Origin of the sequence: Christiangramia echinicola DSM 19838, from assembly GCF_000423065.1 — a bacterium.
Taxonomy (GTDB): Bacteria; Bacteroidota; Bacteroidia; order Flavobacteriales; family Flavobacteriaceae; genus Christiangramia; species Christiangramia echinicola.
The window spans coordinates 288,357-346,027 of record NZ_AUHG01000012.1; the positions used below are offsets into that span (position 1 = coordinate 288,357).

General features: G+C 36.6%; 49 protein-coding genes and 1 pseudogene (1 of these 50 only partly in view). 18 read left to right on the forward strand and 32 right to left on the reverse strand.

The window, feature by feature from the left end; all coding sequences use genetic code 11:
* Positions 1-23: 23 nt before the first annotated feature.
* From G530_RS0110625 to G530_RS0110635, 3 genes are read left to right on the forward strand one after another with little or no spacing between them, the layout of a single operon-like run.
* The gene (locus tag G530_RS0110625; protein ID WP_026934518.1) at positions 24-3,011 is read left to right on the forward strand and encodes a SusC/RagA family TonB-linked outer membrane protein; all 2,988 of its coding nucleotides are present in this window, start codon (positions 24-26) and stop codon (positions 3,009-3,011) included.
* 10 nt (positions 3,012-3,021) lie between these two features.
* A complete protein-coding gene (locus G530_RS0110630; RefSeq protein WP_026934519.1) occupies positions 3,022-4,428 on the forward strand; it encodes a RagB/SusD family nutrient uptake outer membrane protein in 1,407 nt (468 codons plus the stop codon).
* The gene (locus tag G530_RS0110635) at positions 4,415-7,252 is read left to right on the forward strand and encodes a M16 family metallopeptidase (RefSeq protein WP_026934520.1); all 2,838 of its coding nucleotides are present in this window, start codon (positions 4,415-4,417) and stop codon (positions 7,250-7,252) included. The genes G530_RS0110630 and G530_RS0110635 overlap by 14 nt, the downstream gene beginning before the upstream one ends.
* 72 nt (positions 7,253-7,324) lie before the next feature.
* Here the strand turns inward: G530_RS0110635 and G530_RS0110640 are convergent, their stop codons facing one another.
* The 3 genes from G530_RS0110640 to G530_RS0110650 all read right to left on the reverse strand — a co-directional run bounded on the left by G530_RS0110640 (position 7,325) and on the right by G530_RS0110650 (position 9,156).
* Positions 7,325-7,612 (reverse strand): DUF6520 family protein, encoded by a 288-nt coding sequence (locus G530_RS0110640; RefSeq protein WP_026934521.1) that lies wholly within the window; start codon positions 7,610-7,612, stop codon positions 7,325-7,327.
* A gap of 225 nt (positions 7,613-7,837) precedes the next feature.
* Complete coding sequence (locus G530_RS0110645) at positions 7,838-8,767, reverse strand: helix-turn-helix domain-containing protein (RefSeq protein WP_026934522.1); 930 nt, start codon at positions 8,765-8,767, stop codon at positions 7,838-7,840.
* 20 nt (positions 8,768-8,787) lie between these two features.
* Entirely contained in the window at positions 8,788-9,156 is a 369-nt protein-coding gene (locus G530_RS0110650; RefSeq protein WP_240472150.1) for a DUF7793 family protein, read from the reverse strand.
* 224 nt (positions 9,157-9,380) lie between these two features.
* On the opposite strand from G530_RS0110650, the gene G530_RS0110655 reads away from it, so the two are divergent.
* From G530_RS0110655 to G530_RS0110735, 15 genes are all read left to right on the forward strand, one after another.
* Positions 9,381-11,789 (forward strand): aminotransferase class I/II-fold pyridoxal phosphate-dependent enzyme, encoded by a 2,409-nt coding sequence (locus G530_RS0110655; RefSeq protein WP_026934524.1) that lies wholly within the window; start codon positions 9,381-9,383, stop codon positions 11,787-11,789.
* A 79-nt stretch (positions 11,790-11,868) separates the two neighbouring features.
* On the forward strand, positions 11,869-12,723 hold the full coding sequence (locus tag G530_RS0110660) for an RteC domain-containing protein (protein WP_231608392.1): 855 nt from the start codon (positions 11,869-11,871) through the stop codon (positions 12,721-12,723).
* Between the two features lie 282 nt (positions 12,724-13,005).
* Positions 13,006-13,290, forward strand: coding sequence for a helix-turn-helix domain-containing protein (locus tag G530_RS0110665; protein WP_026934526.1), 285 nt, complete (start codon positions 13,006-13,008; stop codon positions 13,288-13,290).
* A 3-nt stretch (positions 13,291-13,293) separates the two neighbouring features.
* The gene (locus G530_RS0110670) at positions 13,294-14,046 is read left to right on the forward strand and encodes a hypothetical protein (protein WP_026934527.1); all 753 of its coding nucleotides are present in this window, start codon (positions 13,294-13,296) and stop codon (positions 14,044-14,046) included.
* A complete protein-coding gene (locus G530_RS0110675) occupies positions 14,030-14,686 on the forward strand; it encodes a P-loop NTPase family protein (RefSeq protein ID WP_026934528.1) in 657 nt (218 codons plus the stop codon). The genes G530_RS0110670 and G530_RS0110675 overlap by 17 nt, the downstream gene beginning before the upstream one ends.
* Positions 14,687-14,843: 157 nt before the next feature.
* The gene (locus tag G530_RS0110680) at positions 14,844-16,958 is read left to right on the forward strand and encodes an ATP-dependent nuclease (RefSeq protein ID WP_026934529.1); all 2,115 of its coding nucleotides are present in this window, start codon (positions 14,844-14,846) and stop codon (positions 16,956-16,958) included.
* Positions 16,955-18,730: an ATP-dependent helicase gene (locus G530_RS0110685; protein ID WP_026934530.1), complete on the forward strand. Its 1,776-nt coding sequence runs from the start codon at positions 16,955-16,957 to the stop codon at positions 18,728-18,730. The genes G530_RS0110680 and G530_RS0110685 overlap by 4 nt, the downstream gene beginning before the upstream one ends.
* Positions 18,731-19,749: 1,019 nt before the next feature.
* On the forward strand, positions 19,750-20,037 hold the full coding sequence (locus G530_RS0110700) for a hypothetical protein (RefSeq protein ID WP_026934533.1): 288 nt from the start codon (positions 19,750-19,752) through the stop codon (positions 20,035-20,037).
* Positions 20,038-20,066: 29 nt separating this feature from the next.
* A complete protein-coding gene (locus G530_RS0110705) occupies positions 20,067-20,351 on the forward strand; it encodes a hypothetical protein (protein ID WP_026934534.1) in 285 nt (94 codons plus the stop codon).
* Positions 20,338-22,752, forward strand: a complete 2,415-nt coding sequence (locus G530_RS0110710) for a TraG family conjugative transposon ATPase (protein WP_026934535.1) — start codon at positions 20,338-20,340, stop codon at positions 22,750-22,752. Before G530_RS0110705 ends, G530_RS0110710 begins: the two co-directional genes overlap by 14 nt.
* 29 nt (positions 22,753-22,781) lie before the next feature.
* Positions 22,782-23,330: a conjugal transfer protein gene (locus tag G530_RS0110715; RefSeq protein WP_156888627.1), complete on the forward strand. Its 549-nt coding sequence runs from the start codon at positions 22,782-22,784 to the stop codon at positions 23,328-23,330.
* Positions 23,330-24,175, forward strand: coding sequence for a hypothetical protein (locus G530_RS0110720; RefSeq protein WP_026934537.1), 846 nt, complete (start codon positions 23,330-23,332; stop codon positions 24,173-24,175). The genes G530_RS0110715 and G530_RS0110720 overlap by 1 nt, the downstream gene beginning before the upstream one ends.
* 67 nt (positions 24,176-24,242) lie before the next feature.
* Entirely contained in the window at positions 24,243-24,857 is a 615-nt protein-coding gene (locus tag G530_RS0110725) for a conjugal transfer protein TraK (protein WP_026934538.1), read from the forward strand.
* 11 nt (positions 24,858-24,868) lie between these two features.
* Positions 24,869-25,798, forward strand: coding sequence for a conjugative transposon protein TraM (gene traM, locus G530_RS0110730; protein ID WP_026934539.1), 930 nt, complete (start codon positions 24,869-24,871; stop codon positions 25,796-25,798).
* A gap of 28 nt (positions 25,799-25,826) precedes the next feature.
* Positions 25,827-26,654 carry a DUF4138 domain-containing protein gene (locus G530_RS0110735; protein WP_026934540.1) on the forward strand — a complete coding sequence of 276 codons (828 nt, stop codon included), beginning with the start codon at positions 25,827-25,829 and terminating at the stop codon, positions 26,652-26,654.
* A gap of 30 nt (positions 26,655-26,684) precedes the next feature.
* Here the strand turns inward: G530_RS0110735 and G530_RS0110740 are convergent, their stop codons facing one another.
* From G530_RS0110740 to G530_RS0110880, 29 genes and pseudogenes are all read right to left on the reverse strand, one after another.
* Positions 26,685-27,659, reverse strand: coding sequence for a nucleotidyl transferase AbiEii/AbiGii toxin family protein (locus G530_RS0110740; protein WP_026934541.1), 975 nt, complete (start codon positions 27,657-27,659; stop codon positions 26,685-26,687).
* The gene (locus G530_RS0110745) at positions 27,659-28,381 is read right to left on the reverse strand and encodes a DUF6088 family protein (RefSeq protein ID WP_026934542.1); all 723 of its coding nucleotides are present in this window, start codon (positions 28,379-28,381) and stop codon (positions 27,659-27,661) included. The genes G530_RS0110740 and G530_RS0110745 overlap by 1 nt, the downstream gene beginning before the upstream one ends.
* A 78-nt stretch (positions 28,382-28,459) precedes the next feature.
* Positions 28,460-30,040 carry a type IV secretory system conjugative DNA transfer family protein gene (locus G530_RS0110750; RefSeq protein WP_026934543.1) on the reverse strand — a complete coding sequence of 527 codons (1,581 nt, stop codon included), beginning with the start codon at positions 30,038-30,040 and terminating at the stop codon, positions 28,460-28,462.
* A gap of 19 nt (positions 30,041-30,059) precedes the next feature.
* Entirely contained in the window at positions 30,060-31,091 is a 1,032-nt protein-coding gene (mobB, locus tag G530_RS0110755) for a MobB family relaxase (protein ID WP_026934544.1), read from the reverse strand.
* 10 nt (positions 31,092-31,101) lie between these two features.
* Entirely contained in the window at positions 31,102-31,491 is a 390-nt protein-coding gene (locus G530_RS0110760; RefSeq protein ID WP_026934545.1) for a BfmA/BtgA family mobilization protein, read from the reverse strand.
* 578 nt (positions 31,492-32,069) lie between these two features.
* Positions 32,070-32,519, reverse strand: a complete 450-nt coding sequence (locus tag G530_RS0110765) for a JAB domain-containing protein (RefSeq protein WP_026934546.1) — start codon at positions 32,517-32,519, stop codon at positions 32,070-32,072.
* 73 nt (positions 32,520-32,592) lie between these two features.
* Positions 32,593-32,952, reverse strand: a complete 360-nt coding sequence (locus G530_RS0110770) for a single-stranded DNA-binding protein (protein WP_026934547.1) — start codon at positions 32,950-32,952, stop codon at positions 32,593-32,595.
* 994 nt (positions 32,953-33,946) lie between these two features.
* Positions 33,947-35,434 carry a PH domain-containing protein gene (locus G530_RS0110775; protein WP_026934548.1) on the reverse strand — a complete coding sequence of 496 codons (1,488 nt, stop codon included), beginning with the start codon at positions 35,432-35,434 and terminating at the stop codon, positions 33,947-33,949.
* Positions 35,427-35,954, reverse strand: a complete 528-nt coding sequence (locus G530_RS0110780) for a PH domain-containing protein (RefSeq protein WP_026934549.1) — start codon at positions 35,952-35,954, stop codon at positions 35,427-35,429. The genes G530_RS0110775 and G530_RS0110780 overlap by 8 nt, the downstream gene beginning before the upstream one ends.
* Before the next feature lie 148 nt (positions 35,955-36,102).
* Complete coding sequence (locus G530_RS0110785; protein WP_026934550.1) at positions 36,103-36,399, reverse strand: hypothetical protein; 297 nt, start codon at positions 36,397-36,399, stop codon at positions 36,103-36,105.
* A 27-nt stretch (positions 36,400-36,426) separates the two neighbouring features.
* Complete coding sequence (locus tag G530_RS0110790) at positions 36,427-37,218, reverse strand: cation efflux transmembrane domain-containing protein (RefSeq protein WP_026934551.1); 792 nt, start codon at positions 37,216-37,218, stop codon at positions 36,427-36,429.
* A complete protein-coding gene (locus G530_RS0110795; RefSeq protein WP_026934552.1) occupies positions 37,215-39,761 on the reverse strand; it encodes a heavy metal translocating P-type ATPase in 2,547 nt (848 codons plus the stop codon). The genes G530_RS0110790 and G530_RS0110795 overlap by 4 nt, the downstream gene beginning before the upstream one ends.
* 13 nt (positions 39,762-39,774) lie before the next feature.
* A complete protein-coding gene (locus G530_RS0110800) occupies positions 39,775-40,005 on the reverse strand; it encodes a hypothetical protein (RefSeq protein ID WP_026934553.1) in 231 nt (76 codons plus the stop codon).
* Between the two features lie 77 nt (positions 40,006-40,082).
* Positions 40,083-40,499, reverse strand: a complete 417-nt coding sequence (locus tag G530_RS0110805) for a Fur family transcriptional regulator (protein ID WP_026934554.1) — start codon at positions 40,497-40,499, stop codon at positions 40,083-40,085.
* On the reverse strand, positions 40,492-40,848 hold the full coding sequence (locus G530_RS0110810; protein WP_026934555.1) for a P-II family nitrogen regulator: 357 nt from the start codon (positions 40,846-40,848) through the stop codon (positions 40,492-40,494). The genes G530_RS0110805 and G530_RS0110810 overlap by 8 nt, the downstream gene beginning before the upstream one ends.
* A 101-nt stretch (positions 40,849-40,949) precedes the next feature.
* Positions 40,950-42,176: an efflux RND transporter periplasmic adaptor subunit gene (locus G530_RS0110815; RefSeq protein ID WP_026934556.1), complete on the reverse strand. Its 1,227-nt coding sequence runs from the start codon at positions 42,174-42,176 to the stop codon at positions 40,950-40,952.
* Between the two features lie 21 nt (positions 42,177-42,197).
* Positions 42,198-46,631: a CusA/CzcA family heavy metal efflux RND transporter gene (locus tag G530_RS0110820; RefSeq protein WP_026934557.1), complete on the reverse strand. Its 4,434-nt coding sequence runs from the start codon at positions 46,629-46,631 to the stop codon at positions 42,198-42,200.
* Between the two features lie 125 nt (positions 46,632-46,756).
* Positions 46,757-47,074, reverse strand: coding sequence for a DUF6660 family protein (locus tag G530_RS0110825; RefSeq protein ID WP_240472151.1), 318 nt, complete (start codon positions 47,072-47,074; stop codon positions 46,757-46,759).
* A gap of 179 nt (positions 47,075-47,253) precedes the next feature.
* Positions 47,254-47,454: pseudogene (locus tag G530_RS0110830) on the reverse strand (hypothetical protein); the annotation flags it as partial.
* Between the two features lie 35 nt (positions 47,455-47,489).
* Positions 47,490-48,497 carry a potassium channel family protein gene (locus tag G530_RS0110835; RefSeq protein ID WP_026934560.1) on the reverse strand — a complete coding sequence of 336 codons (1,008 nt, stop codon included), beginning with the start codon at positions 48,495-48,497 and terminating at the stop codon, positions 47,490-47,492.
* A gap of 221 nt (positions 48,498-48,718) precedes the next feature.
* Complete coding sequence (locus G530_RS0110840) at positions 48,719-49,252, reverse strand: nuclear transport factor 2 family protein (RefSeq protein ID WP_026934561.1); 534 nt, start codon at positions 49,250-49,252, stop codon at positions 48,719-48,721.
* A 44-nt stretch (positions 49,253-49,296) separates the two neighbouring features.
* Positions 49,297-50,784 carry an FMN-binding glutamate synthase family protein gene (locus tag G530_RS0110845; RefSeq protein WP_026934562.1) on the reverse strand — a complete coding sequence of 496 codons (1,488 nt, stop codon included), beginning with the start codon at positions 50,782-50,784 and terminating at the stop codon, positions 49,297-49,299.
* A gap of 6 nt (positions 50,785-50,790) precedes the next feature.
* Entirely contained in the window at positions 50,791-51,450 is a 660-nt protein-coding gene (locus tag G530_RS0110850; protein WP_026934563.1) for a DUF2231 domain-containing protein, read from the reverse strand.
* A gap of 297 nt (positions 51,451-51,747) precedes the next feature.
* Entirely contained in the window at positions 51,748-52,200 is a 453-nt protein-coding gene (locus tag G530_RS0110855; protein WP_026934564.1) for a heme-binding domain-containing protein, read from the reverse strand.
* Positions 52,201-52,809, reverse strand: a complete 609-nt coding sequence (locus G530_RS0110860; protein ID WP_026934565.1) for a DUF3347 domain-containing protein — start codon at positions 52,807-52,809, stop codon at positions 52,201-52,203.
* 120 nt (positions 52,810-52,929) lie between these two features.
* Entirely contained in the window at positions 52,930-55,272 is a 2,343-nt protein-coding gene (locus G530_RS0110865; protein WP_026934566.1) for a multicopper oxidase domain-containing protein, read from the reverse strand.
* 11 nt (positions 55,273-55,283) lie between these two features.
* Positions 55,284-55,778 (reverse strand): DUF305 domain-containing protein, encoded by a 495-nt coding sequence (locus tag G530_RS0110870; RefSeq protein ID WP_026934567.1) that lies wholly within the window; start codon positions 55,776-55,778, stop codon positions 55,284-55,286.
* A gap of 31 nt (positions 55,779-55,809) precedes the next feature.
* A complete protein-coding gene (locus G530_RS16805) occupies positions 55,810-56,355 on the reverse strand; it encodes a DUF3347 domain-containing protein (RefSeq protein WP_051199762.1) in 546 nt (181 codons plus the stop codon).
* A 351-nt stretch (positions 56,356-56,706) separates the two neighbouring features.
* Positions 56,707-57,671, reverse strand: the 3' portion of a protein-coding gene (locus G530_RS0110880; RefSeq protein ID WP_026934568.1) for a phage integrase SAM-like domain-containing protein. 367 nt of this gene lie beyond the right edge of the window; 965 of the gene's 1,332 nt are visible here — the last part of the coding sequence; its start codon lies beyond the right edge, outside the window — the gene reads right to left on this strand; its stop codon occupies positions 56,707-56,709.

Consider the following 57,671-nt stretch of genomic DNA (forward strand, 5'->3'; position numbering starts at 1 on the left):
TTTCATTTAACTAATGTAAAATTATGAAAAATTTTTACAAGCGGGGCATGCTTATCATCATGTTCCTCTTAGCCATGGCCTTATTGGTCATGTTAGCGATGGGTCAGGCCAAAGCGGCAACGCCCTACTCTCCTACCCTATTTTACCAGCAACCAATTACTGGTGCCATTACGAATACTAATGGAAAGTCTCTACCGGGAGTTACAGTTCTGATAAAGAATAAGCAGTACGGCACAAACACAGACCTTTCAGGGAATTATAGTATAAATGCCAATTCACAGGACACCCTTGTTGTTACATCTATTGGATATAAAGACCAAGAAATAGGGATTAATGGACGTTCCATTATTAATGTAATACTCAAAGAAGATATTGCGTCGCTTAACGAAGTAGAGATTAATGCAGGTTATTACACTACAACACAGCGAGAACGTACCGGTAACATTTCCCGCGTAACCGCAGAGGAAATAGAAAACCAACCGGTGGTTAGCCCTATCCAGGCCCTTCAGGGAAGAATGGCCGGAGTGGAAATTATTTCCGGTGGGGCTAATCCCGGTATGGCATCTACCATAAGAATTAGAGGAACCAACAGTTTAAGGAAGGATGGTAATTACCCACTCTACATTATAGACGGTGTTCCTATCAGTTCCGAACCGGTAGCAAGCAACTCACTATTAAGCACATCGGGAATAGATCCTTTAAATAATCTAAATCCGGCTAATATCGAAAGTATCGAGGTCCTCAAAGATGCAGATGCTACAGCAATTTATGGTTCTAGGGGCTCCAATGGTGTAGTTTTAATAACTACGAAATCCGGGTTTCAGTACGGGACAGGACTTGAAGCAAGGGTTTATACCGGGGTTTCTAAAGTACCAGGAAGAATGGATTTATTAAATACTGAAGAGTATTTACAGGTGAGACGAGAAGCTTTTCAAAATGACGAAGTTGAACCGGATGTAAACAATGCTTATGATCTCGTTTTATGGAACCAGGAACGTTATACCGACTGGCAGGAGTATTTGTTTGGTGGAAATTCAGAGGTCACTAATGTTAATTTGTCGTTTTCCGGTGGCAATGAATCTACTTCCTTTAGACTGGGAGGAACTTATTTTACACAGGGCACCGTTTATCCGGGAGATTACGATTACCGTAAGGGTACCGGTAATATGGCTTTAAACCATTTATCAAAAGATAATAAGTTTCAATTAAACTTGAAACTGAATTATGGGACAGATCGAAATAACCTTGTTGGTAATGGTAATCTGGATCCTTCAATAATTCTATTGCCACCAAATGCACCTTCCATTTTCAATGAGGAAACAGCGCTGAACTGGGAAGAATGGGGAGAAGCCGGTCTTACGAATCCATTTGAAGGCTTCTATAATACTACCAACACACAAACAAAAAATTTAACTTCCAACGTCCTACTTTCCTATGAGATTTTTCCAGGATTAAAGTTGAAATCAAGTCTCGGCTATACTGATTATCAAAGTGACGAATTATGGAGGTTGCCGGCACGATCTTATAATCCTTCAAACAATCCGGTAAATAATTCTTTTCATCTTACTACCGGTCGAAGATCCTGGATCATAGAACCGCAGCTAACTTATAATAAAGGGTTTAATAAATTCCAGACCGAATTTTTATTAGGGGGAACTTTACAAAGAAATAAATCAACCCTTAGCAGTTTTCAAGGAAGCGGCTATGCATCTGAAGCGTTAATAGGTAATTTAAGTTCCGCAGAAAGTATCCTCAATGCTAAAAGTAGCGAAACGAAATATAAATACGCAGCAATCTTTTCCCGTATTGGATTGAACTGGGATAAGAAATATTTCTTGAATTTTACGGCCCGTAGAGATGGGTCTTCCCGTTTTGGACCTAATAATCGATTTGCCAATTTTGGAGCGGTTGGCGCAGCATGGATAATTAGTGAAGAAGAGTTTCTAAAAAGCAATCTTTCTTTTCTATCCTTCGCAAAGCTTCGTGGAAGTTATGGTAGTACCGGCAATGATCAAATTGGAGACTACGGTTACCTTGATTCATATCAGGCTACCAGAGGTATAAATGGTCTATACCCTACTTCATTAGCGAATCCCGATTATTCCTGGGAAGTGAATCGTAAACTTGAAGCAGCACTACAACTTGGATTCTTAAATGACCGTATAAATCTTGGATTAAGCTGGTATCGTAATAGGTCTTCTAACCAGTTGGTGGGGTATTCCCTGCCCTATATAACCGGCTTTACTTCGGTTCAGGCCAATCTCCCGGCGACCGTTGAAAATCAAGGACTGGAGATCGAATTGGCAACCCTCAATTTAGATAAAAAGAATTTTAGCTGGAGATCGAATTTAAATATTACCATTCCAAAAAATGAGCTAATCAGTTACCCAGACTTAGAACAATCTTCTTATTCCAACACGTATCGTGTAGGATATCCTTTAAATATTGGTCTATTATATAAATATGAAGGACTTGATCCCGAAACTGGATTATATACTGTAAAAGATATTAATAATGATGGTAAACTTGATTTTGAAGATCGAGTGATCATTAAGGACCTGAATAGGCAATTCTTTGGAGGCATCAGTAATAATCTGAATTATAGAAATTTCAACCTGCAGTTTTTATTTCAATTTGTTAAGCAGGAAGGAATCCAGACCAACTTTCAGGCGGGAATCAATAAAAATGTATTAAGCTCTGTTTTGGATAACGACCGTTATCAAAGATATTCTGCCTCTTTTCTGGGAGGGACGGCTTATCGAAATGTTCTGGAAAGCTCCTTTCCATACCAGGATGCCTCATTTTTGAGGTTAAAAACGCTGTCATTAAGTTATGACTTATCCTCTAAGATGCTAGATCGCATGAATCTCAGAAAAGTCCAATTATTTCTACATGGACAGAATTTGTGGACGATTACCCCCTACACCGGCCTCGATCCAGAATTAGCAACTTCAGATTTGTCTGTAGGGAACCTACGATCTATTACAGCTGGCTTACAGTTTAATCTTTAATTCAAATGATATGAAACCTTTAAATTATAAAAAACAACTACTAATTATCCTTCTAAGCATTTTTACGCTGTCCTGCGAAGAGATGGTGGAACTGGATCCCCCATCAAACCAATTAATCCGGGAAGAGGTTTTTAATAATGAAGCAACTGTAAAAAGTGCGATGACGGGAATTTACAATGAGTTATTCCAGCTGGATTTTTCTAATGGGTACAGGAGCAGTGTTACAACACTTGCGGGATTGTCTGCTGATAATATCAGCAATATTAGCACTACCAATCTCTCAAGGATGGAGTTTGAACAAAATGAAGTAAATCCTGATAATCCTGACAATTTAAATATCTGGTCCAGTGCTTATAATATGATCTATATCACTAACTCATTTCTGGAAGGGATAAATAATTCACAAGTGCTCGATCAGGATTTCAAGAAACAAATGGATGGACAAGCCAGATTTGTAAGGGCCTTCACTTACTTCTACTTGGTTAACTTATATGGAGATGTTCCATTAATTCTAAGCACCGATTATCGCGAAAACCAGTTGGCATTCAGAACTCCTAAAAATGAGATTTACGACCAGATTCTTTTAGACTTGCAACAAGCGGAAGAGGAATTGTCTTCAGACTACGTAACTGGAGAACGAACACAGGTTAATAGATTTACCGTAAAGGCCCTGATGGCACGCTTTTACTTATATACTGAAAACTGGTCCAAGGCCGAAGAATTAAGCGGCCATTTAATCGCCGAAAATGGAACCTACAAATTGCAGGATGATCTCAACGAGGTTTTTTTAGCAAATAGTAAGGAGGCGATTTGGCAGATTTCACCAATTGGGGGAAATGGTATCTCCACCCAGACCAATGAAGGAAACTTTTTCATTATAGATCCAATATTTTCATTCTTTGCAGCAATCCGCTTGCAGGAAGATTTTGTAGAGCAATTTGACACCGAAGATCTACGGTTACTCAACTGGATCGGTTATAACGAATCAAAAAATGCTCATTTTATTTATAAATATAAAATTTGGAATAGTACTGAGTATCCTATAAGGGAGTATTCCATGGTGTTAAGATTAGCAGAACAGTATTTAATACGTTCCGAAGCGCGAGCTATGCAGAATAATATTGCCGGCGCTATCTCAGATTTAGATATCATTAGGCAACGAGCCGGTTTGAATTTACTGGCCGATTTAAATCCTACTATCGAACAGGCTGAGTTGCTGAACGAAATATTCCTGCAGCGCAGAAAAGAGTTGTTTGCTGAATGGGGACATCGTTGGTTAGACTTAAAGCGTAGCGATCGTACATCAGAAGCACTGGAGGATGAGAACCCTTATTGGGAAGATACGGATTTATTATATCCGATTCCAGAGACTGAACGAATTAAAAATCCAAATCTAACACAAAATGAAGGTTATTAAAATGACACAACATACCCTAGCCATGTTTTTTATATTATTCTGTGTTGCTATCACATTCTCGCAGGAATCAAGTAAGGAACATCAAGAAAATGTAGAACTTTTAGACTCTACCGTAAGGTACGGAAAGTTAGATAATGGATTTACTTATTACCTGCAACATAATGAAAATCCACCGGGAAGAATTGAGATGATATTATCGGTAAAAGCTGGATATTTTCAAGAATCTCAAAACCAAATTGAGTACGCTCATTTATTAGAGCATATGGGATCTTTTTATACTGGTAAATTTCCAGATCTGCCACGCTTTACAGATTCTTTAGGAATATATAACCACGCCAGGACTGATTACGAAAAGACATATTATACATTAAGCTTCGCAGCAGGAGATCAGGTTAGATTGAATGCCGCCATGCAAATTCTACATGAATGGTCAACTAATATGTTATTTAAGCCTGAACATTTAGCCCTTCAAAGTGGTGCTGTTATAGCGGAAGGAAGACCTACCTCTCCCTATGATAGCTGGTTACTTGATACTTTAAGTAATACGACACTCTATAATACTAATTTTCGTTTAATTAAGTATCCCAAAAAAGTTGAAAGCATGAAGCATGTCAACTTAAATGAGATTAATAAATTCTATCAGGACTGGTATCGTCCTGATTTGCAAGCAGCAATAATTGTTGGAGATGTTAATGTAGATAGTCTGGAAACTATAATACGAAAAAAATTTAGCGATCTAAAAGTAAAGAACAATCCAAAGGATCCCGAAATAATCAATAAGAAATTTGATTTACAGCTACCCGATAAAAATCAATATGTTAGTATTCGTGATTCAATTAATAAAAAAAGAAGAATCATAATATTGAAGAAGAAAATCAATCATGATGATGATATTCTCCGATCTAAAGAAGATTTGAAAAATGTGATCCTGCAAAGGCTTAGTATGAATATTTTAACAAAGTTGCATAGCCCATTTGTGAAGCAATACGAACCGCCTTTTATAAGGTATACAAACAAGTTTATTTCTAACACTCTGGCAAATCGACAACTTCAGGTAAGCTTATGGGAAATCCCATTAGGAAAGGATGAAGATATAGAGGAGAAAATGCTTAATTTTTTTAAAGCATACCAAGTAATAAAGACACAAAGCAGCACCTCTCTATTAAATAATGAAAAAGCGAAGCTTCTGGATGACCTAATAACAGAGACTAAAAGCTCAAAAGATAAAGCTTTGAGGTTCCAGGATCATTTTATTTATAACAATAAAACCTGGACTTTAGATGAAAAGAAAAAAACCATTAGAGTAATACTGAATGATATAGGTGTATCGGAAATTTCAGAATATATAACAAACCAATGGAACCTTAATAAAAATACTGATTTTGTATTTTTTAATGTGGATGACAAACAAGTACCTGGTCATGGACAAATAATCAAATGGATGAAAAACTCTAAGGACCTCTCTTCACAGCCCGTTTTTAATTTTAAAGCTATTGATTCGTTACCAAATCGATTCTCTTCGGTGAATCAAAAGAAAATATATGAAGATAATTATGAAGAGAATATTATAGGATTGACCCAGGTAAAATTGAATAACGGCATTAATTTAGTATTTAAACCCAGTGCACCGGCATCTCCCAGTTATAACAATATAGTTTCTATTCTAGGATTTAAAAAAATACCGGTAGCGACTTCAGATGTCAAAAATTATATCGCTACAACCTCGTCTTCAGACATGGTCTTATCCGGTGATGCCGGTGGTTATTCCAAATTTCAGTTACAGGATTTTATGCTTGATCAGCAAATTCGACTACGATCACAAACCACCGAAAATGAATTTAAAATTGAAGGGGAATTTAAGGCGGAGGATGTCAAAAATTTCTTTAACCTTTTATATCTATATGTTACAGATCCAAATGAAAATTCTAAAGCTTTCCAATCCTGGAAATCAGATAAACAAGAGTTGCTGAGTGGTTATAAATATGGTTTAAATGATGTATTATTAAAAGACATCTCTAATGAACTTCAATATTCCAATTTGCCCAAACTCTCTAAAGATGATCTTCGGGAGATTGATTATTCAACATATTTAAGAGCATATAAGAAAGGTTTCGGAAATCTAAGTGGTTATACTTTTATAATCACAGGAGATTTTAATACCGATAATATGCTCCCTAAAATAACTCACTATCTTTCTGAGTTTCCAACATTGACAAATCAAGATTCTTTGACAGCAGAGAAATACCATTATAATTATACACCATTCGAAGAAATAGTTCACTTCAACAACCTTAAAGAGGCCATTGTCGAAATATCATTTCCAGTAAAGGTTACTAAAGATGTTAAAACCCAGGTACAACTGGATTTGCTGGTCAAGAAATTAAATCAAATGATCTTTGACAGACTACGCATTGATTGTTATACCCCGAGAGCATCTGGAAGATGGATGGATTATGAAAATGGAATATATGCCTTCAACATCAGTTTTGACAGTGAATTAGGTAACGAAAGAAAAATGATAAAATATGCTATGGAAGAGTTTGGAAACTTAAAGCAACATGGCATCTCAAAAGCCTGGCTGGAGACTGCTATAGCGCAGGAGCGATCTAAATATGGACAAAATCTGGAAACATTCTGGATGCTTAATTTCTGGCCTAAATATCTGAAAAGATCGTTGCAACATAATGAAGACCCAGAAGATAAAGTCTTAAAATACGAATCGGTAATTTCTCATTTTATAAATCTTGAGGAACTGAATAAAGCAGCCAAGAAATATCTGTGTGCAGAAAACAGGCAGCAACTTATCATTCTACCTGAAATTTAGTTTTAATTCAAAAGGAAAAGAATAGCGCCTTGAATAGTTCAAGGCGCTACTCATTTAAAATAATTACTTTATTTATGGATTAATCAAAGTAGCTCCAGGATTTGGACTTTTTCTCAAAGTACTTAAGTCCATTTCATCATATACTCTAAACTCTTGTCCATTCTCTGTAAATTTCACCTTACAATCATAGGAGCCAGTATTACAATCCTGTTCAGATATAGGTTGCCAGTTTCCATTTACACGTATATAATCACTGGCAACAACTTCAGGTTGCTCTTCAATTTCGCTTTCAAAGCTGGTAAAGGACATGCCTAATACAACCAGAAGCGCCATAATCGGAATTAAAAATAACTTTTTCATAATATTAAAGTTTAAATTCACCTACTCTTTCAAGGATTTTCGGCTTCTCCTACTTTCTGCGCAAAAAAATTTTATAATTTCTTTTATTGGGTGTAAAAGCCAGCATGGTACTGAAAAGTAAAGAAGTAATAGAATCTTAGTATTTCAAATTTTACAACCCTGGTATTTCACAATAGTAAATTTCACCAAATACCTTCAAATAAAATGGTTGTAAAGGCCGTAAAACTATTCTCTCATGAAATTGGGCTTATATTCTCTTCTGTATTCGGAAGGTGTCTGTCCAAACTGGATTTTAAAATTTTTTGAAAAATGGGAGTGATCTTTAAAACCGCATTTTTGAGTAATCATAGAAATTGGTAGTTCCGTAGTTCTAATCAAGAGTGCTCCTTTGTCAAGCCTTTTTTCCATATGAAACCTATGGATGGTAGTGCCGTACATTTTTTTAAATCCTTCTTTAAGTTTAGTTTTATTAGTACGATGAATAAGACCTAATTCTCTAAGAGATGGAAGATCGGTATGAAGATTTTTAAGGATATAAAGACGTACTTGTTTCAGCAAAATTTTTGTTGCAGCGCTTTCCTTTTTTCCTGATTTTAATGAATGTCTTATATTACTTACTTTTCTCAGAGGTTCTTCACCATTCGTAAAACGAAAAGCTGTAATGACATATGCACAGGAGGGATCTACTCCCACCATCCTTTGAATAGTGCAAGGACATCTATGTAATCCTTTATTTTTAACAATGAAGTCAACAGGAATAAATTGCTGATACATTTTTCCAGTAGCTGAATCAATTTCGTCCGTCAGCGCTTTCTCCGAGTTTTTTGAAAGAATTTCAGAAACCTGGCAGTCAAATTTGTCCTGTTTCCATTTCAAAATTTCAGGAGTATTGGAAGAATATGACGTGATGTAAAAATCCTTATCTAAAAAGATTGAAAATTGTATTTCCGGTTGCTTTATTTCCTGATTTGTTCCAAAACAAAAATTATATATTTCCTCTGACATCATATTCAGCAGTACGGTAACAGTATCAATGGGATCTCTTCTGCCGGAAGGCTCCTGACGAAACATGAAGTTACCACAGGCAATTTCTATGATTTGCTGATATAAAGAATTGAATCTCATTTTGTCCTCATTGTTGAATGCATATTCCATAATTCTTATTTTAAAGATTACTATTTATAGTCCTGCAGAAACAAAAGCGCCTTCTTTTTATCTTTAAATACCCGGATAGGGTAATTCGGGGTGCTTGTTTTTATAAAGAGTTGGGTAATAGCCATCGCATGATCATCTTTCACCAGAAGAGCCAGAGCTGTCGTCATAAAGGCACCTTCTATTGCGAGATAATCCCTGGCTTCCTTCTGTGCATTGGTAATGGCCCTTAGATCACAAAATATAGGATACGAATTTTCATTTTGCAGCTGCAAACGTTGACTAACTATCTCTCTGGCCATACTCCTATTGATCTCATAAATCTCTTTATAGACAAAGAATAAGATCCCCTCAGAGATCCACATTTTCGCGTAGGTTCCATCCACCACCATCCCGTAAAGTTTTGGATATCACTAATATATAATAAAAAATAAATAGTCTTATCAGAACACCTTAATTGATTTCATTTAACATGTTTTAAAATTATAAACATAGATTTTACCTGCATTTGGATGAAAAGCCGTATGACTGTTCTGAAAAGACTTTTACCAATAACGGTTAGATTTATAATAATTTTTTGTCATAGTTTAATATGAGAATTTTCAAATCTATAGTTATGGCAAAAATAAAACACAACAATTTTCTGGATACGGTAGATGAAGTAATCACCAATGCAACAAATGCAGGAGTCTTACACCTGCATGCTGAAGGTCCGGGTTTAAACGGTCGGAAAATAAAAGTAAATGGAATTGAATCCTTTCATTTTGGAACGACTGGCTACCTGGGTCTTGAACAGGATCAGCGCCTTAAAAATGCTGCCATTGAAGCTATTCAAAAATATGGCACCCAATTTCCACTTTCAAAGACCTATATCTCTCATCCATTGTATGCGGAGTTAGAAGAGAAAATAGAAGCCATCTACAACAATCCAATTCTTATAACAAAGAACAGTACGTTAGGCCATATTGCGGTTATACCAACTGCGGTAAGGGATGAGGATGCTGTAATTTTAGATCACCAGGTGCACTGGAGTGTTCAAAATGCGGCCCAATTCCTTAAAATTAGAGGTATACCTGTAAGCCTAATTCGCCATAATTCCATGGACATGCTGGAAGACCGGATAAAGAGATTATCAGGAAAGGTTAAAAAAATATGGTATATGGCAGATGGGGTTTATTCCATGTATGGTGATTATGCCCCCATAGAAGATCTTATCTCCCTTTGTGAAAAATATCCTCAGCTGAACTTGTATTTTGATGATGTGCATGGAATGAGCTGGAAAGGCCATAACGGTAGTGGCTATGTAATGGAAGTCCTAAAAGAACTCCCTGAAAAAATTTTATTATTTGGCACCTTAAGCAAAACCTTTGGAGCCTCGGGTGCAGTCTTGGTTTGTCCAGATCGAAAACTCTTTAGAAAAATTAAAAATTTTGGCGGCCCACTCACCTTCTCTGCCCAACTGGAACCCAGCGCAGTTGCTGCGGCAAGTACTTCGGCAGACATTCATCTTTCTACCGAAATATATTCACTACAAAAGGCACTACAGCTCCGGATAAATTATTTTAATGAATTGCTTTCAAAAACCAACCTGCCCTTAATTTCAAAGAACGACTCCCCGGTTTTTTATATTGGTACGGGCTTACCCGCCACCGGCTATAATTTTGTGAAACGAATGCTGGATGAAGGATTCTTTGTAAACCTGGGATTATTTCCAGCGGTTCCTGTAAAAAATACCGGGGTAAGAATTACGATTTCCTGCCACAATGAATTAGAAGATATTAAAGCCCTGGTGGATGCCCTGGAGTATCATTATGAAAAAGCGCTAAATGCAACGAATAATACTTTGGAGAGGGTTGGGAAAGCTTTTAATATAGGCTTGAACCCAACTACGATAAAAGAAAAATCAGGTTCAGATGTATCGGTGAATTATGCGGAAAGCATCGAAGACATAGATACAGATCTATGGAATAAACTACTTGGAAGTCATAATATGCTTAATAAAGAAGGACTTCAATTTCTGGAAAAATGCTTTTCCCATAATGACCAAAAAGAGCATAACTGGAACTTCCATTATTTTATAATTACAGATCAGAAGGATGATCCAATTTTAGCTACATTTTTAACCAGCGGCTTATGGAAGAATGATATGCTTGCACCGGAATCGGTATCCAAAGCCATAGAGCAAGACAGGGAATCCAATCCCTATGCGATGACTACTAAAGTACTGTCTATGGGATGTCTCTTTACCGAAGGTAGTCATTTGTATTTAGACCACAAGCATTCACAATCTGAGGAAGCTATCAAAGAACTCTTATTAAGAATCGAAGCGCTGGGAGAAAGACTAAGAACTGGAATGTGCGTTCTGCGCGATTTTAAGAAATCTATAGCCTTGGCAGAAGTTTTCCAAAAGGAAGGTTATATTCCCGTCTCCATGCCAGATTCCTGTGTAATTAATAATTTAGATTGGAACAGTGAAGAAGAATTTCTGGAAACATTAAGCTCCCGGTCTCGAAAACATTTCAGAAAAGAGGTACTGCCGTTTGAAGATAAGTTCCATATATCAATTTTAGACTTCCCTACTCCTGAAAAAATTGATACCTATCATGAACTCTATAAAAATGTGAAATCAAAAAATTTTGGATTAAACACCTTTACCTATCCGAAAAAAGTATTTCAAAATATGGCCTCCGATAAAAACTGGGAGTTCATCGAATTAAAACTTCAAAAGGAAAACCAGATTGTCGGCGTTATGTTCTGTTACAAAAATAAAGAAGGTATATACGTCCCCAATTTAATCGGAATGGATTATGACTATGCCAGGGAGTATCAGGTATATCGTCAATTATTATATCAGACCATAAAAAGGGCTAAGAATTTAAACTTTCAGAAAATAGATTTAGGTTTTAGCGCCTCCTTTGAAAAACGAAAATTTGGTGCAACCATAATTGAGAAACAGGCTTTTATTCAAACTTCCGATAATTTCCTGTTAGAACAATTGGACATGATGAGAAATGAGATTTCATAATTGATATTGTAATCGCGGTCCTTACCTAGTCTTTATAAAACCAAACAATTTGAAGATCCCGTTACCACACTATTTTTTAATGATTCAAGGTAATAATAAGATGTTTGATGATGTAATACATGAGTTTCACAATAGTTTGAACACTAAGGTGGTACCAATCCCTCATCCCTTAAAAAAAGCGGATAAAGGGATTGATATTTCAAATCACACCCTTTCTAAATTAAAAGAGATTGTGGAAAAAGAGGATTTTGAAAACACCCCGGACGAGATCGAATTCTTTAAAAAAATCAAACCCTGTCCTATGAGCTATCTCATCTATTTCTCAGAAGTACGATCCTGTGAGACTCGTAAACCTAAAGCAGGTAAGAATTTTCAATTTCGATTTTTTGAAAAGGAACTACGTAAGATCAATAAGTTCTTTTATAAGAATAATGATTTTGTCCAATATATGGAACAAGGGCATGAATACCTGGATCACCAGCTTTTTACTAGGAACCATCGTAAGAACTATCCTTTCACTCCCATGATCAATTACTACCAGTATCCTGAATTTTCAAGCTCTCATGATATGCTATGGGCAAAGATCCAGGCTATGTATCGGCTCATCCATTTCATTAGAGAAGCAATGGAAACTCTACGACCAGGAAAACAAAGTGGTTTGATGGATAAAAAACATAAGGTCATGCTGTGGTCAGGGTCAAAAACTTCACTGGTAGAACTTATCTATGCCTTATACGCCAATGGAGATCTTAACCATGGTACTGTAGATATCAGCACAATCACTTCTTCTTTTGAGGATTTCTTCAATATCAAACTGGAGAACATCTACAAAACCTATTCTGAAATAAAGTCCCGAAAAGGTCCCAGAGCAAAATATCTTCATAATCTTATCCTGCGTTTGGAAGCTAAGATGAACCAGGATGATGAAAAATGAACTTTTCGTAGTTACGAGTTACTACGAAAAATCCAAGAATTGCCGTACAAAATCAATTTTCTAATAGTTTGGTTTATAATTCTAAGCAATACTTCCCCAAGAAAGACCATACTATAGCAATAAATATTAAATGTTAAATTTTCTCGTAACTACGAAACCCATAGGGAAAGATATCTATCAAACAGTACCAATTTAGTAGAACGAAAGTCAAACTTTGATAGGGGCTATCAATTAAAAAGCTTTAACCATTTGGTAGTCCCTTTCTATTAAAAATGTTCTATTATGCCAACAAGTATTATTACCACCGACGATCTTCGCGAATTCAAAATGGAGTTGCTCGAAGAATTAAGAACCCTTCTTACCAAACAAAATTCCGGAACGCTGAAACGCTATCTTAAATCCTCTGAGGTTATGGATCTGCTACAAATCAGCCCGGGAACTTTACAAAATCTTCGTATCAATGGTACACTGCCTTATACTAAAGTGGGCGGGATTATTTACTATGATGTCCAGGAGATCCACCGAGTGATGGATGAAAACAGAGTTCAACATAATTTTGATCTATAAAAGATGAATTATATTAAGCAACTCAACGCGGTTTTTGAAAAATTTTTTTCCGACGAGCGCCTAAACCCAACGCATATTAGTTTGTATATGGCTCTATTTCATGAATGGAATAGTAGTCGGTTTGCAGATATATTTTTTGTCAATCGTAGAGAACTGATGCGTGTAGCCAAGATAGGTTCAAAATCTACCTATCATCGCTGTATAACAGATCTTGACTCTTGGAACTATCTCTCGTATTTTCCATCCAACAATCCTTACAAGGGAAGTAAAATTAAGATGTCCATTATAGGGACAACTGATGAACCGGTTACGGGAGACTACGATCCCATATTGGAACAGCTTGCGGAACAGTACTATCCCAAAGATGAACCAGTTGTGTACCAGCACCATCCCATCAATGGACAAGCTGAAGACCCACACCGTCCCATCAGTGGACAAGCATTGGTACCTTATATAAACAATACTAAACAAATAAACATTAATAAACAGCCAAAGGGCAGGCAGGCCGTTTTAATTTTTTTTGAAGAAAAAGGATTTAATGCTGATGAAGGAAAAAAATTCTTTGATCATTACCACTCCAATAATTGGAAAACAAGTGATGGAAACGAGGTAAGGGACTGGCAAGCCTTAGCGATTCACTGGATGGATAGAACCGAATTATTCAACGAAGATAACAAGGAAATAAAAAAGAAAGCGTCCCATAATCAGGACAACCTCAAGACTATTAAAACCAAGAATTATGCACAACCCCTCTAAAATAATCGAAGGCGGCGTAGAATATTCTTTAGGCAGGTTTGATGGAAAATCCGTGCAGTATGATTTTCCGAAAATCCTGGTGTATCTGAATGCGAAAGGTAAGCTCCTTTTTGGAGAAAAGTTTAAAATTTACAAAAAGGATAAAGATATCTTATTAAAGCTATGCTCCTACTTCATCAAGGATAAGGAAAATTGCAAAAAATTTGATATTGACCTAGATAAGGGACTCTTACTTACCGGTCCCGTAGGATGTGGTAAAACAAGTCTTATGAAACTCTTACATTTTTTAGTACCACACCAACGAAAATATGTAGTGATGCCCTGCCGCAATATTGTTTTTGCCTTCAATCATTTGGGATATAAAACCATAGAAGATTATGGAGAAAGTAGTTTTTTCTGTTTCGATGATATGGGTGTAGAACCTATGGGGCGGCATTATGGAAAAGATTGCAACGTGATCGGGGAAATCCTGCTCTCCCGCTATGATCTTCTTCTTGAAACCAAGCTAAAAACTCATGCTACTACTAATTTAAATGCAGAGGAGTTGGAAGAACGCTATGGAAATAGAGTACGCAGCCGGATGCGAGAATTGTTTAATTTGATTGCTTTTGATAAGAAGGCTGGAGATAAGAGAGTTTAATTTATATACATTGTCTCGAAATGTAGGAATCCTTAAGGTTTTTATTTAACACTTTATTATATTTATCGTGAAGAAACCGGCGAATTGATTCTTGGTTGGGAGCTAATGACTATCATTAGCTTTTTTATTGCTTCAAAACTATTGAAAGATCTTTATAATGCATATAAGTTCACTATCTATAAGGAATTTTAGAAATTTCTATAATTCAAAATTCATCTTTAAAAAGGGTATAAATACTATTATAGGGGAAAATGGCTCTGGTAAAACAAATCTGTTTTTTGCCTTACGAGTTTTAATTGACGATAAACTTCCAAGGTATATAAGATTTTATGAGTCTGATTTTAATAGGAGCTTGGGGAAATGGGCTGGGCATTGGATGATTCTAGCCGTCACTTTTGAAGAACTGGATGCAAGCGAAGAAGCCCAAGTCCTTGCTGTTCAATCTTCAGGAGATATGGAAGGAAACAAAAACACCGGAAGTTATTCAGTTTACTTTAGACCAAAATATCAATTTAGAAAAGAGCTTTACGATTATTCACAAACAGTAGGTAAAACCGTGGAGGGACTACAGCTTTATCTCGATAAGCTCACAGTCGATGATTATGAAACATCCTACTTATGTAGAGGTACAGGAGATTTCAGCGATGATGAAATTTATAAAAAATATGTCGGCGATTTTGAAGCTGTTAAATTTCCAAATCCAGATAATAAGGAAGAGCTGATTTTCGGAACATTTCTACCAAGGGAAATTAGTGTGCATAATGAAGTTTCTTGTACATTTATAAAGGCTCTTCGTGACGTTGAAAGCGACTTACGTTCATATTCCACCAATCCTTTAATAAATTTACTAAGAGGAAAAGAAAAAACAGTTGAAATTTCTAAACAAACCGATATAATTAAAAGCATCGATAAACTTAACGACCAGATTAGTTCTCTTAAAGAAGTAAAAGAGGTTAAAGACGGAATCGACAAAAGTATTAAGGAGGCTGTAGGGACGACGTATGGGCCAAATATCGATGTGAAATCCGAGCTTCCTAATGATATGGAAAAGCTATTGCAATCACTCAAATTATGGGTAGGAGACCCAGACGAAGAAGGCTATATGGGTAAAATATGGGAGCTTAGTTTGGGCGGTGCAAATATGATTTACCTTTCACTTAAGTTATTGGAATATGAAAAAATTAGGACGGATAGAATTGCAAATTTTCTGCTAATTGAAGAACCAGAAGCACATATTCATACACATATCCAAAAAACACTATTTGATAATGTACAAACAAATAAAACTCAAGTTATCATTTCAACGCACTCAACACATATTTCGTCCGTTAGCCGCATAAGTTCAGTAAATATTTTAAGTAGGGGGAAAAAGCAAACACTGGTATATCAGCCAGCAAACAATCTTGATGATGAATATATAACAAGAGCCGAACGATATTTAGATGCTATTAGAAGCAATTTACTCTTTGCAAAAGGGGTTGTTCTAGTTGAAGGCGATGCCGAACAAATCCTCATACCTCAAATGTTCAAAAAAGTCTTTGGAATTTCCTTAGATGAAATTGGAGTTAGTCTTGTAAACATTGGGAGTACTGGTTTTAAAAATGTGGCAAGACTTTTTCATAATGATAGAATTAAAAAAAACTGTGCTATCCTTACTGATTTAGATGCTAGCATAGTAGATTTACCGGCCAATGAAAACGAGGATTCTACCTATCAGAAACATTGCAGGGCATCTCAAGTTAGTGGGGCAGAAAGAAAAGTAAAACTAGATAAGTTTTGCAAGAACAACGATTTTTTAAATCCTTTCTATTCAGATTATACATTTGAGGTCGATTTTCTTATGAATGGTAATAGTCACGAATTCGTAGAATCGCTTGATGAAATTTTCAAGCAACAAGCAACCATCGATTCATCAAAGAAAAAATTGCAAGACAAATCAGTTTCAGTTGCTGGCGTAGAAGTCTTAAGATTGGCCGATAAAAAAGGTAAGGGATGGCTAGCTTTAGTGGTTGCTGATAATTTAGTGTATAACACCTATATTCCAGATTACATTCTCAGAGCAGTAGCTTTTGCCTCTGCCCACTTAAACAATGCTACTAAAGCTAAAACCGCTAAATACAGGTTACGCAAAATCGGCCGCAGTAAGTTCGATGAGTACTTCGAAACGGCAAAAAAAACGAGCTTTAAGGGTAAGGATGACCAAGAGGTTATCGATGAATATGTAGCCAGTTTTCCAAATGACCAATTTACCAAATTCTTGTGGTATTTATGATTTTAGATACTCTAAGCGACCAACAAAAACATGCCGTTGTTAAGGATGGTAATGTACTTCTAACCGCTTGCCCAGGAAGTGGAAAAACTCGGGTAATAATCCATAAACTCGCTTATGCTTTAAAAAACATTGATGCAGACAGTAAGCAAAGAATTGTGGCACTCACCTTTACCATAAGGGCTTCCGAAGAAATATATCGCAGATTAAATGCAATGGGCATCAATAGCAAACGGGTTTGGTCTGGTACTTTGCATTCATTTTGCCTTGAGTGGATTATTAAACCTTATTCCTGTTATTTACCGGAACTTAAAAATGGATTTTTAATTGCAGACGAAACTTATGTTTCTGACATTATTAGTGAACTTAAGGAAAAACACAAATTAAAACCTATTGACCCGATTAATTTCAGATTCAATAGGGACGGCACATTTGCCGAACCAAAAACTGTACAGAAAAGAGTTCTTAAAGAGTTTCATGAAAGACTACAAGCAGAAAAATTAATTGATTTTGAACTTCTGCTTTATTACTCCTATAAGCTCTTAACCCAGCATCCGAAGATAAAGAAAACACTATCCAATATTTTCAGCCTAATATGTGTTGACGAATACCAAGATACACAGGATTTGCTTTATGCAATTATTTCTTCCATCATAACAACTGGAGAAGGTAGTTCAAATCTTTTTTTAGTCGGGGATACAGATCAAGCAATTTACGCATCTCTGGGTGGTGTTGCCAAGAGTTTGGAAGAAATTCAAGATGAGTTAAATACTTTACCAATTGAGCAATTAACCCTTACAGGGAATTATAGGTCAACCCAAAGGATTATTGACTTCTATTCCATTTTTCAGACAAATCCAATTACAATTGAAGCAATCGGTGCCAACAAAGACGCTAATAGTATTATAACTTACAACAATACCGTTGACAAAGGGCATTTGGTTGAGGAGATAGCACTACTTATAGAGCATAGCTTGGATAATGGAATTCCTGAGGATGAAATTTGTGTATTAGTACCACAATGGTGGTTAATAACCACAATAACAAAACAGCTAAGGGCAAAACTACCAGATGTGAACTTTGATGCATCAGGTTTAGCACCGATGTCAAAAAACCGAAACAATATTTGGTACAAATTATCGAGATTGTTCTTGACGCTACCGAAACCAAAAATATATTCGTTGCGATACAAATGGTGTACCGAAGTAATTGAAAATTTCAAAGAGCATACGAATACAGATTTCAAAGAAGAGTATCAAACAGAAAGGAGCGTCTTAAGACTGATTAATTCTATAACATCTAATGAAACCGAAGGTATGGATTATCTAAATGACTGTTTTGACCAGTTTCTAGATGCTGTTGGTATTGACCAAACCATTTACGAGCAACTTCTCATAAATCGAAAGACCTTTTTTGACGTAATAAAGAGCCGCTTAGAAGACCCAACCTTTCAAGTCCCTAGTGATATAGAATCTTTTATGAGTTTTTACAGAGAAATGTCAGGTGTGGTCATCAACACATGTGTTGGTGTAAAAGGTGAAGAGTTTGAAACTGTTATTGCTTATGGTTTGCTGAAGGGTTATGTTCCTCATTGGAATGACATATTTAATGCGGATCCAGTTACAGCTTCAAAAAAACTGCTTTATGTCATTTGTTCAAGAGCCAAGACCAATTTACACTTGATTTCAGAAACTGGAAGACAAACCAAAGCTGGAAATCCATTGGAGATAACACCAGAATTACAAGGATTAGAATTTGAATTTGACGAAATATAAAATTTAAAGTTGCTGATATTATATCTATGGATTTCCCATAGTTATTACCGAAAATAAAAGTCTTTATAAATTCAACGGTGACCCTTAAGCTCTATCATCCTTGATCAATACCAGCAATTGAATTTAATAGTATATTTTTCAAAACTAATAAATGGACAATCAAATAAGATAAGTATCTAATCGAAATGGTTAAGATCATTTAAAGAAAAGTCTTTTTAACCCTAAAATAAATTTTTAAGATTTTCCTCAATATCCTCATAATCTCAATGCTCTAAAAGCTTTTAAATTTTTGAATTAAATTTTGAAATATTGCTAAAGACAAAACTCTTATCGATTTCGGTGCCTGGAAATATTCACTCTCATCCCAATTACTCAAAAACCTCAATTCTAAAAGGACACTGAGACAATAATCAACCATCTCACGCAGTACCTGAAAACTAGCAAACTTCACCCCTACTCTCATAACCCTACTTCTTATTTAAATCATCTTGCTACTGAAAAGCAAGCCAGGTGGACTCATCCAAATACTGAAATGTCCATTAGCGACATAAATTTCGATTCCCTGGCATTTGGATTATCCGAACCAATTCAATGCAGCTAAATAAATAGCTAATGGTGCATCCTTATTCTCATTAAGCTCCAAGATTTTAATTGCAATTTTCAACACTGCGTCCTTTTCCTGAATCCATTTATTCCCATGGCACCGGAATCTTTTCCGCAATGTTCGGGATCTATAACTATTATTTTGATTAGATATTTCCTGCCCGAAAATGATACACATTTTCAAGAGCAAAATCATAAAACTGACGTTTTTGAGTGGTTTTTTGATTTTCAGTTTTCAGGTTATCAACAACTTAGGACTTTATATTCATAGAATTTAATGCCAAATAATAATAACGGAATTCAAATAAAACCAAATAATATTTTATTCACAATTATCTGATTTTCAATTATTTAAAACTATTTATGTGTAATTTTTCTTTAACGAAAACAACATCAAAAATCTAAACTTTTCCGTTATGAAAAAATCAATCTTTTTGGCCACGTTTGCTTCCCTAATTTCAACATCACTCTTTGCACAAATTGGGGGAATTGAAAATTCCGTTAACGATGTTTCTGATACTATTAGGAGCATCTTCCCTATTATCCTGGGGGTCATCTTCCTTATTGGATTTCTTTTTAATGCTGGTCATTTCTTTGGAGAAAATTCTGATCTCAAAAAAGGAATCACCAGGGTACTGGTCTTTGTTCTCATTGCCGGCGCTGTCGTAGGTATTTTTTCCTATTTGATAACCATTGTAGTATAAGATCCTGAAGTAATAATGAACTAAACGTTATGAAAAAATTTGAGATCTATAGAAATATGAGAAAGAAGGCAATCATTTTTGGATTGCCTTTATCCCTGTTCGCACTGATGATGGTATCCATAATAGCTTCTCTTCTGGTCATCATCTTTTCTTTCAGTTTTGGGATTATTAGTGGTGTATTCCTTTTCAATTCGGTCTTGTATATCACATTAACCAAGTCAGTGAATAATCCTCAAATATTTTATGTGGCCAAAGTATTCCCAAAAATCATCAGTAATAAAAAAAATTCAGGCTTCGACTATGAAAAAGATTAACCTATCTGCCCATAATCCTATTGTAGATATTCGAGACAATATCATTTTTGCCAATAATGGTAATGTGGTTTTGTGTTATGAAGTGATCTTACCAGAGATATATTCCCTATCTGAAAAAGATTTTGAAGATATACATGGAGCATGGTTTCAGGCACTTAAATCACTACCGGTAGGAACTGTTGTCCATAAGCAGGATATTTATTTAAAGACAGCCTATTCGTGCGAGAAATTACCACGCGAATCCTTTTTAGAAAAAGCCACCCATGATCATTTCAAAGGAAGAGGATATATGCAACATCGCAGTTTTCTCTTTTTTATACTGCCCAAAAATAAAGCCCTTAATAATTCCAAATATGTCAATCCGTTTAGAAATATCTCAAAAGCAATTGTTAGGGAATTAGATGATATTGTACAAAGCTTTACAGCTGCAGTGAGCGATTCGGTTTCATTTATCAATAACAGTCGTAAAATAGAACTGGTTGCGATGGAAGGTAAAGGTATAGAGCACCTGACTAACAACTATTTCAATGGTTTCAATAAAGGCTTTGACACCGATATCTTACTGGATAAGAAAAATGTCAATATTGGTGAAAATAATTTTGACACCCTGGCCATCAACAGCGAACTATGTTTTGGCGAAAGTGTTCAAAGTAGCAAGACCAATGAAAAATTCACTTCAGACGATTTTGTGTTTCATCAGGGATTTATTGATGGTTTAGGGCTCACCCTGAATGAAAATCATATGATAAACCAGATCATATACCTGGACGACAAACATAAATGGAGCAGGCTGCTGGATAAAAAAGTGGAGGAATTAAAAAAGAGTTCCAATTTCGGATCTCAAAACAAAATAGTACTGGGAAAAATACAGGATACTCTGGATCGGGTCAATGGGGATGAAAATTCCAGAATCATACGCGGTCATCTAAACATCATCTATTGGGATCGGAACGCTAAAAATTTGGATAGAATTGCTTCCAAAATAAAGACCGAATTCAAAGAGCTGGACATTCTACCCTACTACCCCGGAGGTGAAGAACGTAAAAATTATATACTAAACAGTTATTGCTGTTTTTCCTCCAATTTCTCCAATGAAGATCTATATGTGACAGATCTAAAACATGCCCTGTGCCTGTTTATTAATAATACAAATTATAAGTCTGATCCTACAGGTATCATCTTTAATGACCGGGAACATAATATCCCTGTACTTAAAGATGTCTGGGACGAGAAAAAGAAACGGATCAAAGCTCGGAATTTTGCCATTTTTGCTCCCACTGGTGAAGGCAAATCCTTTTTGGCTAACAACATCTTGAGACAATATTTTGAAAGTGGGATACGCCTGGTCATTATAGATCTGGGAGGATCCTACACCAAATTTGCTAAACTATATCCGGGACAATATACTGTACTTCGCTATGAGAGTGGAAAGAGTCTAGGTATCAATCCTTTCTACATCAATAATAAAAATGATCTAAGCCCGGAACGTCTGGAAGATTTGTCGGTATTCTTATTCGAATTATTTGCTTCTGATCTGAAAGTAACCAAAGCCCAGTCGGTTTCCATAAAAAAGATATTACGCCACTATTATATAAACACACCTGGGAATCATTCTTTGGATAGCTTTTATCACTTCATCGAAAGCAATCAAAAAGAGCTGTTGACCAAACTCAAAATCCATCCCGACTACTTCAACATTACGAACTTCTTACATATCATGTCGGAGTATGTTGGCGATGGTCTATATAGTTTTCTATTTGAAGTCAGCAAAGATCAGACCTATAAAATCGAAGATAAACGTCTGATCGTTTTTGAACTGGATGAAGTAAAGGATAACAAGGAAATCCTTTCGGTGATGTTGAAGCTGATCAAGTCGGCTATACAAAGAACCATATGGAAGAATCGTTCGGAAAAAGGAATTATCCTTTTTGATGAATTTGCCAAACAGCTAAAATTTGAAAACGTACTAGAGAGCGTAGAATTTTACTATCAGGCTATTCGTAAACAGAACGGTGCTATCGGAATCATTTTACAATCGATCAACCAGCTTCCCAATAATTCCACTTCAGCGAGTATTCTGGAGAACACACAGGTGATTTACAGCCTCCATAACGAAAAAGGATATGAAGAGCTGGTAAGACGTTTAAACCTCTCCAAACATGATCTTAACCAGTTAAAATCTATTAAGAACAACCTTACCGGATCCAGAAAATACACAGAGATCTTTATAAAGATTGGAAAACAAAGCAATGTATTCCGTCTCGAAGTACCCATGGAAGTTTATGCGGCATATCTGACTGACGGGTCAGAAAATGACAGCATCATGGCGCTGTATGACCAACATAACTCCATGGAAAAAGCAATTACAGAATTTATTAATCCTAAAAACAGGAAATTATGAAAAAGCAAACTCTAACTTTGATTGTAGTAATGGCTATAGCCTTATTATTGCCTGCACGCGCTGCGTGCCAGGGAATGCCCGTTTATGATAATACCAATTTTATCAGTCTGGTAAAATCCCTTGTAGAATCAGCAAAACAGACAGCCAATCTGGTAAAGACGGTTAATTTTCTAAAAGCTCAAAAGGAGAATATAGAAAAGGTCAATAGTGTCATCCAGGATCTGAAGGCTGTTCGGGAGATCGGAAGAAATAATCAGCGATTGATCAGCGTCATGCAGAATGACCTTCGAGACATTCTGGATTCTCCGTATATCGAACCCGATGAAGTAACCAGGGTCACAGAATCCTTTGATGCCGTGGTAGAAAATTCCCTGGCAACCCTGGATTTTATCGATGAGATCTTATCCAGTGACCATTTAAAAATGAGTGATGCCGAGCGAGCCGAGGTATTAAAACAAAAAGAACTGGAAAGCCAGGAAATGGTGAATGATGTGCGCTTGAAAACCAGGCGTTATCAGGAAATCATCTCGTTCCGGAAGATGCAGGACAGGATCAATAACCGGGAAACTGCTTTTTAATGACAGCTGGTGCCATCATATCCGCAATAGGTCTTGAATATATTGATACTGTGTTCCAGACGATTCAGAGTAGTGAGTTCTCGCAATACACTATAGTAGGAATGAAAACCTTAGCTGTTTTATTTTTCCTGGTCAACATTCTGAAGAAATATAATGAGGGTGTAGCGGAAAAGGATGGATATACGTGGGGGCTTAGTCCTGGTGAACTAGCTAAGAACTTTGCCGTGGTATTGCTGGTTATTTTCTCTACTCAGATTTTAGGATTTTTCGATGGGATCCTGGTAGCCATAGAGAATCAATACCGTGAAACTGCTCCTGCCCTCCTCCCCTTACAAATGCAGGAGATCCCGATTGAAGAAGATGTATCCGCACTGGACGCGATGCGCAAAGCCATGGCCTTATTATATGAAGCACTGGTCACTCCATTATATGGTTTTAAAACTTTTGCCTTTCTGATCAGCCTGTTTTTATGGATCCTGGATCTGTTCATTTATCCCCTTTTCCTTGCGGAGCGCTATTTTATCCTGGGAATCATGCAGGCTTTCTTCCCTTTGATCCTTAGTCTTTCGGTATTTGAGAAATTCCGTTCGATGGCCTATAGCTTTTTCAGATTATATGCGGGAGTATATATGCTTGTTCCTGCTTTTTTTCTGGTCAATGTATTTATTAACGCGCTATATACGGAGATCAACACCAACTTCTGGCAGAACCTTTTCGGTACCGATTTCGGGAGTAATTTCTTTGCTCCGGTGGTGGAACTTGGATCAATTGGTTTTATCGTCTTTTTAAAATTCAAATTATACCGCCGCGCCATCTCCTTTACCCTGAGATTATTTACCAGCTAAAACCTTTGCCAGTTATGGAAAAGATAGATCAGAATAAGCAGATGTATAAACACTAAACACAAAAACTATGAAAACTCCTTATAAAGATATTTATACCGTCTTAAAACTCAACCGATTTATTGTATTAGCAATTGTTATAAGCGCACAAATATTTAGTGCTTTTGCCCTCTGGGTCACCTTCACAACGAATAAAAAAGCGTTGAACTCTACTTTTGCCATTAACAATGACGGGAGTATTATTCCTTTAAAACTAGTCACCCAAAAAGAAAATTTTCAGGTGGAAGCATTAGCACATTTAGACCTGTTCCACACTTACTTCTACAACATTCACGCCACCAATTATGAGAAAAACCTTGAAAAGGCATTATGGTTGGGTAATGGTTCTGTTGCCGATCTATATCGCCAGAAAAAAGCCGAAGGTGTTTATAATCGTCTGCTTCAATATTCATTGGTACAAAAGGTCATCAGTATCGAATCGGACATCGAAGAAATGGATGATCATTATAGGTTTAGAACAACTACCGTTTTTGAAATCAACCGAGGCTCTATTGTAGACACTTATGAACTTATTTCCACGGGAAAACTTATAACGGTAGACCGGCATTTTCCAAATAATCCTCATGGCCTCCTGATTACGGATTACTTTGAAAACAGTCTGAGAAAAATCGTTCCTGAATCTTAAAACATATTATGATGAAAATAGAAAAGAATAAGATCGTGGTTGGGAGTATCATCGCTATCACCATCATTTTTTTGATCTCTTATACGATCATGATCACAGGTGATGATCAAGATGAGGACAAGAACCTAAAACAAACAACGGTTCCAGAGCTGCAGGAAGATCCACCTTCCTATGATTCGAAACTGGATGCCATCAACGATTTAAAAGAGGTAAGGGAGACCAATGTCCCCAGTATTTATGATGAAAAACTGATGGATTCTCTGGGTTATTACGATGCAGAACTTCCCGAAAAGGAAAAACAGCACATCATCGATAGTATATATTTTTTGGGAGAAAGAAGGTATGCGGAAGTAAGTGCGGTGGCTGCCCGGTCTAAAAAATCAATTCCCAGGAAAATTCAAAGGACAGATACTTCAGCAATTCGGGAGGAAGTGAAGATCCAGGCTAAAGAGATGGGACTGGAGCACCAGCTTTTCTTTGCATCCAATCCTAAATCAAACAACATTGCTGCTTCTGAAACTACCGATTCGGAAATTTTAGCTGTAGTCGATGGTACCCAGGTAGTCAGGTCTAATTCCCGGCTCCGTTTACGGCTATACCAGGATGCTACTATCAGCAATAAGCCGATCCCAAAGAATACCCCCATTTTTGGTTTTGTAAGCTTTCAGCCTAACCGGGTGCTTATCGAAATAGAGAATTTAAAACATCAACCAACCGCATTAAAAGCTTTTGATCTACAGGATGGAAGTGAAGGTATTTATGTGGAAAATAATTTTCGTGAGGAAGCCACTACCGAAGTCCTGGATGATCTTTTAGGAGAGATCAATATTCCCAGTGTGCCACAGGTAAGTGGTATAGGCCAGCTCTTAAAAACCAAAAATCGTAATGTAAAAGTTACGGTCCTGAATAACTATAAACTCATATTAAAACCAGGTTTATAAATTTCTGGTATAATTTAAACTCTTTGTCATGAAAACATATCTTCTTATTTCCGCGATCCTTTTAACAGGCATCCAACTTTATTCTCAAAAGGCAGAACGCTTGGACACGATTTTTGCCAATGAGCACAAAAACGTAGCTCTATTTTTTCCGCAACCTATCAGCCAGGGTATTACAGGTGCCAGTCATTTTGTTTTTAGCCATAATAGAGAAAGACAACAATATTTCGGTTTATTACAGGCTAAACCTGGGACTGAGAGTAATCTTCTGGTAATAGATGCTGGAGGTTCGGTGTACTCTTATATCCTTAAGTATAGGAAGGACCTCTCCAGATTAAACTATTTTATCCAGGGTACAGAACGTATAGGCACTGAAAAGCGTGATCTGCCAGCCCCTTTTAAGGATATAGAACCAAACCAGCTCGACAGAGAAACCCATTATCGAAATTTTTGTTTCTATCTACTGAATAAAAAGGAACGGATTGGTAGGGTAAAGAAAAGAAACCAGGGCATCATATTAAGTGTTGAAAATATAGTTTTTAACCAGAACGAACTGTATTTTGTAATTCAGATTGAAAACCAATCCAGCCTGGATTATGATGTCAATTTTCTAAATCTTTCTGTGACTACCAGGCAAAAGGGAAAGAAAAAATCGATGCAATCACTTAAAAAAGACCCTGTATTCGCCTATAAAGCTCCTACGAAAATTAAAAAAGGTCACACTGCTCGATTGGTGTATGTATTTCCTAAGTTTTCTCTGAGTAACGACCGGCAGGTATTACTGGAGCTCAACGAAGGAAAGGGTGAAAGGGATGTGGTATTAAAAATTTCTCATCGATTTATAAATAATCCTAATTGAAAACCAACTGACTATCCGAAATCAGGATTTTCAGATAGACCACTTTATATCTTTTAATCTTGATCCGATATTCCTCAAAGATTGCAATACCTCTTTTTCGTCTGAAAGTTCTCCGGTTAGTAATTCCCTGAATTGACCATTATAAGTTGGGCTTAAACTTTCCCAAACCTTCTCGGTATTTTTAAAAAACAAGGATTCTAACGGGTGTTTGGACAACCATTCTTTATCTGTGGGAATAGCTTTATCATCATCTTTCCCTACCTGCAAAAGCATTACTTCAAAATCATCTGATTTTAGGAATAACGAAATTTTATACTCCTGCAGTAACTGGTGTAAATCGTAGGTATGTCGGATCTTATTTTTTAAATCCTCCAAAGGATTCTCCGTATATGAAAATCTTATCAGGCTAATGATTTTTTCACAAAAGGTTCGTTCGATGCTTGCCGTTAAATTAAAAGGTTCAAGTTGATATTCTTTTATAAGGTCCGGATTGTTTGTGGTCGCAATAAACTGTGTGATCATTGAGTGTACGCTGACTTTTTGCGACGGGTAAGATCTGTCTAAGCTGGAAACTTCCAAAACAATCTGGTCCCGAACCTGCCCATATATACCTTTTACCCCTACTTTATCATAACCGTACACCAACTTTCTAATTTTGCCTTTTTTATTTTCAAGGGGGTGATCAGGAACAAGCTTCATTTCTGATTCCAACACACTGGTGACCTTCTTAAGTTTTCTTTTTAAAGAGTTATCCGTTTCTCCATCCTCTTTTATGACAACGAGATCTATATCCTCGGAAAACCGTTGAATGATACCGTAACATTTAGACAGCGAAGTGCCTCCTTTGAATACGGTTATATCTTTGGAGTTGGGATCCTTAAAGATGATTTTAAGCGCAAAGGTCACCCAATAATCTTTTTCTATATAGATTTCAGAAATTCCGAAATGTTGGGCAGTGGCCACGATGGCACCTTCAAAAGCGGCTTTATAGTGATGTAATTTCATTAAGAAATATTCCAGTTTGAGATCGTAGGTAAGATACTTTTGGATAAGCCAAATTTATAAGTACTCAGATAATTGATACTGTCTTTTAGTGATGTACTGAGAGAATTTAAAGAAAGAGCTTCAAGGATGGCACCTAACAGAGCTCTTACTTTTGGGGGATATGCTTTGGCAATAGCAATCAGTCTATTTTTCTCTACATCAGTAAGCTCCTGAATTTTTTTCCTTAAAAAGGTGATTCCCCTTTTTTTATCCATATCCGGAATATTTTTAAAATCTTTTATAACGTCTAATAATTGAAGTAACGATACATTGTTTTCTTCAACGGGCACATACGCTTTTGCAGGTTTAATGACAAGATTACCTATTTTGGCTTTGATCTCTTTGTTACCTGCTACCCTTACCACATTCGATATTTGAGTAGTCAATCCCAGTTCATTGTATAGTCGCAATCCGGTAACGTATGCAATCTGTTTGTCCTTTTGAAAGAGATACAAGTCAAGTAGTGTAGTTTCTCTGGGCATTAATTCCCCAAAAGCAGTTTGTTTAGGTTTGTAATATACCCCATTTTTATATCTCCTGATTACATCATCCTCAACTAATCGGCTTAATGCCTTTGCAGCAGCCAGGAATTCATTTGGAGGAATTCCAAGGGTATCATAGGTAAAAACCTCTCCTGAATCTAACTTATTAATTTTATTTTTAATGGATGCTGCAATATTCATAGTACAGCAAAGATAATCTTTAAACTGAATTATGTCAAGTTTTTTCTGGTTTTTACTTGACAAATATTTTTATTGTAATTATTTAAAAATTGATTTAGCTTCCTGATAAATTCTTTCGAAATTCATTTCCAAATCGGTTGAAGAGAACTCTTTAGCTGCTCCAGGAAGCTCTCTTAAAATCTTTTGTAATTTAAACTGTACTTTTTTGTCCTTACCATCAGCATAGGTAATAAACTCACCCTGTTTCAATCGAAAGAAAACATCTGCTCTAATTTTCGGAATTTCATTTTCCCCGGTAATCACTCGTGTATCAAAATTTAGATTATGGCCGCTGCTCACACTCTTAGTAGGATCCTTTATAATCTCAAAGAAACGTTCATAATATTTAGCAGTATCAGGATCATTTACCTTCCCAAAGAACTGGTAAGATAGATTGCTTAGAATAGCCTTACTAGCTTTATCCCCATACATCATATCATTCTGGATCTTATCCTGCATCACATATACGGTGGCAATATCATAACTTCTTAAAGTAGCTGGAATGCGGTGCATATTCAGTAAGCGTAAGGTAGGTGCTTCTTCCATCAATAGAAATGACGGATTGGAATTACGTACACTCATTTGTTTGGTAATGGTATGGATGATGGCTGCAATTACCGCAGAATAGGAAGATTCAAATTTAGGGTTATTCACAACGGAAATTACTGCGGGGTTTTCGGGATTATTTATATTTAAAGGAACGTCATCTGCTGAGAGGGCCATAAAGATACTTTGGGTACTGATTCGTTTTAAGGCATTGGCCAGGGTACTCTTAACACCTGCAGTTTGTCTTTCCGAATCTTTACCGCTAATAAAGGCATCTGCCATCGCCCTGGAGGTCCTGTTCGAGTCCAGGAAAGCTATAAGACTCTCAGTATCCAGAAACTGGTAAATCGCTATTAAATGGGGCAATGTACAATATTGTGGATAGGATGTTTTCAATTTCCAGATCATCCCTCCTATTAAACCTTCTGCAGCATCATTAAAGAATTTTGTGGTTCCGCTTGTGCCTGATTCCTTTTGCTCTAATAGATTCTCAATGAGAACTCTGGAAATTTCATTGACGCTCTCTTCATTTTCCAGATAGCGGGGTGCAATCGGATTGACCCGGTGGATAATCTTATCAAAGGAGATGATCTTAAAAGGAATATCTGAATCCTTAAAAAGCGGATAAGCCATTTCGGTAAGTTCAAAATCCTTGTAATCATGAATCACCCCACAGAAATTGTACTGCTGAAAATGCTTTAGAAAACCATAGACCACACTTTCCGTTTTTCCACTACCGGCAGACCCGATAATCGACGCACCGCGTTTGATGTTAGCAATTTTAAAGTCTTTGCCACTGGTTTTAAAATTTACCTGGTACTTCCTGGCAACCTTACCCTTTATTTCAGTGGAATGACAAAAAACATAGAAAACCGTATTGATTAGTAATAAGGGGCAACCCACAAACAGTAGGCCTTCTATAATCAGCTGGGGATAAAAGTAGAAAAGAATAAACCCTATTAGCAAAAGGGAATTGATCAAAAATGCATATCTGGAAATACGGTATAAACCGTAGAAAAGCAGACTACAAAAAATGACGATTATGGTGGTATTTACAATGTTGAATTCTTCCATATCATTTATATTATTTCATTTAAATTCCGATAGAGCTTGATTTAACTGCTATATCCACTCCCCTTCTCAACCGGTTAAAAACTTTTAAAGCCAACTGGGCTTTATTGGTTGGGATGTTTGGCATCATGGGCATTCCGGTTCCTTTTAGCATTTTCATGGCAATTGCTTTTTCACTGGTTGGCAGTTTCATCAAATTTGAAAAATAACTTCTAGGGTTTTTAATGAACTCTTTCCTGGCAGTATAGGTTTCCACGAAGTTTCGTTGATATCCGAAGTTCTTATCGAATGTTTTTTCAGCTTTTCCAAAGAATTTATCACGATCAAAACCCCGTTTGACTGTTTTCCCATTTAATTCAACCTTCGATGCTCTGTATTTGCTACCGGGAGATAAGCTATACTTATTCGAAGCATCCTTACGGCTCACTATAATATGGATATGGCTTTGGTTCCCTTCTTTGGGCATTCCCTGTACAATTCGTTGCCCCGCTTGTTTATGGGGAGCTGCTTTTTCCTGTTTATTGATCTCCCGTTTCATCTGAGCAATATTCCCAGGTTGTTCTCCGCGCTCAACTTTTTGGATATCATTTTTTAGTTGAAGTATTTTGGTAGCAAAGGGCTGATTTTCCCGTACCTGTTTATCGGTGCCTTTAAAAAATCGTTGATGTTCAATTTTGGCGTAGTATTTTATATCATCAATATTGACCGGTCGGCCATTGAGTTCACGATTAAAAGAAGCCACATAATCTTTCATCACTTCGCGGGTATATTTTTTTAGATCTTCGCTGTTGTTTTTCAACCTGTTCAACTCGTATTTTGAAGGGCTTATCGTAATAGAATAAAACCTTGGTTCCGTTTTTTCCAGTTTAGCGGTATTGGCATCAATTTCCCGAACTACTTCCTCTGCTGAAATTTGATCATTATACTGATTGAAAAAGAACTCCTTATCCTGCGAATCCAATCCCTCATTTTCCTTTTCCAGATAGTCAACAAAGTCGGCAGATCCTTGAGAATAATTTCCCCCTAATTTTTGTGCTGTGATGGTGATATACATCTTTAATAATTTATAAGTCTTGTTGATTTCGTTCCTGATATTTGGGTTGCTTTTCTTCCGTATTTTTCTTCTCCAGAATCAGGGTTTGTTTTTTAGGTTCAGCTTCCTGAAACAAAGATTGCATCATGGCTACCGTTGGTTTGGTTTGTCCTTTCTCAATATCTTTTAAGATAGCGATGACTCCACTGATCCTTTTTTTGATCAGGTTTTCCAGGGTTTGCATTTTAGGGCCCATAGATTCCGTTGGAGAAATTCCATTATCCTCAAAAAACTCCAGCATCAACAGTAGGCTTATCGATTGAGATTTTGACATAGCACGGCTAAACCGTCTAAATTTTTTAGCCACAGAAGACTTGATCTTTAAAGTCTCAAATTGCTCTTTTTTATATTCTTCATCCATTTTTTAGTAAAAAACTGACTATTTTTAAGGGGCTGCGGAAGGATTTTAGTAAAAAATGATTTCCGAATTCCCAGAATTTAAATAATTTAATTTTAAATAACTGATATTCAGTTATTTAAAATTGAGATGAAATATATAACGCGGCTTTGCCCGTTATCCTCTTGCTATTCCTTTTCGTCCCGCCAGGCGGGACAAAAATCTCATACAAACTAGACCAATGTCCATTTGCATTTTGAGGAATAAAATTCCATTATGTAAAAAATTATGATTGGTAAGGATATCAGCGAAAGTCAAAAATTGGGATACCTTACATAAAACTATGTGCTGAAGTTCAGCTAATTAAATATACCATATTTTTTTTCAAAAGGAAATTAATATGCTATAGAATGGCTAAAATTTTTTAGTTTTATTATTCATTTATTTCCATACTTAGAAATTAAAAAAGGAAGATTCAGGTAACAGCGAATTTTCCTTTTCTAAAATTTTAGACTACCGGTAACTAATAAAAATTTGAGGGGTAGAATAAAAAAATACCCCTAAAGTTTTTAGAGGTATTTTATAAGGGATTAAAAAATAGTTTACAGGATACCTTCATCCGCAAAGCTTACATAATCACCATCTGGTGTCAGTATTAAATGATCCAGGACTTTAATATCTAACAGTTCCGCTGCTTTGGTAATTTTTTCAGTCAGGCGTTTATCTGCTTCGCTCGGTTTCAAAGTTCCGGACGGATGATTATGTGCAAGGATTACAGAACAGGAAAGGCTTTTAAGAATAACCGCAAACAAGATGCGTAGATCTACCAAAGTACCTGTAATTCCACCGGTAGAAACTTCAAAAATACCTTTCACTTTATTTGCGTTATTAAGCAGCATTACTTTAAAAGTTTCCTGCAAGCCGATCTGGTCTTTGTTCCAGGTATTGTATAATAGTTCAGCAGCATTAACGGATGAACTTATTTTAGGCGCCTGAGAGATCTTAAAATTCCCCTGATATTTTATCGATATTTCATTAACTTTCGTTTTCATTTTAATCTGATTTAAGGTTAAAATTGAAAAAGAGGGCGTTACCGTGAGCAAGTACCCGCCCTCTATTAATTAACTACTGCTGGCTTTCTGTCTTAGCAGTTCCATTACCTAAAAGAAGAATTTCACTGGCTACCACTTCGGTGACATATCGCTTCTCTCCTTCTTTGGTCTCATAGGATCGAGTGGTCAATTTACCTTCAATGGCAATTTCTTTTCCAGTGCCCACATAATTCTCTACGATTTCAGCGGTTTTTCCCCATGTCACAACATTGTGCCATTGCGTATCCTGTACTTTTTCCCCTTTTGAATTTTTATAAAATTCATTGGTTGCAATTGAAAAGCTGGCTACTTTTTTACCACTTTCAAGATTTTTGATTTCCGGGGTTTGTCCCACATTTCCGATTAACTGAACTTTGTTTCTAAGCGTACTCATAATTAAAAGATTTAAAAATTAATAATTGATTTACTTATTATATCCGGGGCGTTTTCCTGTTTTTGATTTTTTTTACTTCGCTTCCGGGTATGTTGTTTTGAAATGATTTCATGAGATTTTTATTTGATTTACTTCCTATAGAGCCGTGTGCTGTTACCTTTTTTGATGCTGATACATTTTCAAGAGTTAGAATTAGGGAAGACTTATAAAAAGGAGTATGCGACTGGCTTATGCAGTCTGTACTAACTTCTAAATATTGGTATTTTGCATTACAAAAAAGGTAGGAACAGCAACGGCCGGGAAGGAAATGGAAATGCTGAAATTAAAAAACAACCGGAAGCGAAGTAAATGGATAAATGGAATTCCGATTTAGCGGGCGTCCTTTATTATTTAGTTTATAGAATAAGACTATAGGATGAGCACAAATTACTATATATCGAATACATCAAGAGAAAAATGAAAAGGATGCTCAAGATATCCTAAAGGAAGCTTTTTACCCGACATGGAGCATTTTGCAGAATGAAGCGGTAATGTGCTGACTGATTTACAACCAGAAAATTAATGAGATTAATAGTCACAATCTTTGGCGTTTTTTTTATTCCAAACGAAATACATGGTAATTTTTTTTTGGTTCCTAATTAATTAGTGATTCGACCTAGCTATCTGTTAAAAAGACGTGTTATAGTTTTTAATATTGTTATAACTGGATTAAGAACAATATCTATTAACCATGGAAATGCGAAAATCATAAATTCACTTCTAAAAGGAGAGTATTGGTCTAAACTCCTCTAAGTTTTAAATAGAATTTACAGGCTATATATTCAAAGTATTGTTGATTTGTTCCTTTAAATCAGTGCCATTTTATAATTGTTTCAATTCACTGATAGTTAATGTCAATTTATACACTAAACTAAATACCATAAAATTTAGAGTAGAAACAGATTATCTCCAAGTATTATTTCCGCCATAGTTCTTTATAGTTCCTGATTTGACTCTACATCCATCCTCTGGAAGTACTTTCAATTTTATAAAGTACATAATCCATTAAGGATTCTGCTTTATTTCGATCTATCAGCTCGAAGCTAACATCCCCTCCGGCTGAATGGAAAGTGAGAGTTACGAGATTTTTCTTTCTATACCAGAGCGGTTGCGAAATTGAAACAGCTTGTAGTTTCCAGATTTCCAGGTACTGCTGTTTATTTTCCCATACACCAGAATTTTTTAGAATAAATTCCTCCGAAAAACTTAGGCGCAAAGATCGAAAATATAGAAGTTGATATCCCAAGAGAATAACCGAATAAACTGATATAATGATGATCAACCATTTTAAAGGTAAATTAAGATTGTAAAATTTCGATATAATAGGAATAAGGAGCAAGGGTAGAAATCCTGCACTGATCTTTTTAAAAATAAGTAACTTATTAGGAATGATTTGAGTAACCTGTTTCTTTATTGGATTAACATGCATATATCCAAGGATCTTTGACAAAAGTTCTTGGGAAATACCGGGAATGGTAGTAATACTTTTCTCAGGATCATTCGGGCTGCTTGCCAAAAAAAATTTGATCTTTTGGAGATTAAGCCTTTGTTGAAAAGGATTGTTCAAAATTTCAATAGCCTGTACTCTTTTTGCTTTTAAGCTCACCTTTTTATTTTTCCGAAGCCCCATCTCTACCTGTAGTCCTGAGTTGGATTTTTTAAGACGAAGGCCATAATATTTAATGAAGGTGTCCGCCACAGTGACTGTAATTATCGCCAATAGCAGAAGTATAATTTTCCAGACGCTTAAAGGAGAGTCTAAGTTTGGCTCCACCATGATGAATTCGGGAGGGATGAATTTATTTAAGAAAAACTGATCTTTGAGAGTAAGGTAGAAAGTGATCAACAGAAGAAGCCCGCGCAGGTAGTTGCTGATTAACCCGAGCTTTAGAAGCTGGAGAATGTTTAAAGAAAAATGCCAGTCTTCAGCGGCTTTTTCTTCTTTTTCTTCTTGCTGAATGTTTTCTTCCAGCCGGGAATAACTTATAAGAAGTTCTGCAAGTTTCTCTGCCTTTATCCTGGATAAAGCCTTTATTTCCTCCTCTTTTTCTTTGCTCCCCGCAGTATCGATTAAAACACTATAGACACCTATTAATCGCTGCACAAGGTTTCTCCTAAGATTGACCTGCTGGATTTTATTGAAAGGGAGGCTGATAGTTTGAGAATTGAAAACCCCTTTTTGAAGTACAAATTCCTCAGTTCTAGGATTAATTAAAAAAACAAACCTCGAAAAATAAAGGATACTATAAGCTAAAGCTAAAATAAAAATTATAGTAGCCACGATAGCAGCATTAAGGATTGTTTGAGAATCTAATTCGTTCATGAAAAAATAGATCCCCAAAAACCACAAATTCTTAAAAAGAAGATAAAGGCTGTTCCCAAAAACAAGTATCACTCCTATTTTAGACTGCCTCTGTGGCCGATGGAAATTACTGCTATCCATTAGAAGACACCCTTTTTGAGATAGCTTCCTTTAATGCTTCCGCATTTCTCGAAAGAAGTCCAGAAATAGTAATGTCACTGGCTGAACCACCTGCAGAAAAAATTGCCAAAGATGAAATTCCCAAGAATTTGTCCAATAAATCTTTTCTAGCCGAGACATGTTGCACCCTATTGAATGGTACGATTGTTATTTTTTCATGGAGAAAACCTCTTTTAAAAATTATATCTCTTTCTCTTAAAGCATATCCATTTCTTTTCTGTAGCTCAAAATTGCGATAGAATAACCATAAGAAAATCGGTAAGAAAAGAATTGCAGACCAAAGGATTAATATTTTGAATTCTATCATAAGAAAGTATCCTACAATTAAAGCTCCCAAAATTACTAATGCACCAATACCAGTCCGAATATTTAGCTTAATCAGATACTTATGATCGAGCCGATAGAATTCCACTTCAGTAAATCGAGGTAAAGAATTTATATCCAGTTGTTTATTTTCAAATTCTGCCTGGTTTGAGGTCATCGCATTTCAAATTTATTTATTTCTTATTGTTGGATAAAATAACTTGTCAAAGACTGGTATAAAATATAATTTGTACTCATACCTTTAATTCACTTATTCTATTTTTTTCGTACGCAATCTCAATGCATTGGCTATTACTGAAACTGAGCTAAAGCTCATGGCAGCAGCGGCAATCATAGGCGATAGTTACCATAAGCGGAATGGAAATTATATTGGAACCCAGCAAATTTCCTAAGCCAATATCAGAAACACCACGGGCAGCACTTGTAATATTAATTGCCACTTCAGGGCTCGCCGTTACAATAGCAAGGAAAGCTGCTCCTGCAGAAGCCGTAAGCCCCCATTGCTTACGTAACATTTTTAAAGGTGTAAGGAGTTGGTCAGCACCCCAATGAGCAGCCCATGCCGCAAGAACTAATACCCCTACCCATAACCATACATTCATTTTAGTCTTTTTACTATTATACTATCTTCACTTGGAAATCTTTAATATTTTAATCGCCCCACGCATCACAAATGTGAATACAATACCTCCTATAATTAGATCCGGCCATTTACTCTTCAGAAAATAAACCAGAATACCAGCCAATATCACCCCACCATTTACGATAATATCATTTGAAGTAAAAATAGCACTGGCCTGCATATGAGCCTCTTTACTTTTAGCCTTATTGATTAGCCATAATGAAATTAAATTTCCTGCCAGGGCCAGAGAGGAAATAATAATCATCCACTGAAATAAAGGTGTTTCACTACTCATAAGAAACCTGCGTAAGACTTCTACGAATCCCAGAGTAGCTAAAAACATTTGAAAATAGCCGCTGAATTTTGCGACTTTCTTTTTTCTTGAAACAGCACCTCCCACTGCAAATAAGCTTAACGCATATACTATCGAATCTGCTAACATATCAAGTGAGTCGGCGATAAGACCCATTGAAGAAGATATCCAACCGGTGGTCATTTCAATAAGGAAAAAACCAAAATTAATACCCAATACCCACCAAAGGATATTTTTTTGTTTAGTTTCATCTTCTCCAACTGGAACCTCAGCCTTTTCTGATCGTATAAATTTATCGCCCAATTTTAATTCGGAAATCGAGGAATGAATGTCTTCAATCCCTTCCTGATGATATACTTCAAGTTTTCTATTGGGGATATCAAAATCAAGATATTTTATCTGTTCATAAGATTCTAGTTTCATCCTGATCATCTGCTCCTCGGAGGGGCAGTCCATTTGATTGATTATGAAGGTACTTTTGTTCATTTTTTATAAGCTAAAAGTCTTAAGGCATTAAATACTACCAAAAGTGTGGAACCTTCGTGTATAACTACCGCTACTCCAATATTTGCGAAACCAAAAATTGTTGCGGGGATAAGCAAAGCCACAATTCCAAGACTTACCCATAGATTCTGCTTAATAATTGCCTTAGCTTTTCTACTTAATCCAATAGCAAAGGGAAGGGTTTCCAATTTATCGGCCATAAGAGCAATATCAGCGGTTTCTAAGGCAACATCACTTCCCGCAGCACCCATAGCGATTCCTACGGTGCTATTTGCCATGGCAGGCGCATCGTTAACACCATCGCCTACCATTGCTACTTTAGATTCTTTCTTTTTCAGTTTTTTTATAGCCTCTACCTTTTCTTCCGGCAATAAACTACCCCAGGCATCGGTCAATCCAATTTCTTCTGCTACTGCATCTGCTACCTTCTGGTTATCACCGGTAAGCATGATCATTCGTTTAATTCCTATTTCCTTCAATTCAGAAAGGGTCCTTTTTGCTGCCTCCCGGGGGGTATCCATTAAAGCAAGGATGCCTATATATTCTCCATTCTTACGAAGAAGCATCGTGGTGTTTCCACCACCTTCAAGATCTCGTACTTTAGTAGTTATTTCTTCTGATGGAATAGTATCATTTAGTTCTTCGTATAGATCCAAATTACCAACATAGATCTTATCATTTCCCAATGTTGCTTTAATACCTTTTCCTAACACGGCTTCCAGATTGGAGGCATCCGGGATTTCCTCGCCTTCCAGGCGCTCCTTTCCATCACGAACTACTGCTTTGGCCAAGGGATGATCACTCAAACTTTCCACGGCTACTGCTATTTTGAGAAGTTCATTTTCTGAAATATCACCAAGTGGTATTACTTGCGTAAGTTTAGGCTTTCCTTCCGTTAGAGTTCCGGTCTTATCGAAGGCAAGAGCGGTCAATTCTCCAAGATCTTCCAGAGGTCGGCCGCCTTTAATTAATACCCCGCCGCGGGCCGCTCTGGCCACTCCACTCAATACAGCACTTGGGGTCGAGATTGCCAACGCACAGGGACTTGCAGCTACCAGTACCGCCATTGCCCGGTAGAAGCTGGCGCTAAAGGGTTCGTCAATAACAAAAAAAGCGAACAAAAGAATTCCGACCAAAATAAGAACGGATGGCACAAAATATTTTTCGAATTTATCGGTGAGCAACTGGGTAGGCGATTTTTGAGTCTGAGCTTCGTTAACCAGTTTCACCAACCGGGAAAGCGTTGAATCTTTGGCTGCTTTGATAACTTTAATCTCCAAAGTATTGTTCCCATTGATCGTTCCTGCAAAAACGCGGTTTTCATCTTTGATATCATCTACCTCAGAGTAATCCTGCTCAACATTTTCTACGGGAACTTTATCTACCGGTACACTCTCCCCGGTTATTGGAGCCTGGTTTACACTACTCTGCCCGTCTACCACTACGCCATCTGCAGATATTTTACTATTTGGTTTTACGACAATGATATCCCCAATAGTGAGTTTTTCGATACCAACTTCTTCCGTTTTACCATTTTTCTTAACCAAAGCTGTTTTTGGTGCCAATTCTGCCAATGCGGCTATAGATTTGCGTGCTTTGTTCATTGCATAATGCTCCAGGGCATGGCCCAGGCTGAAGAGAAATAATAATAATGCCCCTTCTGCCCATTCTCCCAAAATAGCTGCTCCAATAGCTGCGACCAGCATGAGAAAATCAATTTCAAATCCACCTTTGGCTACGGTTTCCACAGCCTCTTTAGCAGTATAAAATCCTCCAAAGAAATAGGCTCCTATATAAAGTGAAAGACTAACCCATTGCGGAACTGATTCTACAAAGGATAGTCCAAAACCTATTCCTAACAAAACACCACAAGTAATAGCAAAAATAAGCTCTGTATTTTTCCCAAAAATACCTCCATGGGCGTGGGAATGTTCTTCGCCGGCGCCGTGGCTATCAGCCTCTTTATGATTCAGTTCATCCTCATCTTCATGCTGATGTTCCTGGCTCATCTCATTTTCTTTATTTAATTTATCAGAGGTTTTTTCCGAAGATTTAAAGCCATTTTCATGACCAGAAGAAGATTTCTTGACTTGTAGGCTTTCTTTTTCGAGCTTTGTAGTTATCTCATCAAAACTTGTTTCTCGTTTATCATATTCTAAACGGATCATTCCTCCGGCATTGGCGGAAGCTTCCAAAACACCATTGGTATTTAGCAGACTCTTTTCTATAATTCTTGCATGTCGGGTATGTCTAATCCCCTCAACCTCTATAAGAAAATGTCCATATTTCTCGGTAATTTCAGCCCCGGTTCTTTCTGCCAATGATTGAATGCGGTCAATAGAAATAATGTCGGGATCATAATGAAAACACAGTTGTGGCACCGTATCTTCCTGATCGTCTTTTATATGCACTTTATCAAGACCTTCCTTGGCTTCTAATTCCTCAATGAGCCTTTGCACACAGGTATCTTTTTCATTTGGCACCTGAGGTAGCAGTACCGGAATTTTGAGTTGTAATTTTTTCATATCCCTATTGGTTTTAAATCCATCTTTTAACCTCTTCTTTTTCGGTAAGGTCGAAATATTTAACGCCTAATGTGGCCGCACTTATCACTTCTATTGTACTGTCCAGTGCCCATCCTATAAGAGCAGAACTATTGGCAGTTATTCCTGCAATTAGAGATACTATTACTTCAATGGTATCATAAATGACATTCCATATTTGAAGCGTTCTTGCCTTTTTTAAATCGTTTTTTCTTTTTGTTTCCATAAGCTGATTTTGGTAATCACCATACTATATAGTTCCATTTTCACCTCTTTTTTATATGCTTCCTTTCTCTTCAAAAATTAAACACCACTACATTTCTCACATATTCCCTTTACTACCAGGTTTACATTTTCTGCCATATATCCCTCTGGCAGGTTAATATGTGGAATCTTATGATCGGTCAAACAAACAGTTTCATCACAATTATTGCAATGAAAGTGGATATGTAAGTCCTGTTCTACTTCGCAATTACAATCACTTTCACAGAGCGCATATTTTGGTATGCCTGTGCCATCATCTATTTGATGCACAATGTCCTTTGTTTCAAATGTGCGTATTGTTCGAGATAATGTAGCCCGGTCCGCTTTTCCAAAAGCATTTTCAATTTCGGTAAGGGTTACGGCCCTGTCTTTTTTGGCCATAAATTTATAGATCAGGATACGCATGGCTGTTGGCCGAACTTCGTGTGCCTCTAAATTTTTTTCGATATCACTCATTTCCATCATTATTTAATCCAGATCGATTCAAAGATTCTCCGGTTTTTATTCGGAAAGCATCTTCAATATCTGAAAGATAAATAATTCCATCACCGGGTTCAGTTGTTTTTGCATTCTCAAGTATAATATCGATTGCTGATTGTGCTTCTTCATTTTGACATACCAGTTCTAACTTTACCACCGGGCTGTCGGTTACACGAAAATCCAAAGAAGGCGACGCGCCTTTTGCTTTAAATGCCCCGGTACCTTCCCCCTGAGACAGCGTCATACTTTTGAATCCGCTTTCGCTAAGGGATTCTATCACTATTTGAACCCGTTTTGGTTTTATAAATGCTTTTATTTCTTTCATCGCTGTTTTATTAATTCTTTATTAAGGATGAACCCTCTGGAACTTTAATTAAGACAAACATTTTACAGAGAGCCCATCCATCTAAATTTTTAAAATTCTATTTAATGACCATGGGAATTTTGGCTTTTCTGCATTTCAGATACCAGGTAATAGGCATTATCATAAGCAACTAAAGAACCTTCTGGAAGTGGCTCCAGGAGTTTAATTTCAACCCATCCATCTTCATTTATCCCTGTCCTTACCTGTACCGGTCTTAATTCCCATTCTGTTTTACCTTCTTCCTGATGTTTTTGAGCTGTAAAGATGTAAGGATTTCCCTCTTCTTCTATCACTGCCTCTTCAGGTAGAGCAGGCACTGCTTCTTCTCCTGTCCGAATTTTTCCTTTAATATACATCCCCGGAATAAGATAATCTTCTTTGTTTTCTATTTCTGCATGAACATGCACCGCTTTGGGATTTTGTTCAAATTGCTTCCCTACAGAATATATTTTTCCTGTGAGATTGCTACCGGGAACTGACTCCAGGGTAAAAGAAATCTTTTGACCTTCTTTAACCTTATAAATATCCTTTTCAAAAACCATTAGATCGGCATGCACGTGTTCATTATCCACCACCATAAACATGCTGGTTTGCGGTTCTACATATTGGCCAATTTGCACCTTTACTTTTTCTATATAGCCTTCGATAGGGCTTACTACCGGAATATATTCATACAGGGTGCCATTTCTTACCTGGGAGGCACCCAGGTTTAACTGTCTTAATTGGGATTCATAACCACTTACCTCTCCCTTTACCGACTGAAAATCTGCCTGGGTTTGTTGAAATGACTTTCCTGAACCAACTTCTGCCTCGTATAATCGCTTCTGTCTTGCAAATTCCTTTTCTAAAAACTGCATCCGGTTATAGGCATTGATATAGTCCGTTTGTATTTTTGTCAAATTGGGATGGGATAGATACGCTAGTACCTGACCTTTATTTACCTTATCACCTTCAATAACTTTTATTGAATTAATATTCCCGCCTAAGACAGCCGTCACGGTAGCTTCGTATTGAGGTGGTACTTCCAATTGCCCATTCGCTTCTACTATTCCTGATAATGCTTTCTTAGTTAAAGTATCTACTTTGATTCCCAGACTATTGAATTTCATCTCTGAAAGATGCACTGAGCGCATTCCGCCACCTTCTTCTTCATTGTTACCTTCTGTTTCTTTAGAATCCGATGCTTTAGTTTCCTGAGTATTTTTTTCCGAATTAGAATTTTCTTCACACCCCAAAAACAATGTAAGTGATAAGGCAAGCATTAAAATATTTATTGATCTTCTATTCATATCGTTTTTCTTAGGTATTTTTTAATTTGATTTTTCGAGGTAATATTCGAGCTGATAACGACTATCGAGATAATCATCAAAAGCACTCCATGCGTTTACCTCGATTCTAATAGCATCTCTTATATTTTGAAGGAAGGTTACGTAATCTATAGCACCTTCCTTAAATGCCAATACTGATCCTTCTTGTTGCTCCTTAGCCAAGGGAAGCGCTTCATCCCTATAATAATTCCATGAGTTTCTCCATTTTATGAATTTTTCTCGCATATTTTTATAGGCAGTTTCGAGCTCGAGTTTATCCTGGTAAAAATTTTGCTCTGCAATCTGTCTATTTACTTTTGCCTCCTGGGTACGTCCTAATTCAGGTCCAAAAAATAACGGAATTTGGATTCCTATTTGATATTGGAAGAAGCCTGATTGCCCATTAATTTCCTGCCTGGCATACTGTCCCTGAAATTTAGGTAGAAATTCAGATTTCCGTTCTCTGGTTAAAGCTTTTGCAACATTAACTCTCTGTTCTGAAACCTGTAGTAACGGATGGTTTTCAAGCGAACCTGCCAGAAAGTTCAAAGGTTCGTCTAAAGTTTCAACAGGTAAATCTGGCACATCATAAATCGTGTCACTAACAAACCAGAGGTTTAAGCGCTGTAATGATTTCAGGTAATTTCTATAAGCTTGTTCTAACTGTATTTTCACCTCATTCCCCTGATTCGAGGTAGCAAGATATTCCAGTTTAGAGGTAGCTTCTGTTTCATACCTTATTCTTGCTGCCCTTTCAATGTCTTCAAAAATTGAATCCATTTTCTTATATACCTGATACCTCTTTTTACTAGTATAAACTGAAGTCCAGGCCCTGCTTACTTCACGTTCCACTTCTAAGATATTTAGTTCTAAAGCATTTTCAGCAAGTGCCACCCGTTCTTTTTGCAATTTTAACCGGGGGGCAATTCCAAAAACATCTATACCTTGTTGTTGAACACCAATTTGAGTATAAATCCCATCTGAACCGTTTCCTACCTCTTCTTTTCCAGTAAAGATTTGGGTATTCCCAAAATCATAAGCGGTCTTACGCAGTACTTCTTCACTTTCAATTTCGAGTTGAGCAGCTTTAAGCTGAGGAAAGTTTTTGATGGCTATTTCCCGGGCTTTTTCCAAACTTATAGTCTGTAAAGTATCCTGTTGTGGATATTCAGATGAAACAGCATCAGATTGTGCATTTACGGAAAAGGTTCCGCCTAACATCAAGCCAATTATCAAAATCGTAGCTAAAGATCGCGTATCGGAAGAACCTAGATTGTTCTGTTCCTTCTTCTCACGTCTTCTCTCCACGAGGGTATATAACACCGGTAAAACAACCAGCGTAAGCAAGGTAGCCGTAAGCATACCACCTATAACAACTGTAGCAAGTGGTTGTTGAACTTCTGCACCGGCAGAAGTGGAAAATGCCATTGGTAAAAAACCGAAAATATCTGTTGTCGCTGTTAACATAATAGGTCGTATTCGTTCTTTGGTTCCTGTAAAAATTCTATCTTTTATATTGGTTACTCCTTCTTCTTTTAAAGAATTGAATCTATTTATTAGTACCAGTCCATTTAAAACTGCAACCCCAAATAGTACAATGAAGCCTACACCTGCGGAAATACTAAATGGCATTCCCCGCAACCAAAGGGCAAAAACACCTCCGATAGCAGCCAATGGTATCGCCATATAGATCATAATGGATTGGGAAAAAGATTTTAAGGCAAAATATAGAAGCACGAAAATCAGGAATAAGGCTATCGGTACCACAATCACTAATCGATCTTTAGCACTCTGAAGGTTTTCGAACTCCCCTCCATAAGTAATATAATAACCTGGTGGTAATTCTAATTCCTCATCTAATTTTTGCTGAATGTCGTTCACCACAGACTCTACATCCCTTCCCCGTGCATTTACACCCACATAGGTTCTTCTGTAGGTGTCATCTCTCGAGATTTGCATAGGTCCCGGAACGTATTCAATATCTGCTATTTCTTTGATTGGCACCTGGGTTCCATCTGGAAGGTCGATATACATTCCTCTTAAGTCATCAATATTCTTCCTATGATCTTCATCAAATCTTACAACTAAATCGAATCGCTTTTCACCTTCAAAAATGACCCCGGCCGTTCCTCCGGCAAAAGCGGTGCTTATATAATCATTGACTTTCTGAATATCTAGTCCATATTGGGCAATTTTATCACGGTTAAATCTAACAGTCATTTGTGGGAGGCCAGATGTTCTCTCCGCATTTACATCTCCTGCACCAGGGACGGTTTGGATAATATTGGCCATTTCCTGCACCTTTTCTGACAGCACCTCTAGATCTTCACCATATAACTTTACCGCAATATCTTCTCTAACCCCTTCTAATAACTCATTAAATCTCAATTCTACGGGTTGGGTGAACACTAAATTGACCCCGGTAAGCTCTTCATCAAGTTTTTCCTTGATCTGTTCAATAAGGCCTTCTTTGGTTTCAGAAGTTTCCCATTTATCTTTGTCTTTTTCCAGGATTAGATACATATCTGCAATATCCATGGGCATAGGATCGGTAGGAATATCCGCCACTCCAATACGGGCAGTTGCCGTTTTAATTTCTGGGAAGTTTTCTAAAAGTATATTTTCAATTTTTTTTGAAACTTCGATAGACTCTGTTAGTGAACTACCTGGTCTTATTAAAGCCTGCATGGCGATATCCCCTTCATCAAGTTGAGGAACAAATTCTCCTCCCATTCTGGAAAATAGAAAACCGGCTAAAACAAGCAGTACCACCGCAGATCCTATAACAATCAATTTCAGTTTTAATGCTCCTTTCAATAAAGGCATGTACACTTTTTGTATTCCGCCAATTATCTTATCGCTTATTTTCTCCAGCCAGCGTTCAAATTTTCCAAACCAGTTCTTTTTATTCTGAATTGGTTTCATAAATAAGGCCGACATCATAGGTACATAGGTAAGACATAAGAAGATAGCACCTATCATGGCAAAACCGAAAGTGTACGCCATCGGCTTAAACATTTTACCTTCGACCCCGGTAAGAAAAAGAATGGGTGTAAAAACGATAAGAATGATAATTTGTCCAAAAAATGCAGAACCCATCATCGTACTTCCTGCATCATAGGCTACCTCATCCATTTTCGCCTGATTGAATTTTACTTTTCCAGATCGAATCCGTTTTTGTATTTCATATACCGTACCCTCAATGATAATCACTGCACCATCTATTATAATTCCGAAGTCGATTGCCCCCAAACTCATTAGATTGGCCCATACATTGAATTGCTTCATCAATATAAAAGCGAAAAGAAGTGATAATGGAATGGTGGTAGCTGTTATAAGTCCACCTCTTAAACTACCTAGTAATATTACCAGGGCGAAGATCACGATTAAAGCTCCTTCCAGTAAATTTGTTTTAACGGTGTCGGTTGTTCGTGCTATTAATTCACTTCGATCAATTATCGGTGCTATGGTCAAACCTTCAGGAAGGGACTTCTCGACTTCAGCCATACGATCCTTGACATCCTGAATGACTGCGTTAGGATTCGCACCTTTCAGCATCATGATGATTCCTCCAACGGCTTCCTCCCCATCCTGGGTAAAAGCTCCATAACGTACCTGATTTCCAAACTGAACATTTTTCGCAACATCACCAATCGTTATTGGGATTGCATTTTCCGTGGTAATCGCAATTTTCTTGATATCCTCCAGTGAACGGATTAAGCCCTCACCCCTAATAAAATTTGACATTTTATTTTTCTCGATATAAGCCCCACCGGTATTCACATTGTTCCGTGCCAGCGCCTCATAAACTTCAGAGATACTTATACCCATACTGTTTAATTTCTCTGGGTTAATTGCTACCTCATATTGCTTTATGGAACCACCAAAAGAATTCACTTCCACCACACCTTCCAGTAAGGTTAGTTGCCTTTTCACTATCCAGTCCTGAATAGTTCGCAGTTCCATGGGGGAATATTCAGTTTCGTATCCTTCTTTTGGCTTTATGGTGTATTCATAAATTTGACCCAAGCCAGTTGAAATTGGCCCCATAGCAGGACTTCCAAATTTATCAGGAATGGTCTCTCCTAATTCATTAAGCTTTTCCTGTACTAGTTGACGTGGGAGATAGGTTCCCATATCATCTTTGAAAACAATAGTTACTACCGAAAGGCCAAAGCGTGAGATAGACCGAATTTCTGTAACCCCAGGTAAATTACCCATCGAAAGTTCTACGGGATAGGTTACAAATTGTTCAATGTCTTCTGTAGCAAGATTAGGTGATTGGGTGATCACCTGAACCTGGTTGTTGGTAATATCTGGTACCGATCCCAGATTTACGGTAGACATGGACCAAATACCCGTGCCTATAAGTGCCAAGGTGAGTAGCCCAATAATAAATTTATTATTAATGGAAAATGAAATGATTCTATTGATCATATAAAAAAATTAATTCAGTTAAACATCTCGATATTCCCTAAGTAGAGAGAGTCGATATACTGGTCTGAAGAAGTTATAGGACTTCAGGACAGGAAAGGATATAACTATCCTTTAAGAAAACTGAATTAAACTTTTGGAGGATCTAAAAAGGAAAGTATAGGTTCTTCCACTGAACTATCAAAATGAAGAAAAGCTTTTGATGGAATTTCCGCAATCAAAGGTTTGAAATTTGAAGAACCAAAATCTACCGTATGCACATGGCAGCAATGACAACTACAAAAAGGAGGGCATAAATCCACTACTTTATCATGTGAATGGTCGAAATCTAAATCTTGGGCAGCAATCACTGTTACTTCTGAATCTGAATTCAATTGTGAAGTATCATTATCATTACAGGCTAATAAATTAAGCCCGAGTACGTAAAACGATAATATGAGTGCCATTATTTTCACATTACAAAGATAATTAAATATGCATGCACAGGGTATGCAAAAGCCCCGTACGCATAATGAATCGAAGATTTTTATATGGTTTAATACGTTACTAAAATTTTTCGATATCCTGGATTCGTATAACTATAGATAATCCGTGTGTCTCTCACTGGAATTAGATGATATGAATACTACAACAATTTCGCTCCTCTTAACCGCAAGGCATTGGCAATAACTGAAACCGAGCTAAACCTCATGGCCAGAGCCGCGATCATAGGAGAAAGTAATAACCCAAAGAATGGATATAATACACCCGCAGCAATTGGCACACCCAGGGTGTTATAAATAAGTGCAAAAAACAGGTTCTTTTTATTATTCCGCATTACTTTTTTCAGTTTTAAATAAATTTAACTTGTGGAAAGAATTTTTAAGATTTTTTTTTATCTACCTGGTTCCAGTTCCACCCATCCTGCTGTACCAGGGTTAGAAAAATTTTACGAAGATCTTCAGACTTAGTGTCTAACGCGTGATTCCCCTTGGACTTGTCAATTAAACTAAGTTCCTCTAATTTTTGTAGGGTTGAATATGCTGGAGTTTCATTACTGGTATTTATATGCGTTACCTCTTTTAAAACTTCAAAATAATTCTCGAACGCAATATCTAATGGACGTAAGTCTCCTGGCTCTGGTTTTACCCTATCATTTAAGTTAAATGCTAGAATAAGATAGGCTTCGTAAAGTCTTGCAAGTTGTAAAATAATGGCATTCTTCTCTTTGTGATTATGGAAATAGTGAATTACAGGATAAGCCCTATGTTGCTGACTATATTTTATAATTGATTTAGATAGTTCGTCAACTTTAGAAATAAAGGATTGAAAGCTTTTACCATCCCAGAAGTTTAGGATTATTTTTTCAGGACTGCTCCCTAATATGCTAAGTCTTATTCCCAGTTTTCGTTGCTCTATAACTGCTGATAGTACAGGGATGAAATATGTGACCGACATAGTTAAGAGAATGAGGCCGGTAAAAGAATAAAAGCTGGTGAGAATCCTGCCCCCATTTCCGGTAGCTATAAAATCTCCCATGCCCAGGGTAGATAAGGTATATCCGCTGTAATAAATAATTTCCAAAAGATCTGCAGGAATTTGCGTGCTACTGTTAACAATAATCCCAGGTTGAGATATCAAAATAAGGACAAAACTAATCCATAATAAAAATACCCAGATTAAAACAATTGAAATCAACAATATATAACCTGCATGAGATAAGATTTTTGATTTACCATTACCACCGGAAACAAAAAGAAAAAGTTTCCAGAAGAGATGAGAATACCTGCTAGTTAACCAGCCTCCTCCTTGCATAGACAATGTCGTTTGAAGTATATCCAGTACTGTAGCTATATAAATAATGAGTCCTAAAGCCAGAAATATTGCCATATCATAAATTATTACTCAGGTCGTTTGAAATAGAATTCAACCCTGTCATTATAAAAATACCAAGATAGCGGTGAGCTTTCCGGATATTCATAGCTGTTCTTCTTTTTACCATTTTAAATAATTGGGGTGTTATTAGTTTTTAATGTTGAAATACTGAACGAAAAAAGGAATAGATTAATATGTTTATCCTGATGCTGCCAAATAAAGAAAAACAAATTTGACTATCTAATATCCCTAGAAGAAGAGTGAGTTCTAATAATTTTCCACTTTTCATTTATTTTCTTTAGTATTGAAGTGGCCACACCTTTCTTTTTAATAATTTGTGCTTCTCTATTTTTTTCTGGATTAGCCTTTAAATCAATTTTATAAATATAAGTTTCTGTGACAAAGGCATAAGGAAGATCCACCTCAGCTTCTATATTATAATCTGAAAATTTAAAACTATTAAAATGGCTAAGTTCTGGACCAATGTGATGTTTTATATAGTTTGCATACGAACCTTCCACACCGCCAGATTCATAAACTTTTGAATTTTCGGAAAAAAGCTCCATGGTGCCTTTAGTAGTTAAATTTTGAAAAGCTTCTTTATACTTTTCCATAACCTCAATAACAGCTTTTTCTTCAACTTCCTTATTTACATTTACTGGTTGTTTTGTAGGTTCCAAAGCGGTCTTCTTTTCTGTACTGTCATTTTGACAACTTCCTAATGTTAGAACGAGTACTAAAATAAAAATATTGATTTTTAATAATTTCATAGAAATAATATTAAATAGTGAGTGAAAATGAATGTTCCATTACTTTATTTATAAATCTCTTCATAGGATTTACTTTTTCCCTCTACTTTTTTAAAAATATTCCCTTTATTAATTCCATTTTTATCCTTTAAACCCATAGCTACCAATATTTCTTTTAATCCTCCAATCGTATTTCTATGGTAATTGGCGACTTTAACTTTTTTATCTACCACAGATAAAGAATCAATCCTGCCAGGATCCATTGTGGTAATACCGGTAGGACAAGTGTTTAAATTACATTTTAAAGATTGTACACATCCCAGGGCAAACATCATCCCTCGTGCACTATAACAGGCGTCAGCCCCCAGAGCCAAGGCTTTATAGATGTCAAAAGCCGATATAATTTTTCCTACTGCTACTACTTTAATATATTTTCGTAAGTTGTATTTAATCAGGATTGTATTCACAAAGTGTAAAGCTTCCTGCAAGGGTGTACCTCCCCAATGCAAGGAGTCCATATTAGCCGCTCCTGAACCACCTTCTGCACCATCTATAACTATAAAATCTGGATAACTTTGCATTTCTGCAAATACCTTTATCATTTTTTCAAACTCTTTTTGCTGTCCTAAACATAATTTAATGCCAATAGGCTTACCGCTGGACAATTCTCTTAATTCATCAATAAATTTGATAAGCTCCTGGGAATTATTAAAAGCACTGTGATGGGCAGGGGAATGAATTTCAGTATGGGCTTCTATCTCTCTAAACTTTGAAATTTCTTCTGTATTTTTTTTAGCCGGAAGTATTGCGCCAAAGCCAGGTTTTGCACCCTGGGAAATTTTAATCTCGATCATTTTTACGAGATCATTCTGGGCTATTTCAGTAAACTTTTCAGCATCAAAATTCCCTTCAGCATTTCGGCATCCAAAATATCCGGTGCCAAATTGAAAGATTAGATCTGCCCCGTATTTTTGGTGATAAGGTGTAAGCCCCCCTTCACCGGTATTTTGTGCAAACCCCGCTATTTTAGCCCCTCCATTCAAAGCCAGGGTAGCATTTTTACTTATGGAACCGTAACTCATCCCACCCAGGTTTAAAATACTTGCGCTATAGGGCTGGTTACATTTAGGGCCACCAATTGTCACCCTAAAATCATCCTGGAATTTTATTGACGGAAAGGCTGAATGTAAAAACCACTCGCGCCCCAATTTTTCAAAAGATAACTGGGTACCAAAAGGCTGACTTTTATTATTGTCTGCAGCTCGTTTATATACTATTTCTTTTTGAATCCAGTTAAAAGGCATCCCTTCGCTACGATTGAGCAACAACGCTTCCTGAAGTACATGACGTTGTTGTTCCATGAAGTTTGTGATTCTACCAAGTAAGGGATAATTGCGTTGAATATTATCATCCTTTTGAAAATAGTCTATCCAGCCCAATATCGAAAAAGGCAGGATAACTACAATAATCCACCATAAATACGGGAACCAGGCTATAATTGAGCCTACTGCTATAATTATTGTTAAACTTATAATTAAAAACGCTTTCCTCATATTTTTTTAATGCGAATGCTCCCCACCTTCTCCGTGACTTTCTCCGTTTTCATCCCCTATAAACTGCCCTTGTGGCCCTACCCCTTCTATATACACGAGTTGAGAACCATAATGTCCAGCCCAGCCCACAGAATAACCTGCAAAGGCAAGCACTAAAAAAACTGAAATCTCAAACCATATTTTTTCTTTAAAAAGGAAGAGGCTTCCCAATTTGAGCACAGCAGCAATAGCACTGGACCAAATTGTCCAGGTGGCATATTTATCATGCTGTTCCAGCACTTTTTTAGCAGTCTCGGTAAGACCTTCAGTATGTGGATGTACAAATGTTCCGGCGACATAAGCTCCAATAAATCCAGCACCTACTGTAAGCAGAATGACCCAGTCCATAGTTCGGTTCATTGTGAAAAGTTGTATAAACTGTAGCAACACGGCTAACAATAGGAAAGCAATGGGAAAGTGGACCACTAAAGGATGCAGGTTAGGAAATTCATCAAGGCCTACAGCTTCAGAATCCTGGACTGGAGAAAAGGTATCAGGAACTGTATCTTCCAATGTTACTTCGACATTATTTAAGGATACTGAATTGATGTCCTTCACCAAGGCATTTGAGAAATTTACAAAAAAGACCAGAAGTAATGTGGTGAATAATAATTGTTTAGTTCTCATTTTTTATGTTTTTAAATTAGTTCCCAGTTAACTGAAGGAACAAGGCTCCTATGATTATAATTACAATGAACCCAAAGATTATAAAGTTGAACCATTTTTTAAAGCCATTCCCTCTTTGTCCTTTTTCATTTCCAGTCTTGCAACATTCTTTCATCTAATTCTTTATTGCGCCTGAAGGGGGAAGGGTTATTCAGTGTACAACACCTCCCCTACAGGACTTTAAACACCAAGTACCAGAAATTTCAACTAACCAATCACACAATTATAAAAATTATTCTTTCTGATATTGGGTTTTATTTATAATTCACTTTTAAGGCCGGTTATATAATTTATAATTTCTAACTTATCTTCACTTGAAAGTTTCGCATCCACATGGATCAGGGTATAAGAATCCAATGGCATCTCACCATCTTCAATCTGGCTTATAATAGATCTCAACTTGCTGTTCTTTCTGCGATCTGAGTAGTCACCCCATTCGTTAAAATTAAGTTCTGCCTTTCCCTCTCTAATATGGTCTTCCAGGAACCAGGCCACCGGCTGCACTTTATTATACCAGGGATATTCAGTATTATTACTGTGGCAGTCATAGCAAGATACCTGTATCTTATTCTGTACTTTTTCAGGCACAGTGTTGACCAACATAAAATCTGCACGGGACACATCTTCACTTTGATTGCGTTCTATGGGAAAAAATTGTATTACAACCCATGAGCCCAAAAAAAACCAGCCAATGAACCTAATTACTTTCAATTAATTAATCTCTTTTTGAATATTTCCGCAGTCCATCATTTTACTTCCGAAATACGGATTTTTAATTTCTTTACTAGCACTTAACCACTGTGCCCCTTTATTGTTGTTATACATTGGACAAAAATCCTGATATAACTTTTTATTCGTTCCAGTTATGGCAATCATATCTATAACATCTTTGCTCAAAATATCGAAATGTTCCCGTTGGTGGTCAATGGCGCTTTCGGCAATATGTTCTGAGTGCTCCTTTGCATCTTCAATGATGTCCGTTAACTCCTGCTGTTCGTCTGAAGAATAATCGCTCTTATCAAATTCCTCAAATTCACTGACCAGTTTCCCTCCGGCCTTGGCAGCTGCTTCCTGATCATCTGCTACCAGGGCATCTTTTATCTGTAGGTAGTTATCGATAATAGTTTTTGTAGCATTATTACTTGCATTATCAGCCATCATTTGTCCAGAGTGTTCCTGATTCTCAGGATCTTCTTGATACATTTCACTGGACATAGGTTCAGAAGCGTCCTTTTCCTGATTCCCGTCCTTACAGGACATTGCGGTTAGTGTCACCATTACCATAAGGTAAATTTTTATTGTCATTCTTACTTTGTTCATTTTGATTTAATTTATAGTGAATGTTTTAATCTGTTCTATTTTGCGATAATTGTAAAATTCACTGAACATTTTTCTTAATCCTAACTGTGTGTTTTTTTAATTGTTATTTAATTTAAATTTTTAAAATCTTAGTGAAAGTCCGCCTCCGGCACCAAATCTATTGTCGTAACTTCCCATTAATGAAAAGTTCTTACCAAGAAAATATTCCAGCCCGGCTCTCCATACCTGCTCATCTTTAAAATCTTTTCCTGGTTCAAGATCATTGACCCAACCAAAATCGGCTTGAAATTCATATTCCCCAAACACTACCAGTCTTGGGAAAATCATTATTTCCCTGGCAAGGCTAATTTGGGGCCTCAATTTATTATCTACACGAAGGTCTAAAGCAAACATATATGGAGTAAAATACCTAATACCTCCAATGGCGGTGGTACTGAGTTCTTCCATGCTGTTTTCTATTTCATTTTCAACATTTACCCCGGAAAACAATCGTACCCAGTCGTTTAGATAATATTCATAAGTAAATTCCGCTTCTATATTTTCGTTCCAGCCGTATTCTGCCAAAACGGTAAATTGGTTTCTAATATTGGAACTCACTACATTTAACTCCGTCATATGTGAAGCGGCATCTAACATTCCCCAGGTATAAAATTTATTGGTTTCATTTATAAGCTTACTTACTGGATAGCGTTTCATTCGCTCATCCCTTTTGGTATCATAACTTACTACTCTCGCCATTCCGGAATCTAAATGATACAAAATATGGCAATGGAAAAACCAGTCGCCATACTCATTCCCATAGAATTCAATAGTCACTTCTTGCATGGGCGGCACATTTACCGTGTGTTTTAAAGGAGAATATTCCCCATTTTCGTTTATTACCCTAAAAAAATGACCATGCAGGTGCATTGGGTGGTGCATCATGGTAAGATTGTTAAAAGTTATCCTGGTAACCTCATCACCTTTTATCTTGATTTTATCGGCAGCAGACAGTGGAACGCCATTTAAACTCCAAATATACCGGTTCATATTTCCAGTTAAATTCAGTAAAACATTGGTGACCGGGATGCTATCGTTAAAAGCCGTCTTTTCTGGTGATTTAAGGTAATCGTAATTATATTCCGAAAATAGATCCATACCCTGCATATCTTCCATTTCCCCCTTTTTCATATCCATCCCGTTCATTTCGTCATCCTTCATGGCCATCCCATCCATCCTTTTATCTTTCTCACCCATTCCTTCCATTATAGAATCTTTTTTCATATTCATTTTAGAGTGGTCCTTTTCTCCCATCTTCATATCGTCCATTTGCATTCCCCATTTTTCCTTTAACTCATATGGATCCGGATCTTTAGGATTAAATTGTAAAGCTGGCGCGCCCATCTTCATCTTCATTTTTGCCATTTTTTGCATCATCCCAATTTTATCTGGTTTTGGCACATTAGGAGCAGGGAGTATTCTCCCCTCCCCAAGAAAAGCTGAAGCTGTTCCAGAACCATCCTGAGCCATGATTTTAAATTCCACTTTCCCTTCATCAGGAATGGTCACAATAAAATCATAGGTTTCTGCCACTGCTATAAAGGTTTTATTTCTTTTGAGCGGAACAATATCTTTTCCATCAGCCGATACTAAAGTGGGGGTTTCCCCGCCAAAGGTCATCCAAAATGAAGTGGAGGCGGAACCGTCAATAATACGCATCCTTACTTTTTCACCTGGTTTAAAATCTGGATATTCAATTTTCTCTTCACCGTTAATCAAAAAGGCAGGGTAATAAATATCAGCAATATCAGCCCCTTCCATTCGTTGCCTCCAGAAATCTAATTGCGCTCCCAATGCTCCTCGTTTTATTACCTGATTTAGTGGTGTCGCAGTTCCTTTTTTAATGTTATACCATTCCGTTCCCCTTTTTAGGAATCTTAAAACATCCTTAGGTTTTTCATTAGTCCAATCTGAAAGTACCAGCACCAGTTCTTTATCATATTCCAGTGTTTTTTCTTTTGGATGGATCATAAGCGCACCGTAAACGCCACTTTGTTCCTGTAGCATGGTATGGGAATGATACCAATATGTTCCATGTTGCTTTATCTCAAATTCATACTTAAAAGTAGTTCCAGGTTTAATGGGCGGAGTGGTAAGGTAAGGCACCCCATCAAAAAAATTGGGCAACAACATTCCATGCCAATGGATAGAAGTTTCTACATCCATTTTATTCTCTACATAAATTACCGCGTATTCCCCTTCAGTAAATTCTAATACAGGGCCAGGAATTCCGCCATTAATAGTCATTCCCATGGTCTCTTTACCCTTGGCTTTAACAACCATTTCCTGATCTATAGTTATTTTGTATTCACGCACCGGTAAATTATTAATATTTCCTTCTACCGATGCCTCTAATTCTTCCTGGCTGTAGCCTGAAAAGCCTAAAAATATCAGGAGAATTAGAAAGTAGTTTTTCAATTTCATAGCTTTTTATTTTATTTATTTTCGTTCTCCAAACGATAAATAATCTTCTTCATCTGGGCGATTTCCCTTTTCTGGGCCTCAATAATTTCTTCGGCCAGTTTCTTGGTTTCAGGATCTTTAATATCTGCCCTTTTACTGGTTAATATCGCGATGGAGTGATGAGGAATCATCGCCTTCATATATAAAACGTCCCCTATAATAGGTCGTTGTGCTCTTACCAGACCTAAGGCCGAAATAAATAACACCAGGCTACCAATATAAATAGCGATATTCTTTTTTCTGTTTTTATACATTTTCAGCATAAGGGATAACATGATCACTGCCATTGCTGCTATTCCCAGGCACGTCATATAAAAGCGGGTTAAACTAAAGTACACATGATCATATTCATAAGTATTAAGATACATCGTGATATACATGGCTACGAAAGACAAGCCGAGCATTAGGAAAAATCGACCATAATTACTTCCACCAGACTTGTGGTTATTGTTGTTTTCTGAATTCATAAAATTAGGTTTTACAGTTAATTGGGAAATTTTACTTTTTTATAGTCTTCTTTACGGAGCCGCAGTTGAGCATTTTATCACCGAAATATGGATTTTTAATTTCCTCAACGTCAGCATACCAGTACGCACCACCATTATTGAAAGCCATAGGGCAGAATTTCTTGTAAATAGTCCCACCGGATAGTGCTTCCTCAAACATTGGCCCAGCCAATTCTGTAAAGTTTGAAAATAACCTTCTCTGCTCCTCAATATCGTCAGTGTCTCCCAATTGCTCAGCGATAGATTTTAATTCTGCACGCTCTTCTGAGAAAGAATCGGCCATACTTTTCGCTGCATCTTGTGCCTCTCCGGCATCGCCATTGGTAAGTGCCATTTTAATTTCCAGGTAGTTATTCCAGATTTTCCCTGTCATGCCATCTATAAAATCCTGGTCAGCAACATCTGCGGCTTTTTCTTCATTTTTTTTCACTTCCTGAGGCGTGTTTACTTCAACAGATTGAGTTTCTTTTTTATCCACACAGGAAGCTAATAGTAAAACTAGTAAGGGAGCAATTCCCAACTTAAAGATAAATCTCATAATATTAATGGTTTGGTTAATTAATTAGATTGATTTTTTTACACCTCTATTTACTTTAATAAATTAAAAATTGTAGTATTCGTTATAATTCATAGATCTACATATTTTCAACATTCAATTCTTAACATCGATTGAATAGAGAGAGATAATTTTTTTTTTTTTAACTAAAGTTTAATTAAAGTGAGCTTGCTTCTCAGGAATAGCAAAATTAGAAATTGAAGAAATCAATTTCTTATGTTTTTATGGGAAAAACTTTCACAATTGAGTTTATCTAACAAAAAAGTGACATTTTATAAGAAATGAGTTATAGATTCTATCAGGAGAAGGAATAATAAATTTCAAATTACCAAATCAAAAATTGATAACACTATCCAAAGCTTCATCAGCATCCCTATGGATAAAATTTGCCTGATAATTTAAAGTGGTTTTTAAATCACTATGGCGATATAACTTCTGTAACATTAAAGGATGGATTCTGTCTCCGGCAATATTTCCAAAACTATGTCTTGCAATGTGATTGGATAAATTCTTTTCGATTTCACACTCAGCAGCTAACAACTTCAAATATTTATTTAACTGTTTCGTCGTGTTTTTTGTTTTTCTATAAAGATCTTCTGGATCTTTAGGATCTACATTCTCAAGAAAAGGAAATACATATCCTTTATTAGATCTTTTAAAACTTTTATAATGTCCAAGTATGACTTTAGCTTTTTCTGGAATCTTTAGGCTTAATGGTTTCTCGTTCTTATGCATTACGTAATAAAGACGATCATCTTTAAAATCAGACCACTTTAACTTAAGAATGGCGGATATACGTATCCCCGCGAAGTAAAAAGCAACTAACCATATGTTTTTAGTATGCCAAATAATTGAATTAGCTTCCAGTTTAAGCAATTCTATGCGTTCAATTTCTTTCTTGTTTAAACCAACTTTATTCCCAGAGGTCAGCTTTATTTTTTCTTTATCACCAGCGAAAGGATAATATTTGGGATCTACAACTTCTTCTTTTATTGCAATATTAAACAAGGTTCTAATAAATATAAGTTGATTTGTAATGGTTCTAGTCTTTTGTCCCAGGTAAGCCGCGCAAAAGGTTTTATATCGTTCGATAAATGACTTATCGATATCTTGAAAAGTTAAACGATTATTGAGTTTAAAATAAGAAACCCCATCCAGAAAAGAATTAGCTGAACGCCTAGCATTACTAATACGATCATTTCTTCTCTGTTTTATAGCTTTTATGACCTTTTGCCGCGGGCTTGTTCTATTTAAATTTAAAAACTCTTCAATATTAAACAGAATGGATAATTCAGATT

What these genes read in the sequence shown, in the direction of transcription:
- G530_RS0110765 (WP_026934546.1), bottom strand. Translation starts at nt 32,519, where the DNA reads ATGAAAACGAAAGTTAATGAAATATCGATAAAATATCAGGGGAATTTT.
- G530_RS0110705 (WP_026934534.1), top strand. Translation starts at nt 20,067, where the DNA reads ATGAAAAAATTTGAGATCTATAGAAATATGAGAAAGAAGGCAATCATT.
- G530_RS0110870 (WP_026934567.1), bottom strand. Translation starts at nt 55,778, where the DNA reads ATGAATTCAGAAAACAACAATAACCACAAGTCTGGTGGAAGTAATTAT.
- G530_RS0110865 (WP_026934566.1), bottom strand. Translation starts at nt 55,272, where the DNA reads ATGAAATTGAAAAACTACTTTCTAATTCTCCTGATATTTTTAGGCTTT.
- traM (WP_026934539.1), top strand. Translation starts at nt 24,869, where the DNA reads ATGAAAATAGAAAAGAATAAGATCGTGGTTGGGAGTATCATCGCTATC.
- G530_RS0110655 (WP_026934524.1), top strand. Translation starts at nt 9,381, where the DNA reads ATGGCAAAAATAAAACACAACAATTTTCTGGATACGGTAGATGAAGTA.
- G530_RS0110675 (WP_026934528.1), top strand. Translation starts at nt 14,030, where the DNA reads ATGCACAACCCCTCTAAAATAATCGAAGGCGGCGTAGAATATTCTTTA.
- G530_RS0110735 (WP_026934540.1), top strand. Translation starts at nt 25,827, where the DNA reads ATGAAAACATATCTTCTTATTTCCGCGATCCTTTTAACAGGCATCCAA.
- G530_RS0110635 (WP_026934520.1), top strand. Translation starts at nt 4,415, where the DNA reads ATGAAGGTTATTAAAATGACACAACATACCCTAGCCATGTTTTTTATA.
- G530_RS0110790 (WP_026934551.1), bottom strand. Translation starts at nt 37,218, where the DNA reads ATGAACAAAAGTACCTTCATAATCAATCAAATGGACTGCCCCTCCGAG.
- G530_RS0110825 (WP_240472151.1), bottom strand. Translation starts at nt 47,074, where the DNA reads ATGGCACTCATATTATCGTTTTACGTACTCGGGCTTAATTTATTAGCC.
- G530_RS0110665 (WP_026934526.1), top strand. Translation starts at nt 13,006, where the DNA reads ATGCCAACAAGTATTATTACCACCGACGATCTTCGCGAATTCAAAATG.
- mobB (WP_026934544.1), bottom strand. Translation starts at nt 31,091, where the DNA reads ATGTATATCACCATCACAGCACAAAAATTAGGGGGAAATTATTCTCAA.
- G530_RS0110650 (WP_240472150.1), bottom strand. Translation starts at nt 9,156, where the DNA reads ATGGTGGTGGATGGAACCTACGCGAAAATGTGGATCTCTGAGGGGATC.
- G530_RS0110805 (WP_026934554.1), bottom strand. Translation starts at nt 40,499, where the DNA reads ATGAGTGATATCGAAAAAAATTTAGAGGCACACGAAGTTCGGCCAACA.
- G530_RS0110810 (WP_026934555.1), bottom strand. Translation starts at nt 40,848, where the DNA reads ATGAAAGAAATAAAAGCATTTATAAAACCAAAACGGGTTCAAATAGTG.
- G530_RS0110660 (WP_231608392.1), top strand. Translation starts at nt 11,869, where the DNA reads ATGATTCAAGGTAATAATAAGATGTTTGATGATGTAATACATGAGTTT.
- G530_RS0110745 (WP_026934542.1), bottom strand. Translation starts at nt 28,381, where the DNA reads ATGAATATTGCAGCATCCATTAAAAATAAAATTAATAAGTTAGATTCA.
- G530_RS0110770 (WP_026934547.1), bottom strand. Translation starts at nt 32,952, where the DNA reads ATGAGTACGCTTAGAAACAAAGTTCAGTTAATCGGAAATGTGGGACAA.
- G530_RS0110685 (WP_026934530.1), top strand. Translation starts at nt 16,955, where the DNA reads ATGATTTTAGATACTCTAAGCGACCAACAAAAACATGCCGTTGTTAAG.
- G530_RS0110860 (WP_026934565.1), bottom strand. Translation starts at nt 52,809, where the DNA reads ATGAACAAAGTAAGAATGACAATAAAAATTTACCTTATGGTAATGGTG.
- G530_RS0110645 (WP_026934522.1), bottom strand. Translation starts at nt 8,767, where the DNA reads ATGGAATATGCATTCAACAATGAGGACAAAATGAGATTCAATTCTTTA.
- G530_RS0110680 (WP_026934529.1), top strand. Translation starts at nt 14,844, where the DNA reads ATGCATATAAGTTCACTATCTATAAGGAATTTTAGAAATTTCTATAAT.
- G530_RS0110725 (WP_026934538.1), top strand. Translation starts at nt 24,243, where the DNA reads ATGAAAACTCCTTATAAAGATATTTATACCGTCTTAAAACTCAACCGA.
- G530_RS0110710 (WP_026934535.1), top strand. Translation starts at nt 20,338, where the DNA reads ATGAAAAAGATTAACCTATCTGCCCATAATCCTATTGTAGATATTCGA.
- G530_RS0110800 (WP_026934553.1), bottom strand. Translation starts at nt 40,005, where the DNA reads ATGGAAACAAAAAGAAAAAACGATTTAAAAAAGGCAAGAACGCTTCAA.
- G530_RS0110815 (WP_026934556.1), bottom strand. Translation starts at nt 42,176, where the DNA reads ATGAATAGAAGATCAATAAATATTTTAATGCTTGCCTTATCACTTACA.
- G530_RS0110780 (WP_026934549.1), bottom strand. Translation starts at nt 35,954, where the DNA reads ATGACCTCAAACCAGGCAGAATTTGAAAATAAACAACTGGATATAAAT.
- G530_RS0110785 (WP_026934550.1), bottom strand. Translation starts at nt 36,399, where the DNA reads ATGAATGTATGGTTATGGGTAGGGGTATTAGTTCTTGCGGCATGGGCT.
- G530_RS16805 (WP_051199762.1), bottom strand. Translation starts at nt 56,355, where the DNA reads ATGAGATTTATCTTTAAGTTGGGAATTGCTCCCTTACTAGTTTTACTA.
- G530_RS0110775 (WP_026934548.1), bottom strand. Translation starts at nt 35,434, where the DNA reads ATGGATAGCAGTAATTTCCATCGGCCACAGAGGCAGTCTAAAATAGGA.
- G530_RS0110740 (WP_026934541.1), bottom strand. Translation starts at nt 27,659, where the DNA reads ATGAAATTACATCACTATAAAGCCGCTTTTGAAGGTGCCATCGTGGCC.
- G530_RS0110835 (WP_026934560.1), bottom strand. Translation starts at nt 48,497, where the DNA reads ATGGCAATATTTCTGGCTTTAGGACTCATTATTTATATAGCTACAGTA.
- G530_RS0110630 (WP_026934519.1), top strand. Translation starts at nt 3,022, where the DNA reads ATGAAACCTTTAAATTATAAAAAACAACTACTAATTATCCTTCTAAGC.
- G530_RS0110795 (WP_026934552.1), bottom strand. Translation starts at nt 39,761, where the DNA reads ATGAAAAAATTACAACTCAAAATTCCGGTACTGCTACCTCAGGTGCCA.
- G530_RS0110670 (WP_026934527.1), top strand. Translation starts at nt 13,294, where the DNA reads ATGAATTATATTAAGCAACTCAACGCGGTTTTTGAAAAATTTTTTTCC.
- G530_RS0110625 (WP_026934518.1), top strand. Translation starts at nt 24, where the DNA reads ATGAAAAATTTTTACAAGCGGGGCATGCTTATCATCATGTTCCTCTTA.
- G530_RS0110720 (WP_026934537.1), top strand. Translation starts at nt 23,330, where the DNA reads ATGACAGCTGGTGCCATCATATCCGCAATAGGTCTTGAATATATTGAT.
- G530_RS0110840 (WP_026934561.1), bottom strand. Translation starts at nt 49,252, where the DNA reads ATGAAATTATTAAAAATCAATATTTTTATTTTAGTACTCGTTCTAACA.
- G530_RS0110640 (WP_026934521.1), bottom strand. Translation starts at nt 7,612, where the DNA reads ATGAAAAAGTTATTTTTAATTCCGATTATGGCGCTTCTGGTTGTATTA.
- G530_RS0110700 (WP_026934533.1), top strand. Translation starts at nt 19,750, where the DNA reads ATGAAAAAATCAATCTTTTTGGCCACGTTTGCTTCCCTAATTTCAACA.
- G530_RS0110750 (WP_026934543.1), bottom strand. Translation starts at nt 30,040, where the DNA reads ATGGAAGAATTCAACATTGTAAATACCACCATAATCGTCATTTTTTGT.
- G530_RS0110715 (WP_156888627.1), top strand. Translation starts at nt 22,782, where the DNA reads ATGGCTATAGCCTTATTATTGCCTGCACGCGCTGCGTGCCAGGGAATG.
- G530_RS0110845 (WP_026934562.1), bottom strand. Translation starts at nt 50,784, where the DNA reads ATGAGGAAAGCGTTTTTAATTATAAGTTTAACAATAATTATAGCAGTA.
- G530_RS0110820 (WP_026934557.1), bottom strand. Translation starts at nt 46,631, where the DNA reads ATGATCAATAGAATCATTTCATTTTCCATTAATAATAAATTTATTATT.
- G530_RS0110760 (WP_026934545.1), bottom strand. Translation starts at nt 31,491, where the DNA reads ATGGATGAAGAATATAAAAAAGAGCAATTTGAGACTTTAAAGATCAAG.
- G530_RS0110850 (WP_026934563.1), bottom strand. Translation starts at nt 51,450, where the DNA reads ATGAGAACTAAACAATTATTATTCACCACATTACTTCTGGTCTTTTTT.